Annotated in this window: 54 protein-coding genes, 1 tRNA gene and 1 pseudogene (2 of these 56 cut by a window edge); 30 read left to right on the top strand and 26 right to left on the bottom strand. The window is 57.8% G+C overall.

What is annotated here, in order from left to right:
• From purK to ppiB, 6 genes are all read right to left on the bottom strand, one after another.
• A protein-coding gene (purK, locus tag FFB58_RS09240) for a 5-(carboxyamino)imidazole ribonucleotide synthase (protein WP_039032587.1) crosses the window boundary here: on the bottom strand, positions 1–212 show its 5' portion. The gene continues 856 nt to the left of window position 1, outside the view; the window shows 212 of its 1,068 coding nt (coding positions 1–212); the start codon lies at positions 210–212; its stop codon lies beyond the left edge, outside the window.
• Positions 209–718: a 5-(carboxyamino)imidazole ribonucleotide mutase gene (gene purE, locus FFB58_RS09235; RefSeq protein WP_039032586.1), complete on the bottom strand. Its 510-nt coding sequence runs from the start codon at positions 716–718 to the stop codon at positions 209–211. The genes purK and purE overlap by 4 nt, the downstream gene beginning before the upstream one ends.
• Before the next feature lie 170 nt (positions 719–888).
• Complete coding sequence (locus tag FFB58_RS09230) at positions 889–1,077, bottom strand: hypothetical protein (RefSeq protein WP_039032585.1); 189 nt, start codon at positions 1,075–1,077, stop codon at positions 889–891.
• A gap of 70 nt (positions 1,078–1,147) precedes the next feature.
• On the bottom strand, positions 1,148–1,357 hold the full coding sequence (locus FFB58_RS09225) for a YdgH/BhsA/McbA-like domain containing protein (protein ID WP_039032584.1): 210 nt from the start codon (positions 1,355–1,357) through the stop codon (positions 1,148–1,150).
• A gap of 143 nt (positions 1,358–1,500) precedes the next feature.
• Positions 1,501–2,223 (bottom strand): UDP-2,3-diacylglucosamine diphosphatase, encoded by a 723-nt coding sequence (gene lpxH, locus FFB58_RS09220; protein WP_138369691.1) that lies wholly within the window; start codon positions 2,221–2,223, stop codon positions 1,501–1,503.
• A 3-nt stretch (positions 2,224–2,226) separates the two neighbouring features.
• Entirely contained in the window at positions 2,227–2,721 is a 495-nt protein-coding gene (ppiB, locus tag FFB58_RS09215) for a peptidylprolyl isomerase B (protein WP_039032582.1), read from the bottom strand.
• Positions 2,722–2,893: 172 nt separating this feature from the next.
• Between ppiB and cysS the strand changes: the two genes are divergently transcribed.
• Complete coding sequence (cysS, locus tag FFB58_RS09210; RefSeq protein WP_138369690.1) at positions 2,894–4,279, top strand: cysteine--tRNA ligase; 1,386 nt, start codon at positions 2,894–2,896, stop codon at positions 4,277–4,279.
• 87 nt (positions 4,280–4,366) lie between these two features.
• Here the strand turns inward: cysS and FFB58_RS09205 are convergent, their stop codons facing one another.
• The 5 genes from FFB58_RS09205 to folD all read right to left on the bottom strand — a co-directional run bounded on the left by FFB58_RS09205 (position 4,367) and on the right by folD (position 8,866).
• Positions 4,367–4,891 carry a metal-dependent hydrolase gene (locus tag FFB58_RS09205; protein WP_138369689.1) on the bottom strand — a complete coding sequence of 175 codons (525 nt, stop codon included), beginning with the start codon at positions 4,889–4,891 and terminating at the stop codon, positions 4,367–4,369.
• 72 nt (positions 4,892–4,963) lie between these two features.
• Complete coding sequence (gene malI / locus FFB58_RS09200; protein WP_039032579.1) at positions 4,964–5,980, bottom strand: Mal regulon transcriptional regulator MalI; 1,017 nt, start codon at positions 5,978–5,980, stop codon at positions 4,964–4,966.
• A 74-nt stretch (positions 5,981–6,054) separates the two neighbouring features.
• Positions 6,055–7,554 carry a PTS transporter subunit EIIC gene (locus FFB58_RS09195; protein ID WP_138369688.1) on the bottom strand — a complete coding sequence of 500 codons (1,500 nt, stop codon included), beginning with the start codon at positions 7,552–7,554 and terminating at the stop codon, positions 6,055–6,057.
• 231 nt (positions 7,555–7,785) lie between these two features.
• Positions 7,786–7,998: a ribosome-associated protein YbcJ gene (gene ybcJ, locus FFB58_RS09190; RefSeq protein ID WP_023334767.1), complete on the bottom strand. Its 213-nt coding sequence runs from the start codon at positions 7,996–7,998 to the stop codon at positions 7,786–7,788.
• Position 7,999: 1 nt separating this feature from the next.
• Positions 8,000–8,866, bottom strand: coding sequence for a bifunctional methylenetetrahydrofolate dehydrogenase/methenyltetrahydrofolate cyclohydrolase FolD (gene folD / locus FFB58_RS09185; protein ID WP_039032577.1), 867 nt, complete (start codon positions 8,864–8,866; stop codon positions 8,000–8,002).
• 223 nt (positions 8,867–9,089) lie between these two features.
• On the opposite strand from folD, the gene FFB58_RS09180 reads away from it, so the two are divergent.
• The 5 genes from FFB58_RS09180 (at position 9,090) to yahO (ending at position 12,319) form a co-directional block, all read left to right on the top strand.
• Positions 9,090–9,166 (top strand) — tRNA-Arg (locus FFB58_RS09180).
• A gap of 116 nt (positions 9,167–9,282) precedes the next feature.
• Positions 9,283–10,581 (top strand): Fic family protein, encoded by a 1,299-nt coding sequence (locus FFB58_RS09175; protein ID WP_138369687.1) that lies wholly within the window; start codon positions 9,283–9,285, stop codon positions 10,579–10,581.
• A 65-nt stretch (positions 10,582–10,646) separates the two neighbouring features.
• A complete protein-coding gene (yajD, locus tag FFB58_RS09170) occupies positions 10,647–10,994 on the top strand; it encodes an HNH nuclease YajD (protein WP_039032575.1) in 348 nt (115 codons plus the stop codon).
• Positions 10,995–11,032: 38 nt separating this feature from the next.
• Positions 11,033–11,878 carry a hypothetical protein gene (locus FFB58_RS09165; protein WP_138369686.1) on the top strand — a complete coding sequence of 282 codons (846 nt, stop codon included), beginning with the start codon at positions 11,033–11,035 and terminating at the stop codon, positions 11,876–11,878.
• Positions 11,879–12,043: 165 nt separating this feature from the next.
• On the top strand, positions 12,044–12,319 hold the full coding sequence (yahO, locus tag FFB58_RS09160) for a DUF1471 family periplasmic protein YahO (RefSeq protein WP_039032574.1): 276 nt from the start codon (positions 12,044–12,046) through the stop codon (positions 12,317–12,319).
• A 34-nt stretch (positions 12,320–12,353) separates the two neighbouring features.
• Here the strand turns inward: yahO and FFB58_RS09155 are convergent, their stop codons facing one another.
• The 3 genes from FFB58_RS09155 to FFB58_RS09145 form a co-directional block, all read right to left on the bottom strand.
• Positions 12,354–13,211 (bottom strand): EAL domain-containing protein, encoded by an 858-nt coding sequence (locus FFB58_RS09155; protein WP_138369685.1) that lies wholly within the window; start codon positions 13,209–13,211, stop codon positions 12,354–12,356.
• 75 nt (positions 13,212–13,286) lie between these two features.
• Positions 13,287–15,209 (bottom strand): methyl-accepting chemotaxis protein, encoded by a 1,923-nt coding sequence (locus FFB58_RS09150; protein WP_138369684.1) that lies wholly within the window; start codon positions 15,207–15,209, stop codon positions 13,287–13,289.
• Between the two features lie 150 nt (positions 15,210–15,359).
• Positions 15,360–15,800, bottom strand: a complete 441-nt coding sequence (locus FFB58_RS09145) for a helix-turn-helix domain-containing protein (protein ID WP_138369683.1) — start codon at positions 15,798–15,800, stop codon at positions 15,360–15,362.
• Between the two features lie 538 nt (positions 15,801–16,338).
• On the opposite strand from FFB58_RS09145, the gene FFB58_RS09140 reads away from it, so the two are divergent.
• The 10 genes from FFB58_RS09140 (at position 16,339) to FFB58_RS09095 (ending at position 29,538) form a co-directional block, all read left to right on the top strand.
• On the top strand, positions 16,339–17,148 hold the full coding sequence (locus tag FFB58_RS09140) for a winged helix-turn-helix domain-containing protein (RefSeq protein WP_138369682.1): 810 nt from the start codon (positions 16,339–16,341) through the stop codon (positions 17,146–17,148).
• Entirely contained in the window at positions 17,096–17,599 is a 504-nt protein-coding gene (locus FFB58_RS09135) for a hypothetical protein (protein WP_138369681.1), read from the top strand. Before FFB58_RS09140 ends, FFB58_RS09135 begins: the two co-directional genes overlap by 53 nt.
• 281 nt (positions 17,600–17,880) lie before the next feature.
• Positions 17,881–18,963 carry a YncE family protein gene (locus tag FFB58_RS09130; RefSeq protein WP_138369680.1) on the top strand — a complete coding sequence of 361 codons (1,083 nt, stop codon included), beginning with the start codon at positions 17,881–17,883 and terminating at the stop codon, positions 18,961–18,963.
• Between the two features lie 65 nt (positions 18,964–19,028).
• The gene (locus FFB58_RS09125) at positions 19,029–21,215 is read left to right on the top strand and encodes a TonB-dependent siderophore receptor (protein WP_138369679.1); all 2,187 of its coding nucleotides are present in this window, start codon (positions 19,029–19,031) and stop codon (positions 21,213–21,215) included.
• A 118-nt stretch (positions 21,216–21,333) separates the two neighbouring features.
• Complete coding sequence (locus FFB58_RS09120; RefSeq protein ID WP_138369678.1) at positions 21,334–23,295, top strand: PhoX family phosphatase; 1,962 nt, start codon at positions 21,334–21,336, stop codon at positions 23,293–23,295.
• Positions 23,296–23,398: 103 nt separating this feature from the next.
• Positions 23,399–24,787 carry a phenylalanine transporter gene (gene pheP / locus FFB58_RS09115; protein WP_138369677.1) on the top strand — a complete coding sequence of 463 codons (1,389 nt, stop codon included), beginning with the start codon at positions 23,399–23,401 and terminating at the stop codon, positions 24,785–24,787.
• A gap of 281 nt (positions 24,788–25,068) precedes the next feature.
• The gene (locus FFB58_RS09110; RefSeq protein ID WP_138369676.1) at positions 25,069–26,307 is read left to right on the top strand and encodes an MFS transporter; all 1,239 of its coding nucleotides are present in this window, start codon (positions 25,069–25,071) and stop codon (positions 26,305–26,307) included.
• A 14-nt stretch (positions 26,308–26,321) separates the two neighbouring features.
• Positions 26,322–27,347: a sugar phosphate isomerase/epimerase family protein gene (locus FFB58_RS09105; RefSeq protein WP_138369675.1), complete on the top strand. Its 1,026-nt coding sequence runs from the start codon at positions 26,322–26,324 to the stop codon at positions 27,345–27,347.
• Positions 27,340–28,482 (top strand): Gfo/Idh/MocA family oxidoreductase, encoded by a 1,143-nt coding sequence (locus FFB58_RS09100; protein WP_138369674.1) that lies wholly within the window; start codon positions 27,340–27,342, stop codon positions 28,480–28,482. Before FFB58_RS09105 ends, FFB58_RS09100 begins: the two co-directional genes overlap by 8 nt.
• A gap of 75 nt (positions 28,483–28,557) precedes the next feature.
• Positions 28,558–29,538: a LacI family DNA-binding transcriptional regulator gene (locus FFB58_RS09095; RefSeq protein WP_138369673.1), complete on the top strand. Its 981-nt coding sequence runs from the start codon at positions 28,558–28,560 to the stop codon at positions 29,536–29,538.
• On the opposite strand, the gene FFB58_RS09090 is transcribed toward FFB58_RS09095, so the two are convergent.
• Both FFB58_RS09090 and FFB58_RS09085 read right to left on the bottom strand, forming a co-directional pair.
• Complete coding sequence (locus FFB58_RS09090; protein ID WP_039031570.1) at positions 29,539–30,783, bottom strand: mechanosensitive ion channel family protein; 1,245 nt, start codon at positions 30,781–30,783, stop codon at positions 29,539–29,541.
• A 67-nt stretch (positions 30,784–30,850) separates the two neighbouring features.
• The gene (locus tag FFB58_RS09085) at positions 30,851–32,287 is read right to left on the bottom strand and encodes an MFS transporter (RefSeq protein WP_138369672.1); all 1,437 of its coding nucleotides are present in this window, start codon (positions 32,285–32,287) and stop codon (positions 30,851–30,853) included.
• A 107-nt stretch (positions 32,288–32,394) separates the two neighbouring features.
• Between FFB58_RS09085 and FFB58_RS09080 the strand changes: the two genes are divergently transcribed.
• Together FFB58_RS09080 and FFB58_RS09075 are read left to right on the top strand one after the other, a co-directional pair.
• A complete protein-coding gene (locus FFB58_RS09080; RefSeq protein WP_138369671.1) occupies positions 32,395–33,264 on the top strand; it encodes a helix-turn-helix transcriptional regulator in 870 nt (289 codons plus the stop codon).
• 139 nt (positions 33,265–33,403) lie between these two features.
• Positions 33,404–34,006: a hypothetical protein gene (locus FFB58_RS09075; RefSeq protein ID WP_039031573.1), complete on the top strand. Its 603-nt coding sequence runs from the start codon at positions 33,404–33,406 to the stop codon at positions 34,004–34,006.
• A 28-nt stretch (positions 34,007–34,034) separates the two neighbouring features.
• Here FFB58_RS09075 and nfsB read toward each other — a convergent pair whose 3' ends face one another.
• The 3 genes from nfsB to FFB58_RS09060 all read right to left on the bottom strand — a co-directional run bounded on the left by nfsB (position 34,035) and on the right by FFB58_RS09060 (position 35,716).
• Complete coding sequence (gene nfsB, locus FFB58_RS09070; RefSeq protein WP_039031574.1) at positions 34,035–34,688, bottom strand: oxygen-insensitive NAD(P)H nitroreductase; 654 nt, start codon at positions 34,686–34,688, stop codon at positions 34,035–34,037.
• Positions 34,689–34,764: 76 nt separating this feature from the next.
• Positions 34,765–35,136 carry an MmcQ/YjbR family DNA-binding protein gene (locus FFB58_RS09065; protein ID WP_138369670.1) on the bottom strand — a complete coding sequence of 124 codons (372 nt, stop codon included), beginning with the start codon at positions 35,134–35,136 and terminating at the stop codon, positions 34,765–34,767.
• Positions 35,126–35,716 (bottom strand): TetR/AcrR family transcriptional regulator, encoded by a 591-nt coding sequence (locus FFB58_RS09060; RefSeq protein ID WP_039031576.1) that lies wholly within the window; start codon positions 35,714–35,716, stop codon positions 35,126–35,128. The genes FFB58_RS09065 and FFB58_RS09060 overlap by 11 nt, the downstream gene beginning before the upstream one ends.
• A gap of 190 nt (positions 35,717–35,906) precedes the next feature.
• Between FFB58_RS09060 and FFB58_RS09055 the strand changes: the two genes are divergently transcribed.
• Complete coding sequence (locus FFB58_RS09055; RefSeq protein ID WP_138369669.1) at positions 35,907–37,010, top strand: MBL fold metallo-hydrolase; 1,104 nt, start codon at positions 35,907–35,909, stop codon at positions 37,008–37,010.
• 32 nt (positions 37,011–37,042) lie between these two features.
• A complete protein-coding gene (locus FFB58_RS09050) occupies positions 37,043–37,384 on the top strand; it encodes a RamA family antibiotic efflux transcriptional regulator (RefSeq protein WP_039031578.1) in 342 nt (113 codons plus the stop codon).
• Positions 37,385–37,699: 315 nt separating this feature from the next.
• On the opposite strand, the gene FFB58_RS09040 is transcribed toward FFB58_RS09050, so the two are convergent.
• Positions 37,700–39,844 (bottom strand): TonB-dependent siderophore receptor, encoded by a 2,145-nt coding sequence (locus FFB58_RS09040; protein ID WP_138369668.1) that lies wholly within the window; start codon positions 39,842–39,844, stop codon positions 37,700–37,702.
• A 122-nt stretch (positions 39,845–39,966) separates the two neighbouring features.
• Here FFB58_RS09040 and FFB58_RS09035 point away from each other — a divergent pair, with 122 nt between their 5' ends.
• On the top strand, positions 39,967–41,535 hold the full coding sequence (locus FFB58_RS09035; RefSeq protein WP_138369667.1) for an alpha/beta hydrolase-fold protein: 1,569 nt from the start codon (positions 39,967–39,969) through the stop codon (positions 41,533–41,535).
• Here the strand turns inward: FFB58_RS09035 and FFB58_RS09030 are convergent.
• Positions 41,521–41,769 (bottom strand): DUF1158 domain-containing protein, encoded by a 249-nt coding sequence (locus tag FFB58_RS09030; protein ID WP_039031581.1) that lies wholly within the window; start codon positions 41,767–41,769, stop codon positions 41,521–41,523. The two genes, FFB58_RS09035 and FFB58_RS09030, sit on opposite strands and share 15 nt — an antisense overlap.
• 482 nt (positions 41,770–42,251) lie before the next feature.
• On the opposite strand from FFB58_RS09030, the gene FFB58_RS09025 reads away from it, so the two are divergent.
• From FFB58_RS09025 to FFB58_RS09015, 3 genes are all read left to right on the top strand, one after another.
• Entirely contained in the window at positions 42,252–44,969 is a 2,718-nt protein-coding gene (locus tag FFB58_RS09025; protein ID WP_171029946.1) for a cation-transporting P-type ATPase, read from the top strand.
• A 126-nt stretch (positions 44,970–45,095) separates the two neighbouring features.
• On the top strand, positions 45,096–46,175 hold the full coding sequence (locus tag FFB58_RS09020; RefSeq protein ID WP_138369666.1) for an efflux RND transporter periplasmic adaptor subunit: 1,080 nt from the start codon (positions 45,096–45,098) through the stop codon (positions 46,173–46,175).
• A 9-nt stretch (positions 46,176–46,184) separates the two neighbouring features.
• Positions 46,185–49,319: an efflux RND transporter permease subunit gene (locus tag FFB58_RS09015; protein ID WP_138369665.1), complete on the top strand. Its 3,135-nt coding sequence runs from the start codon at positions 46,185–46,187 to the stop codon at positions 49,317–49,319.
• Here FFB58_RS09015 and FFB58_RS09010 read toward each other — a convergent pair.
• The 4 genes and pseudogenes from FFB58_RS09010 to FFB58_RS08995 form a co-directional block, all read right to left on the bottom strand.
• Positions 49,270–50,391, bottom strand: coding sequence for a YbdK family carboxylate-amine ligase (locus FFB58_RS09010; RefSeq protein WP_138369664.1), 1,122 nt, complete (start codon positions 50,389–50,391; stop codon positions 49,270–49,272). The genes FFB58_RS09015 and FFB58_RS09010 overlap by 50 nt on opposite strands.
• A 55-nt stretch (positions 50,392–50,446) precedes the next feature.
• Positions 50,447–50,866 (bottom strand): helix-turn-helix domain-containing protein, encoded by a 420-nt coding sequence (locus FFB58_RS09005; RefSeq protein ID WP_039031586.1) that lies wholly within the window; start codon positions 50,864–50,866, stop codon positions 50,447–50,449.
• A pseudogene (locus tag FFB58_RS23135) lies at positions 50,863–50,937 on the bottom strand (type II toxin-antitoxin system HigB family toxin); the annotation flags it as partial. The gene FFB58_RS09005 and the pseudogene FFB58_RS23135, both read right to left, overlap by 4 nt.
• A gap of 141 nt (positions 50,938–51,078) precedes the next feature.
• Positions 51,079–52,218 carry a DSD1 family PLP-dependent enzyme gene (locus FFB58_RS08995; protein WP_138369663.1) on the bottom strand — a complete coding sequence of 380 codons (1,140 nt, stop codon included), beginning with the start codon at positions 52,216–52,218 and terminating at the stop codon, positions 51,079–51,081.
• Positions 52,219–52,313: 95 nt separating this feature from the next.
• On the opposite strand from FFB58_RS08995, the gene FFB58_RS08990 reads away from it, so the two are divergent.
• From FFB58_RS08990 to FFB58_RS08965, 6 genes are all read left to right on the top strand, one after another.
• Positions 52,314–53,228, top strand: coding sequence for a LysR family transcriptional regulator (locus tag FFB58_RS08990; protein WP_138369662.1), 915 nt, complete (start codon positions 52,314–52,316; stop codon positions 53,226–53,228).
• Positions 53,229–53,271: 43 nt separating this feature from the next.
• The gene (locus FFB58_RS08985) at positions 53,272–53,517 is read left to right on the top strand and encodes a YmjA family protein (RefSeq protein WP_039031590.1); all 246 of its coding nucleotides are present in this window, start codon (positions 53,272–53,274) and stop codon (positions 53,515–53,517) included.
• Between the two features lie 95 nt (positions 53,518–53,612).
• Positions 53,613–54,101: a cold shock domain-containing protein gene (locus tag FFB58_RS08980; RefSeq protein ID WP_039031591.1), complete on the top strand. Its 489-nt coding sequence runs from the start codon at positions 53,613–53,615 to the stop codon at positions 54,099–54,101.
• Positions 54,102–54,303: 202 nt separating this feature from the next.
• The gene (locus FFB58_RS08975) at positions 54,304–55,017 is read left to right on the top strand and encodes a GNAT family protein (protein WP_138369661.1); all 714 of its coding nucleotides are present in this window, start codon (positions 54,304–54,306) and stop codon (positions 55,015–55,017) included.
• A 566-nt stretch (positions 55,018–55,583) separates the two neighbouring features.
• Complete coding sequence (locus tag FFB58_RS08970; RefSeq protein WP_138369660.1) at positions 55,584–55,793, top strand: hypothetical protein; 210 nt, start codon at positions 55,584–55,586, stop codon at positions 55,791–55,793.
• A 495-nt stretch (positions 55,794–56,288) separates the two neighbouring features.
• Complete coding sequence (locus FFB58_RS08965; RefSeq protein WP_039032710.1) at positions 56,289–56,441, top strand: Hok/Gef family protein; 153 nt, start codon at positions 56,289–56,291, stop codon at positions 56,439–56,441.
• 96 nt (positions 56,442–56,537) lie between these two features.
• On the opposite strand, the gene FFB58_RS08960 is transcribed toward FFB58_RS08965, so the two are convergent.
• A protein-coding gene (locus FFB58_RS08960) for an FGGY-family carbohydrate kinase (protein ID WP_138369659.1) crosses the window boundary here: on the bottom strand, positions 56,538–56,831 show its 3' end. The gene runs 1,206 nt beyond the window's last position; the window shows 294 of its 1,500 coding nt (coding positions 1,207–1,500); the start codon falls outside the window, past its right edge; the stop codon is at positions 56,538–56,540.

The raw sequence follows: 56,831 nt of genomic DNA, 5'->3' as shown, positions 1-56,831 counted from the left end.
CGGTTGACGAAGGCGTTATGACGCGCCAGCTCGCGGGTTAAGGCGGTTTCAGGCCAGCGCTCAATCTCTGCGGTGATGACGCTTTGCTGAAACGGCACGGCTTCAGGTTCATCGTCCAGCCCAACCGGCCAGACGGTGATCCCCAGCGGTTCACCGGCCTGACGCAGCATACGGCCTAACTGGCCGTTACCAAGGACGCAAACCTGCTTCATGCCGCACCTCGCGGGTCGGGATTGTCCAGCACTTCGTCGGTCTGGGCTTTACGCCAGTCCGCCAGGCGCTGATGGAGTGCTTTATCGTGGGTTGCGAGGATCTGTGCGGCCAGCAGGGCGGCGTTGGCAGCGCCCGCTTTACCGATGGCCAGCGTACCAACAGGAATGCCGCGCGGCATCTGCACGATGGAGTAGAGACTGTCGACGCCGCTCAGGGCTGCGCTCTGAACCGGGACGCCGAGCACCGGCACCAGGGTTTTGGCAGCAATCATGCCGGGCAGATGCGCGGCACCGCCGGCACCGGCAATAATCACCTGATAGCCGTTCTCTTCTGCGCCTTCGGCGAAGCTGAACAGTTTATCGGGGGTGCGGTGCGCGGAGACCACTTCAACGTGGTGAGGAACGTTCAGGATGTCAAAGATTTCGGCGGCGAACTGCATGGTAGCCCAGTCGCTTTTGGACCCCATTACGATGGCGACACGCGCCGGATTATTGCTGGAAGACATGCGTCTTAAAACTCCTGTGGTGCACAACTCTCGGCTTTTGAGGCCACAGAGAATAGCACGATCTACAGGCAAGGAAAACGGTTGCGCGGCTAAAACTTCCGCCAAAGTCTCTCGCTTTATGCGATAAAAAAACCGCCAAAAGGCGGTCTTTTTACAGTCTGCTTTACGGCTTACAGCAGATTGCCTGCGGTCAGGTTCTCTTTGTCGAAGGCATGGTTCACATCAATATGATTCTGATGCACCGCCGTGTCGATATTCGAACCCGCCTCCGGCGTGGAGAAGTGCTGTTCTGCAGCCATCGCGCCAGAGGACAGTGAAGCGGCCAGCAGCAGGGCGCTGACGATACTGATAGTTTTCATTCTCTTTTCCTTTTTCATCGTATTGTCGCTGTCGCTGGGCTCTTATCTGGCGGCACGGCAATCGGGCAAATTATTTAGTCAGTTCAGCGGTCATGTGCACGCGGTTGTCGAACTGGGCGCTGGTGATTTTGTAAGCAGCACCTTCTTTTGCGGCCTGAGCGGCAATTTTCGCTTCTGCACGGTCAAGGGTAGAGGCGGTAGCGCTCACGCTCTGGGCAAAAGAACCGAAAGAGATCAGAGACAGAGCGGCAACTGCAACGAAAGTTTTGATGGATTTCATGGTCGTGTTCCTTAAGCTGTTTTGTTTGGAATAGGGCGTTGTTGCCCTGATGTGAGTAATCATAGGCCGACCAGAGTGTGATTAAAATCAAAACAATTTGCTGAGATAGTCCAAAAAATTTGAATGATTTCTGGGCAGGGATTTCAGAACGGGAAGGCGATAAGCTCCACATCTTCAGGCGTGACTTTGACCATCGAGCCTTCGGTGTGCCAGGCCCCTAACACCACGCGCTTAGCGGGTTCACCGTTTACGGTCAGTCTATGGACGTCCGGGCGATGGGTATGGCCGTGGATCAGCCACTGCACATGGTGCTTTTCCATCACGCTGACCACCGCCTGCGGGTTCACGTCCATGATGGTCATTGATTTGCTGCTGTTAGCGGCTTTGCTGCCGGCACGCATTTTTGCGGCGATACGGCTGCGGATAAACAGCGGCAGGGCGAGAAACAGCGTCTGGATCCAGGGGGTGTGCACTTTGGCGCGAAATGCCAGATAGCCGGTATCGTCGGTACAGAGCGTGTCGCCATGCATGATCAGGACTTTACGGCCATACAGGTCGAGGACGGTCTCTTCCGCCAGCAGGGTCATGCCGCAATCACGGGCGAAGCGCTTGCCCAGCAGAAAGTCGCGGTTGCCGTGGATAAAGAAGCAGGGGACGCCGGAGTCGACCAGCGCTTTAAGCGCACTCGCTATGTCGCGGTGCAGCGGGTTCGGATCGTCATCGCCAATCCAGGCTTCAAACAGATCGCCCAGGATGTAAAGCGCGTCGGCGTGGCGGGCTTCACCCTGTAAAAAACGCAGAAAACCGGCGGTAATCGCCGGTTCTTCTGTTTGCAGATGCAGATCTGCAATAAAGAGTGTCGCCACGAATTATTCGCTGACGGTCACGCTTGTGATCACAACGTCTTCTTTTGGAACGTCCTGGTGCATGCCGCTGCGGCCGGTAGAAACGCCTTTGATCTTGTCAACTACGTCCATACCCTCAACCACTTCTGCAAACACACAGTAGCCCCAACCCTGCAGGCTTTCGCCGGAGAAGTTCAGGAAGTCATTGTCTGCTACGTTGATGAAGAACTGCGCGGTGGCAGAGTGTGGCGCCTGAGTACGGGCCATTGCCAGGGTACCGCGGGTGTTTTTCAGACCGTTGTTCGCTTCGTTTTTGATCGCCGCTTTGGTCTCTTTCTGGTTCATGCCAGGTTCAAAACCGCCGCCCTGGATCATAAAGCCGTTAATAACACGGTGGAAAATAGTGTTGTCGTAGAAACCTTCGCGGCAGTAGTCCAGGAAGTTTTTAACTGTTTCAGGCGCTTTGTCATCAAAGGTTTTGATTACGATATCGCCATGATTAGTGTGGAAAGTAACCATTTTTGCATCCTGTTCCGTTATAGTGGTGCTTCGACCCCGCCAGGGGCCACAATAAGCGCTTGTTATAGCATAACCGCAACGCGCGATCACCTTGCATTACTTGCTGCTTCCGGTTTGAATTACCATTAGAATATGCCGTTTTCACCCACACACGTCTCACATGGAATCTTCGATGTTAAAAATCTTCAACACACTGACGCGCCAAAAAGAGGAATTCAAACCTATTCATGCCGGGGAAGTCGGCATGTACGTGTGTGGTATTACCGTTTACGATCTCTGTCATATCGGCCATGGCCGTACCTTTGTCGCCTTCGACGTGGTTTCACGCTACCTGCGTTTCCTCGGGTACAACCTTAAGTATGTACGCAATATCACCGATATTGACGACAAAATTATTAAGCGCGCTAACGAAAACGGCGAAAATTTCGTCACCTTAGTCGATCGCATGATCGGTGAAATGCACAAGGATTTTGACGCGCTGAATATCCTGCGCCCAGACCTTGAGCCGCGCGCAACGCACCATATTCCGGAGATCATCGAGATCACCGAACAGCTGATTGCCAAAGGCCATGCCTACGTGGCGGACAACGGTGACGTGATGTTCGACGTGCCGACAGACCCGCACTACGGCCAGCTCTCCCGTCAGGATCTGGATCAGCTCCAGGCCGGGGCGCGCGTGGACGTGGTTGACGTGAAGCGCAACCCGATGGACTTCGTGCTGTGGAAGATGTCCAAAGAGGGCGAGCCAAGCTGGCCATCCCCGTGGGGCGCGGGCCGTCCAGGCTGGCACATTGAATGTTCGGCCATGAACTGCAAACAGCTGGGTAACCACTTCGATATTCACGGCGGCGGTTCTGACCTGATGTTCCCGCACCATGAAAACGAAATCGCCCAGTCCACCTGCGCGCATGACGGCGAATACGTGAACTACTGGATGCACTCCGGCATGGTGATGATTGACCGCGAGAAGATGTCTAAATCGCTGGGCAACTTCTTCACCGTGCGCGACGTGCTGAAGTATTACGATGCCGAAACCATCCGCTACTTCCTGATGTCCGGTCACTATCGCAGCCAGCTGAACTACAGCGAAGAGAACCTCAAGCAGGCGCGTTCTGCCCTGGAGCGTCTGTACACCGCGCTGCGCGGCACCGACACCTCCGTGCCGGCGGCCGGCGGCGAGGCGTTTGAAGCCCGCTTCATCGAGGCGATGAACGACGACTTCAACACCCCGGAAGCCTACTCTGCGCTGTTCGATATGGCCCGTGAAGTGAACCGCCTGAAAGGGGAAGATGCCCACGCCGCCAACGCGCTGGCTTCCCATATGCGTAAACTCTCCGGCGTGCTCGGCCTGCTGGAGCAGGAGCCAGAAGCGTTCCTGCAGAGCGGTGCGCAGTCGGATGACGGCGAAGTGGCGGAGATTGAAGCGTTAATCAAAGCGCGTCTGGAAGCGCGTCAGGCGAAAGATTGGGCCGCTGCCGATGCCGCGCGTAACCGTCTGACCGAGATGGGTATTATCCTGGAAGATGGCCCGCAGGGTACGACCTGGCGCCGTAAGTAAGTTTGTTACGCCCGGCGGCGCTTCGCTTGCCGGGCCTACAAGCCGGTTTTCTCCCTCTCCCTGTGGGAGAGGGCCGGGGTGAGGGCATCAGCGCGCACGCTTCCACCACAACATCCCCATCACAACCACCCCCGGCAGCCATACCCACAACAGTTCCGAGATAATCACCTGATGCCCGTACGGCGTGGTATAGCGTGAGAGCGCAAAGGGCGCGACCTTAATCACCTGCCACGGCGCGAAGAAGCGTTCATCCGACCACGGCCATAGCCAGCCGACCCCTTTACCGCCCGTCGTCACCGAGTCCAGCAGGCTGTGCGACAGCAGCGACAGGGTTAAAAACAGCCAGCAGCGCATCAGCCCCGCCCGGAACCATCGTCGCCCGGCCAACACGCAGAGTAACGGCACCACAAAGGCAAACAGCAGCGAGTGGGTAAACCCGCGATGACCAAAAATATTTCCGTAGGCGACGCCAAACTTAAATGACAGCACGTCGGCATCCGGCAGCATAGCGAGAACGATCCCGGCGAACAGTAGGCGAGGGGGAATAACCCGGGTGCCCAGCCCCAGACCTAAGCAGATCGGTACGGCGGCGTGAGTAATGATGGTTGGCATAGTGATTATCCATGGCAAATCATGGAAATATAGCAGAGCGCCGCTGAACTCAGGGCCGGGCGGAAATCTGAATTATGCCGATTCCCGCGCGACAAGCTGTCCGGAGAGGGTAATGCGCTGGGTTTGCAGCTCAGGCTCTTTCAGCTGGCGGATCATCAGCCCCGCCGCCTGACGCCCGGTCTCTTCGCTGGCGGAGGAGACATAGGTAAACGACGGAGAGGTGAGATTCACGTGCAGCATATCCTCAAACCCCACCAGCGCCACCTGCTGGGTAAGAAAGACATCTTTCCCCACGGTACGGCCAACGTGATGAATGCCGGAGATGGAGCCGATCATCGCATCCGGAGAGTGGCAGAGCAGGGCGGTGATGGTGTTGTTTTTCTCCAGCAGCTGACGGGTGGCGAAGCTCACCGCCTGGGTATCGTCGCTGCAGGCGGGGGCGGATTCGTCGCGGAACACCAGCCCGTTTTGCGTCATCGCGCTGCGAAAACCCAGCAGGCGCTGCTCGCGGATCAGATCGCCCTCCCTGCCGCCGATATAGGCGATATTGCGGTGGCCGCGCTCAATCAGATAGCGGGTAGCCAGATGCGCCGCCTGACGATTATCGCGCATCACCAGATTGCAGGTTTCGTTGAGCAGCGACTGCGACACCGCCACCAGCGGCAGCGGGCACTGGCGGATCAGCGCCGGCAGCGCGGCATGACGCGTATCGGAAGCCAGATAGATTACCCCGGCGACGCCCTGCTGTTTGAAAGAGAGCAGGCAGCGCTCGAGGTGCTCGCCGTCGTTCAGCGGCTGGCCGAGAAAGACCATATAACCCTGCTTTTCCAGCTCCTGGACGATGCTGGCCATCACTTTGATGGAAAAGCTGTCGCTGAAATCGCGCAGGATCAGGCCGATAAGATTGGAGGTGTTGGCGCGAAGATTGGCGGCGGCCACATTATGCACGTAGCCCAGGGCGGTGATGGCGGCGTGGACTTTTTCAATCGTCGCCTCTGAGATCTTTCCTTTCTGACGCAGAACCAGCGAGACGGTAGAAACAGATACCCCTGCCTCTCTGGCGACATCTATGATGCTGACCTTCTTCACATCTTCTCCCTGAAATGCCTGATAAGACAACGCCTCCCGTAAGAGTACAGGAGACGTGTCGGTCAGGCAGCTTATTATTTACCGATCATGGTCGACATCGTCTGGGCGATAAACTGCGCCCGGGCGCCAAAGATAACCTGAATACCGGAGTCGCCAACAAAGACCACGCCGCGCGCGCCGAGGCCGTTCAGACCGTCCTTATCCACCATGTCGCTCTTCGCCACTTCCAGACGCAGACGGGTGATGCAGGAGCCCACAGAGTCGATGTTCTGCGCCCCGCCCAGCAGGCCGATGATCTCCGTGGCGATTTCGGTGTCGGTTTTATCATCCGCGTTGGCCGTCACGTCGGTGCGGCCCGGCGTTTTCACGTCGAAACGACGGATCACGAAGCGGAAGGTGAAGTAGTAAATCAGCGCCATCGGAATACCGATGATAATGGCGTTCAGGAAGTTGGTCTGATAGCCGTTAAACGACGGCAGGATCCCGAACGACAGGTAGTCGATAAAGCCAGCGGAGAAGGATTTGGCGATGTGCGCATGCAGCAGGTACATGGTCATATACGCCAGGCCCGCCATAATGGCGTTAAAGACATACAGGATTGGCGCCACGAAGATAAAGGTGAACTCGACCGGCTCGGTGATCCCCGTCAGGAAGCAGGTCAGCGCCGCAGAGAAGAGGATACCGGCGGCAATCTTTTTGTTTTTGGTGTGCGCTTCGTGGTACATCGCCAGACAGGCCGCAGGCAGGGCAAACAGCATCAGCGGGAATTCGCCCTGCATGAACTTACCGGCGTTCTGATAGGTGTCGCTGCTGAAGGATTTCACCCCTTCTTCCAGCATCTTGAACCAGATGGTCTGGTCGCCGTGGATAACCTGGCCCGCCTGGGTAGTGTAATCCCCGAACGAGTACCAGAAGGAGGGGTACCAGATATGGTGCAGACCCAGCGGGATCAGCGCGCGTTCCACCAGACCGAAGATAAAGGTCGAGGCTGCCTGGTTATCGCCGTTCACAATCACCGACAGCGCGTCGATACCGGCCTGGATATGCTGCCAGACGTACGGCAGCAGCAGACCCATCACAAACGCCAGGAACGCCGTGGCAATGGCGACAAAACGCTTCCCGGAGAAGAAGCCGAGGAACTCCGGCAGCTGCATGGTGTGGAAGCGGTTATAACACCACGCGGCGAGGATCCCGCACAGCAGGCCGCCAAAGACGCCCATCTGCAGCGTCGGGATGCCCACCACCATGGCGTACTTACCGCCCTGAGAGGCCATCTCCGGCGTGATGCCGAGTACGGTGCCGATGGTGATGTTGGTGACGAACACCGCCACCGCCGCCGACAGCGCCGCGATACCGGATTCAGATGCTAGACCGACGGCCGAGCCGATGGCGAACAGCATCGGCAGGTTATCAAAAATAACGCCGCCCGCGTTCATCATTAGCGGCAGATGGAATTTATCGCCGAAAGCCAACAGCAGGCCTGCAGCGGGAAGCAGCGAGATCGGCAGCATTAACGCGCGACCAATCATCGACAGTTTTGACAACGATTTAACCAACCCTGACATCAGACCCATGCTGATTTCCCCCGAGTACGCTCTGTGAGCGCTATTATAGTGAGTAGAACGTTTTAGTAGAACGTTCTACTTATCGTGAGGAAAGCCTGAAATTCGCGCAACTTAATTTTCACATTTCAACAGATGAAATAATGATTATTTGAAGTTGATCGATAATTAACCGTGATGGGAATGGGGATTTTTTATCCCCTCTCCCTGTGGGAGAGGGTTAGGGTGAGGGCATCAGACAGCTCAGGCCGTTACGGTGACGCTCTGACCTTCAAAACTTACGGTCTGTCCGGCAACGATTTTGCAGCGCTTACGGGTTTCTACCACGCCATCAACCTTGACCAGACCGTCGGCAATAACGATCTTGGCCTGGGCGCCGCTTTCGCTCCAGCCTTCGAGCTTCAGCAGATCGCACAGCTCAACGTGCGGATGTTTACCTAATGAAAATGTCGCCATCTTACGCTTCCTCTACGTCGTGATACTCAACGCATGCCTGCAAAGTATTCTGAATCAGTGTTGCTACGGTCATCGGGCCTACGCCGCCCGGAACCGGAGTGATATAAGAGGCACGTGCGGCGGCATCTTCATACACCACGTCGCCGACCACTTTGCCGCTCTCGAGACGGTTAATCCCCACGTCCACGACAATTGCCCCTTCCTTAATCCACTCACCCGGAATAAAGCCCGGCTTACCGACCGCCACGATCAGCAGGTCGGCATTTTCGACGTGCTGGCGCAGATTCTTGGTAAAGCGGTGGGTAACGGTGGTGGTGCAGCCGGCGAGCAGCAGCTCCATGCTCATCGGGCGACCGACGATATTGGAGGCGCCAATGACCACGGCGTTCAGGCCGTAGGTGTCGATGTTATAACGCTCCAGCAGGGTGACGATGCCGCGCGGCGTACACGGACGCAGGCGAGGCGCACGCTGGCACAGGCGGCCCACGTTATACGGATGGAAACCGTCGACGTCTTTATCCGGCGCGATACGTTCCAGTACCTTCACGTTGTCGATGCCCGCAGGCAGCGGCAGCTGAACCAGAATGCCGTCGATCTCTTTGTCGGCGTTCAGGGTATCAATCAGCTCAAGCAGCTCTGCTTCTGAGGTGGTTTCCGGCAGATCGTAAGAGCGGGAGAGGAAGCCAACCTCTTCGCACGCTTTACGTTTGCTGCCGACATAAATTTGTGAAGCCGGGTTGCTGCCGACCAGCACAACGGCCAGCCCGGGAGCGCGTTTTCCAGCGGCCCGACGTGCTGCCACTTTTTCCGCAACCTCAGAGCGCACCTGCTGCGCAATCGTTTTACCGTCAATAATCTTTGCTGCCATCAGAGAGAAGATTCCGTCTGTAAGGAGTGAAAGGGGGGATGAGCATATTTTGTCAGAAGCGCGCGCTGCTGTCAGTCACACTTTGCGGATTTTCCTGTTAAGCGGTGCTGTTGCAGGGCATGGGTATGAACTACAAGAGGATTGTACTAAAATGCATTGACTCAACCTGAGTTGACCGTATAATTCCACGCGCTTCACCACTGCGAAGTTTCTTCTTCTCCGTGCGCCCTTAGCTCAGTTGGATAGAGCAACGGCCTTCTAAGCCGTAGGTCAAAGGTTCGAATCCTTTAGGGCGTGCCATTCAAGCACCGTTTTCTCCCCCAGACTTTTCACTTTTATTGATTCTGCGTCATGTGCTTTTTCACATCTCTGCGTTAAACTATCTCAAATATTGGATATTTTGAGATAGTTTAATCATGGCCATTAAACGTCCTCCCGGTCTGATACCTCTGGAATTTCTGACGGGAGCCGATATTGCTGCCCATCAGCAATATGCACGCACCACTGACGACAAAGGCCGGTATCTTCCCTTTGATGCATTCAGACACCGGGTATCCCAGCGCGAGAACGTGGCGCTTGCCTGGACCCTGACGCGTCGCGCCCGCGATGCCGCGCTGCAGCGAATCGATTACCGTAACCAGGCGGGTGATCAGGCCGGATTCGTGCTCACCTCCGCCCTCTTCGCCACCTGCGAAAGGGTAGATAAACAGGCCACCGGTCTGGCGCTGGATAGCCTGATAAACCGCCTGCGTGGCGCGGGAGCGGCGTTGATCCAGCTCCAGCTCGATGAACCGATCACCAGCTCGCAGCTGGAGGGGGCTAATACCACCACGCTGGTGGCCAGAAACATGCTGGGCTCCGGTCGTGCGCCGCGTACCGAAGGCGAGCATATGATCGTCGGTAATGCGCGGCTGATGGCAGCAATCCCTGAATGGTTGAATGAGCCCCTTACACCAGAGCTTATCCGCCGTATGCATGCGACAGGGATGGAGGGGATTAACGATGCGAAGTATCAGCCCGGCGAGTTCCGCACGACAAACGATGTTGTGATTGCCGATTACGACGGCAACGTGATCCATCAGCCGCCAACGGCAGACCAACTCCCGGCCCGCCTGCAGGGCATTTGTGACTGGGTGAACAGCAGCACGGACTATGTACACCCTCTGGTGAAAGCCTGCGTCCTGCATTTCATGATCGCCCACGAGCATCCTTTCCGGGACGGAAACGGGCGCACCAGCCGGGCGCTGTTTTACTGGTTTATGCTGAAATCGGGTTACGAGGCGTTTAAATACATCTCGGTAAGCAGCCTGCTGCATGCCGCCCCGGTGAAATATGCCCAGAGTTACCAGTACACGGAAACGGACGGCATGGATCTGACCTATTTTCTGGAGTACCAGACCGGCATCGTCCGCCGCGCGCTGGACCGGCTTCTGCAGCATGTTGATGGCCTGGTCACCCGGGCGGCAAACATTGAGCGGTTCCTGTTCGAATCGCGGGCCTTATCGCGCCTGACGTCCCGCCAGATCACGCTGCTGAATATCATGCTGGCAACATCGACAACGGCCTATACCGCCGCAGACGTCAGCGAGGCGCTGGGGATATCCGATAATACCGCTCGTAAAGATTTACGCGCCCTGGTGCGTGAAGGGCTGGCTGAGGAAACCGCGGCAAACGATCAGAAAACGGTTTACAAAATCGCGCGAAACCTCGTTTAACCTTCGGTTCCATTCTGCGATATAGTAGGGGCATTCTCGTCTCCTTCTGACAGGTAACACCGGCAATGGCTCTGATCCCAAAAAACTACGCGCGGCTGGAAAGCGGCTACCGTGAAAAAGCCCTTAAAATTTATCCATGGGTATGCGGACGCTGCTCGCGGGAGTTTGTTTACTCAAACCTGCGCGAGCTGACGGTTCACCATATCGATCATGACCATACCAACAACCCGGAAGATGGCAGTAACTGGGAGCTGTTGTGTCTGTTCTGTCACGATCACGAGCATTCGAAGTACACCGAGGCCGACATCTACGGGACAACCGTGGTGGCGGGTGAAGATGCGCAAAAAGATGTAGGTGAAGCCACCTATAACCCCTTTGCCGATCTGAAATCGATGTTGAATAAGAAGAAGTAAATCAAGCCGGGCTGAAAACGGGTAAGTATGTTGAGGGAATGATGTCCGGTATTGCGCATTACTATGTACAGCAGCAGAGCGTGAACACCCAGCAGGTGGCGACGCTATCGGCTCAGGTCTCATCTTCCGGGGCGTCCCAGACCAGCGTCCCGGCCTCCTTTCAGCAGATGTCCAGTGCGTCGCAACCGATCGTAACGCAGCCTGCGATCCCGACGCTGCATGCCGCCGATACCCGCCAGACAGCCGTTGCCGCCACGCCAGCCTCGTTTGGCCAGCTGGATCAGTACGCCCGCATCCAGGGCTGGAGCGAAAATCAACTCGCGCTGATGAACCACCTGTCGCAGTACAAAAAGGGTCGCTCTGGTCCGTCGTGGACGGCACCGGGCGGAAGCGTTCGCGGTATTCGCAATAACAATCCGGGTAATCTCGAAGCCAGCTGGGCATTCAGCTGGCAGGGTCAGAATGGCACCGACGGGCGCTTTGCCACCTTCGCCACGCCGGAGCACGGCATCCGCGCGCTGGGCGTTAACCTGCTCTCCTACCAGCGACGTGGCCTGGATACCATCAGTAAAATTATCTCGCGCTGGGCGCCCCCGCAGGATAACAACGATACCACCGCCTATATTCAGAATGTCAGCCAGGCCCTCGGCGTCTCGCCCACGACCCGCCTGGATGTGACCTCTCCGCCGGTCCTGCTCGCGCTAAGCAAGGCGATCATTCGTCAGGAAAATGGGAACGTGCCTTTTACGGATGAGGTCATCAACAGCGGTGTCTTCTCCGCGCTGGGGATGGCGGAGCTGTCCGGCGTTGAGCCTTCGGTGCTGAAAAGCGCGCCGGTTGAACAAGAACACGCCCCGTTTGTGCTGCAGGCCCGCCAAAATTAAACCGCCAGTTAACGCGGATTATCCGTATTTGTGAAGCAACACTCTGTTATAAAAGAAACTCCCCGGAAACGTGGCTTTTCCTGCGCTTGTTCACCATGCTGATTAAACCTCACGCTGTAGAGTGAGGCGATCGCTGCTCGTTTACTCATCACAAGGGATCAGGTTATGAAAAAGACGATTGCTGTTCTGCTGGGTACCGCCGTGTTGTTCACCTCCAGCGCTTTCGCTGCTGAATTGCTGACGCGGGAAGACTTTAAAAAAGTCGAAACGCAGTACACGAAAATTGGCACGGTTTCGACCTCTAACAAGGTGTCGGTTTCAGATGCCAAAAAGGAGTTGACGGAAAAAGCGGATAAAAAAGGTGCAGACGTACTGGTACTGACGTCGGGGCACACGGAAAACAAAATTCACGGCACCGCGGATATCTACAAGAAAAAATAATTCTGACGCCACCCCGTAGCGGGGTGGCGCATCGTTAGCTGGCGAGCGCCTGGCTCCGCGAGGTTATCTGATGGATCAGTTCGCTGGCCGGGAGCGGTTTACTGAAAAGGTACCCCTGTAAAAAATCGATCTGCTTGTGGCGCAAATAGTTGGCCTGGGCTTCGGTTTCCACCCCTTCGGCAATGATCTTCAGGTGCATATTCTTCGCCAGCGCAATCACGCTATCCACCAGCCGGGTATCCTCATTCACGCCAATCTGACTGACAAATAGCTTATCCAGCTTAATAAATTCCGGATTCAGGGCCGAAATATACGACAGGTTCGAATAGCCGGTGCCAAAGTCATCCAGCGCCACCGAGATATTGGCCCGGCGCAGCGCGGCAAACCAGTTGCTCAGCTGCGGGGTGAAATGCAGCGGATGCCTTTCGGTGATCTCCACCACCACATGACTCTGATTGGCATTGAATTTCACCAGCATGTCGCGGGTATCGCACTCAAAGCCGGGATCGAGACAGTTCTGTGCGCTGATGTTGATACAGATATAGGTGCCCACCGGGAAGCGGTGGATCTGATGCTGGAGATCGGCAACCACCTGCTGCATCAGCAGATGCGTCAGGGGCACGATCAGATGATGCTCTTCCGCCAGCGGAATAAACGCGTCGGGCGATATCGCGCCATAAAGCGGATGACGCCAGCGGGCCAGCACTTCTATCCCGGCTATCTGACCGGTGCTGGCATTCATAAAGGGCTGGTAAAAAGGGACAATCTGCCGTTGCGCGATGGCCGTGCGCAGCGCTTTGACTGACGCGCCCAACCGCCCTGAAAAATAGCGGGCCAGCCCGGCATTCAGGCCGCCCAGCAGAACGTTCAAATTTTTGGATACGTTTATCATGGTCAGTTTCATCGCGCTGGCGTCAGGCAGCGGTTCGGGCTGCTGCCTGACGCGGGGCTATATCGTTCGGCTGGATTAAAACTGCACCCAGTCGCCGGGAGATTGCGTGGCGGCTTTTTTGCCTGATACCGGTGTGACTGGCCGCGCGGCGACGGCCCGCGATGCGCTCGCGCCTGCCACCTTGAAAATCGACACCACTTTCTCAAGCTGTACCGCCTGATCCTCCAGAGAACTGGCGGCGGCCGAGGACTCTTCCACCAGCGCGGCGTTCTGCTGGGTGGTGGTATCCATCTCAGCCATGGCCTGGGCGATCTGCGAAATCCCGCGGCTCTGCTCGTCGGTTGCGGCGGCAATTTCGCTCATGATGTCGCGAACCTGCGCCACCGAATTCTCGATGCGGGACATCGCGTCTCCGGCTCCTTCAACCAGGTTATAGCCGGTGTCGACAAACTCCACCGATTCGCCGATCAGGTTTTCAATCTCCTTCGCCGACTGGGCGCTGCGCTGGGCCAGAGTGCGAACCTCGGCGGCCACCACCGCAAAACCTTTCCCCTGATCCCCGGCACGGGCGGCTTCCACCGCGGCATTCAGCGCCAGAATATTCGTCTGGAAAGCGATGCTGTTGATGACCGTGGTGATCTCTGAGATGCGGTGCGAGCTTTGACGCACGTTCTTCATAGTGTCGATCACCTTCTGCGCAATCTGGCTGCCTTCGGTGGCATTCACCGAGGCTTCCTGCGCCAGCGTCCGCGCGTGTTTGGCGTTCTCGGCGTTCAGCGCCACGGTGGAGGTCAGCTCTTCCATGCTGGCTGCGGTTTCCACCACGGCGGCAGACTGCTGCTCGGTGCGCGACGACAGATCCATATTGCCCGCGGCAATTTCAGACGCCGAGCGCGCCACGCTATCAACCCCATCCCGCACCTCATGAATGATGTTTTTCAGATTCTCATTCATGGTCGCTACGGCATTCATCAACATGCCCGGCTCGTCGCGGCGGGTACTGCTGATGGTCGCGGTGAGATCGCCTTTGGCAATCAGCTCCGCCACGCGCAGGGTTTCGATAAGCGGATGGGTAATTGAACGGGTGATACCCAGCGCCAGCAGGATGGAGAGCACGATGCCGATAGCAGCCACGATCGGCATCTGCATTTGCACGCTGCCGACGGTTTCATCCACTTTTCTCTGCTGGCTGTCGTATAAAGACTGAATGGCATTGGTCAGGTCGATCGCTTTGCCGGTTAACGCGGTGGACAGGTTGGATTGATTTGTCCAGATGGCGCGGTAATGTTCCAGCTCATCGGCAATGTTTTGCATGTTTTCCAGCGTTGCCTGGAGTAATGGCTTTTGGTCATCCGGCATGGACGAAATAAGCTTGCCAACATCGCTTTTACCTGACTCCAGACTGTTCTGTATCTGTTTCTCCAACTCTGGGGTCGGGTGCTGTTTGTACGCCGTTACCTGCGAGTCTATATCGCTCATGGCAAACGCCACCTGCGCCGTCAGCAACTCGATTTCAGGTGCCTGGGCGCCATCCCGGCTCAGGAGAGCAACGCGTTCGGCGTTGTCGTTGAGGACCTGAGAGGAGATCTTATGCTCGCTACTTTTCTTTTCAGACAAGGCTTTGGTAAAGGGAATCAGCGTCTCGATATAGCTGTTCACCGCTGCGGCGGTGTTATCCAGTGCCGCTTTGCCATCCGGCGTCCAGCTGAAGGTATTCAGCGTGGCGATCGTGTCCTGCATCCGGGCGGTGGCGGCATTGACCTGATCCAGGTACTTCTGATCCAGGGTGTACTGGAAATTGGTCCGGTTCAGACGTACTGCGGACAGGGCATTGAACAAGCTGGTGGCAACGCCATTTTTCGTGACTTTGTCCTGAATATTATTCAGCCCCAGCAGGCCGGATGCCAGGATAGCCAGCGTTAATATCAGCACTACCGAAAAGCCGAAAAACAGTTTTCGGCCGACTTTTAAATTTATAAAGCGATTAATTATGCTCATATGTTCTTCCACTCTCGGTGCATGCCGATAAAAAGTGTTTTATGTTATTTTGCTATCATGTATGGGAATTGAATTCCCTGGTGTTGGTAATCAAGATTAAAAAAAAAAAGCCCTTCGCATTATTGCTCAGGGCAAATGCCTGGGTTGACATCACTCACTCAGACTATCTGCTTTCTCCCCTTTTTTAACAGGCGGAGTAGGGAGTTCACTCATCCTGTAATATACCGGTATTACATCCTGGTAATTAATCATGTAGCCGCGTCCCTTCACGTTGCGGATAAAATCTGCGGGCAGCCCCAGCAGACGCAGTTTTTTATTCAGGTTGTTCAGTACCTGCCACAATCGCTGGGTGGAAGGACATAAATTATTCTCCTCCCAGATTTTATCGAACAGCTCTTCTTTGCTGATCGCGGTGCGGCGGCCATGCTCCAGCAGATAGAGAAAAAGCCTCAGCATGGTTTCATTAAAATAGATAGACGCAAACGCTATGCTTTTATCGGTCTGGCTGCCCGTAAGTCGATACAGCCTGCGATTAGAGATATCGAAATGAATCTCATCACCGATCATAAATCCGTAGAGTCGATAGCCCATTTATTACATACCTGGATAATTAAATAAAATACCTGGCCTGACCTGCACGTCAGACATTTATCCACACCATTAATGTGGTGGATTATATGGTTGCTATGAATGCTTTCCAATACACACCCCTGTGCGCTACAGGAAAGCGGTTGAGAAACCCTCTGATGTAGTGTTTTAGTTGCTGTAAAGCTGATTTAAGAAATTAAAATCTACCCTGAGCGATTATTTTCTTTGTTTATCCTGATTATGCGTGATGAAGCAATGCATCAAGATGAAATTGCGTATTTCAGCTTCACGCCAGCATTTCGCACTCATTGTGCGGGGCGCTGTCTTTACCGCTCTTCTGTGCCTTAAGAATGCAGCGAGCGAAGCAAAAAGAGGAGTGAAGTTAAATGATTTATACTGAATCAGAAGGGCGTTAACTGCGGTGCTGCCTCCCATTACGGGGGAACCTTTGACAACCAGGCTATTGATAAATAATCTAAAAAAATCTGAATCAGAAATTTTATGAATGCTATTTTACTTTTAAATTAGTCGTGGTTATTAAATGAATACCGTTTTTCTGATCAACGAAACTGTCCTCTTTGAGCCGGAAGCTCGCCGTATCTGTTCGCTCGCCGACTACCCGGCACGTGCGGTCATTCTGCATGGCCCGGTGAGTGAGTGCCTGCTCCAGCTCCTTGAACAAAATGAGCAGGTGCTGACGCAGCGCTATCTGTTTGCAGCCGTATGGGAAAAACAGGGTGCCGTTGTCACCACCAACGCCCTTTACCAGACCATCGCCTCCATCAGAAAAGCGCTGAAATCCGCCGGTCTGGAAGAAAACGTCATTATTACCATCCCAAAGTCCGGTTTTAAATCTGTAGCGCAGGTTCGCGTCGGCACGCTGGCGGATTTCGTTAAACGGGATAAAACTGTCCCGACACCTGTTTTGACCGACGTATCCTCCGAAAGTGAGATACCAGAAATTGTGCCGCCTGTGACGCAGCGCACACCCCGTATCTGGCGATCATCGATGCTTTACTGGCTCGTCGGGGCGATTTTTTTGCTCTCCTGCGCCGTGCTCTATCCTGAAATAAAACAGGCTGAACCGGTCTTTGTCGGGTATCACTCTATAGGTACGATTGACGGCTGTGAGGTCTATTCCTCATGGCGGGATACCGATAAAAGCCAGAGCATGTGGGCCTCGTTGTCAAAGCGATTTCCATTAAACTGTAAGAAAGGCAATGTGGCCTATATCACCCTCAATCATGCTCAGCTTGGAATATCGGTGATTATCTGCGATCGCGCGCCGGAAAAACGCGATGCGCGCTGCGAGTCTATTTTTTACAGGCAGCCCTATTATGATAATGAATAACAAAGCAATGCGCTGGAGCATTATTTTTCTGCTGGCCGTTTCCCCGCTGTTTGTTGCCGGGTATCTGCATTATCAGCGCAATAATTTTAGCTGTGAGACGCATGTGATTATTGTTGAACAGGGTGCGGTAATCGATACGGTAATGAACTTTTCGTTTAATAATGGGGTCGGGAGTTACGACGCATCAGGAGAGTATATCGAAGAGAATGCCCAGCCGGTGGCGATCAGTAATAAGGTAGGGTTCAGTTACTGGCGCGAAGGAGACGAAACGATCATGGTCTCTGAAGAAACCAACGTGCTGCCGAAGAAAAAATTAAATTACCTTTCTTATGTCCCGGATTTCTTTCAGCACCGGGAGCGGGGAATAAGACTGAATATCCTGCCTGCCAATGCGGACAGCTATTACTTTATCTACAGTAATTCCCCCGTCATATATTGCACCAAAGAATAACACCCCGCCATTAAGGGGGTAATTTCTCACCCTTTTTTTACTTTGTTGCCCCTATTTACACTTGATCACAGATAGATAATGCGTATAGTTCTCATTCTCTTTAGTGTTTGTGGGCGCGAATGGACTTTCCCGCAGCAACAGTGAATGCACTTTTCACACGGAACACTGAGCGTTACGGGAGACGCTGCACTGGCCTGACGGTCTGAATCCACAAACCTAATCGCAAAACATAAGCGACGCAGGCGTCCTCCTCACATTTTGCACGGTAAAGGATGTTCCTGATGACCAAAAAATTATCCGCTCTGGCGCTGCTCGTGGCCGTCTCACTCAGCGGCTGCGCTGCACAGCACACCGCGACAAGCGCACCCGCCGCTGACGCTCCGAAACCGGCCGCCCCTGCCCAGACCAACGTCGTAAAACGCGATCTGGCTGACGGCCTGTACGAAATGGTCCTGAGCCCGAAAGGGGACGCGCTGTACGTTGCCAGCTCGGAAGGCTTTAAGGATGTGCAGGGTGGGGTGGTGTATAAGCTCGATCCGGCGACCCTTAAAACCATTGGTCGCAGCCATACCGATCTGAAAAACTTCGCCCTCGCTATCTCTCCGGACGGTAAAACCGTTTATGCCACCAACTCGCTGGACGGCGGGATCAGCGCCATCAGCACCGAAGACGGCAAAATCAAAAAGCGCCTGTTGTTTACCGAGCGCAACAAAGAGGGCTACCCGTACGGCGCGCGTCAGGTTCTGCTGCATAACGACGTCCTGTACATCGGCGGCGTAGCCGATCCGGCGGTGATCTGGGTGGTGGATGCCAAAACCCTGACGCTGAAAAAAACCATCAAAAACGCGGGGCAGTGGGTCACCGGCCTGATGTGGTCTGAACAAACCCAGCGTATCTACGTTGCCAACGGCGGCGGTGAAATTCTGATTGTCAATCCACGCAGCAACCGCATCGAAAAACGCTGGAAGCCGCTCGGCGATAAACCGGCCCTGCTGCTGAACCTGGCGGAAGATCCGGCCACCGGCCGCCTGTTCGTCACCGACAACTCAAAAGCCAAAACCACGCTGGTGCTGGATATCCGCACCGGGGCGCTCGTTAAACAGCTCGATGTGGGCGATTCGCTGGCGGTGAAGTTCAACGCTAAGCGCAACGAGCTTTACATCACCCAGCGCGAAAGCGGCAAGCTGCTGAGCCTGGATGCCACGACCTATGCCGTGAAGCAGAGCTGGGATCTGCCGCCGAATCCGAACAGCCTGCTGCTGTCGGCGGATGGTCAGACGCTGTACGTCACCGTGAAACAGGCGTTCAACAAAGACCACTCTACCAACGGGCCGGACAGCGTTGTCCGTATCGCCCTGAAATAGACGTTTTTTATAACAATTAAGGCCCGGCAACGGGCCATTTTGCGCGCACTTTGAACGAGTTAATCATGAACAACACCGGAAAAATGAACAAAACGCTGCTGGCCCTCGCCATCGGCGCCATCGCCCATTCCGCCGTCGCGGCGGAGAGCAAAAAAGAAGAGACCATCGTGGTGCAGTCCGCTGCCAGTGACTTCAAACCCGGCGGCGACCAGCTGGTACCGGCCTTCCTGGACGGCCAGGTGGCAAACGGCGGACGCATGGGGATGCTCGGTCAGCAAAATGCGATGGACGTACCGTTTAATATCATCAGCTACACCTCGAAGCTGGTGGAAGATCAGCAGGCCCGCACCATTGCTGACGTGGTCGCTAACGATGCGGGCGTGCAGTCCGTGCAGGGCTACGGCAACAGCGCGGAGAGCTATCGCATTCGCGGCCTGAAGTTCGACGGGGACGACATGACCTTCGGCGGACTCTCCGGCGTGCTGCCGCGCCAGGTGGTGGACGCCCAGATGGTGGATCGCATTGAGATCTTCAAAGGCGCCAACTCCCTGATGAACGGCGCAGCCAGCTCCGGCGTGGGCGGGATGATCAACCTTGAGCCGAAACATGCGGGCGCTACGCCGCAGGCGAAAGTGGGCGTGGACTACACCTCCGATTCGCAGATTGGCACCACCCTGGATGCCGGTCGTCGCTTTGGCGATAACGACCAGTTTGGCGCCCGCGTCAACGTGGTTCACCGTGAAGGCGAGGCCCCGGTAGCCAACGATCGTCGCCGCACCACGCTGCTCTCCACCGGCCTGAACTATGCGGGCGATAAGTTCCGCAGCTCCGTGGACCTGGGTTATCAGATGAAAACCTTCCACGGCTCAGAAACCGGGGTCAACATCTCCGGCGTTGATTTCGTGCCCGAGCCGCCGAAAAACGATCGTAACTACTCGCAGAAATGGGCCTACAGCAACATCGAAAACGAATTCGGCATGTGGCGCAGCGAGTACGACATCACCGACAACTGGACGGCTTACACCGGTCTGGGTGCCCAGCACGCCCATGAAGAGGGGCTTTACAGCGGTGCGAAGCTGGTGGACAAGAGCGGCAAAGCCACCGCGTCGCGTCTCGATACCAACCGCATCAGCGACAGCGTGAGCGGCATGGCGGGCATCCGCGGTAACTTCGATACCGGTTTTGTGTCGCACAAGGTGAACGTCGGCTACTCGGCGATGAGCAAAAACGAGAAAATCGCCTGGAAGATGTCGGCCGCGAAGGATAACCCGGTCACCAACATCTATCACAATACCGGCGTGGACGCGCCGCCAAGCACTAACTTAAACGGCTCCGGCGGTAACTACAGCGATCCGCTGACCAGCGGCCGCACCCGCACTCAGGGCTGGCTGCTGAGCGACACCCTCGGGGTGCTGGATGACACCCTGCTGTTCACCGTTGGGGCCCGTCATCAGAAGGTGGTGATCCGCGGCTATAACAAAATCACCGGTCACGAAAACGAGGCGGACAGCTTCGACGGCAGCCGCTGGATGCCGACCTATGGCGTGGTCTACAAACCGTGGGAAACGGTGTCCCTGTACGCCAACCACACCGAGGCGCTGCAGCCGGGTAAAACCGCGCCAAACACCGCCACCAACTACGGCCAGAGCACCGGGATCGTCCACTCTAAGCAGAACGAAGTGGGCGTGAAGGCCGATTTCGGTCGCGTTGGCGGCTCGCTGGCGCTGTTTGAGATCAAAATGCCGTCCGCCATTCTCGACAGCCAGACCAAACACTACGGTCTGGATGCCGAGCAGCGTAACCGCGGCGTGGAGCTGAACGTCTTTGGCGAGCCGGTGCTGGGCCTGCGTCTGAACGCCAGCGCCACCTGGCTGCAGGCGGAGCTGACCAAAACCAACAACGGCGTTAACCAGGGCAATGACGCCATTGGCGTCCCGAGCTTCTACGGCGTGCTGGGGGCAGAGTATGACATCAAGCCTGTCGACGGCCTGACCGCCACAGCCCGCGTGAACCACTCCGGCTCGCAGTATGCGGATCTCGCCAACAGCAAGAAGCTGGACAGCTACACCACCCTGGATCTGGGCATGCGTTACCGCTTCGCGGTCAACAATGACCAGAACCAGATGACCGTTCGCGCCGGGATCGAAAACATCACCGACGAAAACTACTGGTCAAGCGTGGACGACGGCGGCACCTACCTGTTCCAGGGGGAGCCGCGCACCTTTAAGGTCTCTGTCGGCTACGAGTTCTGAGTTCGACCCTCGTTATCGGGGCAGGGATGCCCCCCTTCTGACTGTTATAAAAATGTAATCAATTGTACTTATAGTGTTCCCACTTTATCGTTTCTTAGCCTGAAGAAAGGAAGCCATTGTGGGTAAACCTCTTAAGTCCGTATTCAAAAAAGAACATCGCGACGATGTCAGCAATTCCAGCGCTAACCCGGTCTTTTCCAGCGTGCTCTCCCGCCGCCGTTTCCTGCAGATGGGCGCCATTGCCGGTGCCGCCGCCTCTTTCCCGTTCCTGCTTAAGTCTGAAAATGCCCTGGCCGCGATTTCAAAGCCTTCAGCCCTGAGCAAGGCGGTCGCGCTCGGCTTTACCAGCATTCCGGTGTCGACTGACGATACGGTCAGGGTGCCCGAGGGTTACGTCGCGCGTCCTTTCTACCGCTGGGGCGATGCCACCGGCATTAAGGGCGCAATGCCGGACTTCAAATTTGACGCCAGCAACACCACCGACGAACAGGCAGCGCAGGCGGGCATGCACCATGACGGCATGGCGTGGTTTAGCCTGCCGCAGGGGGAAGAGAACTCCGGCCACGGCCTGCTGGCGATGAACCATGAGTACATCGACAACGGCATGCTCTTTAGCGACGGCACCGCCAACTGGAGCCTGGATAAAGCGCGTAAAGGCCAGAACGCCATGGGCGTGTCGGTTATCGAGGTGAAAAAGAACGGCAGCGACTGGGAAGTGGTGCGTCCTTCCGGCTTTGCCCGCCGCATCACGGTCAACACACCGATGCAGCTCACCGGTCCGGCGCGTCAGCAGGACTTAATGAAAACCGCCGCCGATCCGCAGGGTGAGCGGGTGCTCGGCACCATGCAAAACTGCGCCAACGGCCACACGCCGTGGGGCACCTACCTGACCTGCGAAGAGAACTGGTCGGATATTTTCGTCAAGAAAGGCGAACGTAACGCGCTGGAGAAGCGCTATGGCATCAGCGACAGCGATGAGTCCTACCGCTGGAGCGAAGTGGACGACAGGTTCAGCGTCGATAAAACCCCTAACGAGCCGAACCGCTTTGGCTGGGTAGTGGAAATCGATCCCTACAACCCGGACTCCACGCCGCGCAAACACACCGCGCTGGGGCGCTTCAAGCATGAAGGCGCCGCCGTCACCCTGGCCGCCGACAAGCGCGTGGTCACCTACATGGGCGACGACCAGAAGTTTGAGTACATCTACAAATTTGTCTCCGACAACAAATACAATCCGGCCGATCGCGCCGCCAATATGCAGCTGCTGACCGCCGGCACGCTCTACGTCGCCCGATTCAACGACGACGGCTCCGGCGAGTGGCTGCCGCTGGTCTTCGGCCAGAACGGGCTGGACAAGAGCAAAGGCTTCGAAAGCCAGGGCGATCTGCTGATCAAAACCCGCCTGGCGGCCGATGCGGTGGGGGCCACCAAAATGGACAGGCCGGAGTGGATTGCGGTCGATCCGCACGCCAGCGGCAGCGTTTACTGCACCCTGACCAACAACAGCGATCGCGGCAAAGAGGGCAAAGCGCCGGTGGACGCGGCCAACCCGCGAGCCAGTAATGCCTTCGGCCACATCATGCACTGGCACGAAGAGGGCGAAGATCCGGCGGCGTTACGCTTCAAATGGGACATCCTGGTGCTGGCCGGGCGCACGGACACCGCGGATGAGAAGGCGAAGGGCAGCATGAAGGGGGCCGAATTTGGCAGCCCGGACGGCCTGTCGTTCGACCATCAGGGCGTGCTGTGGATCCAGACCGACGTCTCCTCCAGCACCATTAATAAGAAAGCCTATGAGGGAATGGGCAACAACCAGATGGTGGCGACCATTCCGGGCACCAACGAGTACCGCCGCTTCCTGACGGGCCCGCGCGGGTGCGAAATCACCGGCATCGCGTTCACGCCGGACAACCGCACGCTGTTTATCAACATTCAGCATCCGGGCGAGGGCGGGGACGACATTACCGACCCGGCAAACCCGCGCGCCGTCTCCAACTGGCCGGACAATAACCCGAACGGACGCCCCCGCGCCTCGACGGTGGTCATCACCAGAGCGGACGGCGGCATTATCGGGTCGTGATCCGCTCGCACCGGGCAGCAACCGCTGCCCGGCGTTTAACTTGCTCCCGTCTGTCTGAAGTGTTAAAAGGTGCCCCTTCCATAAAAAGAGACAGGGCCAGGCCGTGAGAAACGCCTCATCCGCTTCAGATAAAAGTGTTGCTGAAGTCGCGTCGGAACAGACACCGACGCTCCACCGTGGTTTACAGAACCGCCATATTCAACTTATCGCCCTCGGCGGCGCAATTGGTACCGGGCTGTTCCTCGGTATCGGGCCCGCCATTCAGATGGCCGGCCCCGCCGTGCTGCTGGGTTATGCCATTGCGGGCATCATCGCGTTTCTGATCATGCGCCAGCTCGGTGAAATGGTGGTTGAAGAGCCGGTGTCCGGCTCCTTCGCCCATTTCGCCTACAAATACTGGGGCCCGTTCGCCGGGTTCCTCTCCGGCTGGAACTACTGGGTGATGTTCGTGCTGGTGGGGATGGCGGAGCTGACCGCCGCAGGGATCTACATGCAGTACTGGCTGCCGGACGTACCGACCTGGGTCTGGGCGGCGGTGTTCTTCATCATCATCAACGCCGTTAACCTGGTGAACGTGCGCCTGTACGGTGAGACGGAGTTCTGGTTTGCCCTGATCAAGGTGCTGGCGATTATCGGCATGATCGGCTTTGGCCTGTGGATGCTCTTCACCGACCACGGCGGCGAGCGGGCGACCATCGACAACCTGTGGCAGCACGGCGGCTTCCTCGCTACCGGCTGGAAAGGGCTGGTGCTCTCCCTGGCGGTGATCATGTTCTCCTTCGGCGGGCTGGAGCTTATCGGTATTACCGCCGCCGAAGCCCGGGATCCGCATAAAAGCATCCCGAAAGCGGTCAACCAGGTGGTGTACCGTATTCTGCTGTTCTATATCGGTTCGCTGGTGGTTCTGCTGGCGCTCTATCCGTGGGTGGAAGTGAAATCTGACAGCAGTCCGTTTGTGATGATTTTCCACGATCTGAACAGCAACCTGGTGGCCTCTGCGCTGAACTTCGTCATTCTGGTGGCGTCGTTGTCGGTCTATAACAGCGGCGTCTACTCCAACAGCCGGATGCTGTTTGGCCTCTCCGTGCAGGGCAACGCACCGAAGTTTCTGACCCGCGTCAGCCGTCGCGGCGTGCCGGTGAACTCGCTCCTGCTCTCCGGGGGCATTACCTCGCTGGTGGTGCTGATCAACTACCTGCTGCCGCACGAAGCCTTTGGCCTGCTGATGGCGCTGGTGGTAGCAACGTTGCTGCTGAACTGGATCATGATCTGCCTGGCACACCTGCGTTTTCGCGCTGCGATGCGCCGCAAAGGGCGCGAGACGCAGTTCAAAGCGCTGCTCTATCCGGCGGGTAACTATCTCTGTATCGCCTTCCTCGCGATGATCCTGGTGCTGATGTGCACCATGGACGGCATGCGCACCTCGGCAATTCTGCTTCCGGTGTGGATAGTATTCCTGTTTGCGGCGTTTAAGCTGTCGCGTAAGAAGTAGTGTGGCTATTGCCCGGTGGCGCTGCGCTTACCGGGCCTACGGTTTGTGCGGTTTGATGCCCGGTGGCGCTCTAAATATTCGCACGGACGATCCCCTCGCCCCTTTGGGGAGAGGGTTAGGGTGAGGGGAAGCACCACCAGGCATCTCCCCGCACCCAGCTTCACCTTTATCGTGACCCCCCTCCCACTTCTTGATCGATCCCCAGGATCTTTATTTTGTAATCGATTACTTTTCATTTGATGCAGTTTGTAATCGATTACTTTTTAAGGGTGGGGCTGATCATGGTGTCAACAACTGAAAGTAGTGGAAAGGTGATAGGGCAGCACCGGATGCTGGTGCCGCGCCTGTCGCTGATGATGTTCCTGCAATTCTTTATCTGGGGGAGCTGGTCGGTCACCCTCGGTCTGGTGATGACCCAGCACAACATGTCATTGCTGATTGGCGATGCGTTCTCCGCCGGGCCAATCGCCTCTATTTTATCGCCATTTGTGCTCGGCATGCTGGTGGACCGCTTCTTCGCCTCGCAAAAGGTGATGGCGGTGATGCATCTGGCCGGGGCAGCGATCCTCTGGTTTGTGCCGGGTTCGCTGATTGCGGAAAACGGCGCGCTGCTGATCGGCCTGCTGTTTGGCTACACCCTCTGCTACATGCCGACCCTGGCGCTGACCAACAACATCGCCTTCCACAGCCTGGCGAATGTCGATAAAACCTTCCCGGTGGTTCGCGTGTTCGGCACCATCGGCTGGATTGTGGCGGGGATTTTTATCGGCGTGACCGGCGTCGCCGCAAGCGTCACCATCTTCCACGTCGCAGCGGCCAGCTCCGTCCTGCTGGCGCTCTATAGCCTGACGCTGCCGCACACGCCAGCGCCCGCCAAAGGCATGCCGGTGAAGATGCGCGATCTCTTCTGCGCCGACGCCTTCGCCCTGCTGAAAACCCGTCACTTCTTTATCTTCTGCCTGTGCGCGATGCTGATCTCCGTCCCGCTGGGCACTTACTACGCTTACACCGCGTCCTATCTGGCGGATGCCGGGATCGCGGATGTCAGTACCGCTATGTCCTTCGGCCAGATGTCCGAAATCTTCTTTATGCTGGTGATCCCGCTGCTGTTCCGCCGCCTGGGCGTGAAGTACATGCTGCTGATCGGCATGCTGGCGTGGTTTGTCCGTTACGCGATGTTTGCCCTCGGCGTGAGCGAAGAGGGACGCATTCTGCTCTATCTCGGCATCCTGCTGCACGGCGTGTGCTATGACTTCTTCTTTGTAGTGGGCTTTATCTACACCGACCGCGTCGCGGGCGAGAAGGTAAAAGGCCAGGCGCAGAGCATGATCGTGATGTTCACCTACGGCATCGGCATGCTGCTGGGCTCACAGATTTCTGGCGCGCTGTACAACCGCCTGGTGGCGGGGCAGACCGTACCTCAGGCCTGGGTCACCTTCTGGTGGATCCCGGCGGTGGCGGCTGCGTTCATCGCGCTCGTTTTCCTCGTCTCGTTCAAATATGACGACGACAAGGCGTAATTACTGGAGGTGGTATGAGGACGATTAAAGGTCCGGGCATTTTTCTGTCGCAGTTTATCGGCGGGCAACCGCCGTTCAACACCCTCGACGGGCTGGCAGGCTGGGCGGCGGAAAAGGGCTATAAAGCGCTGCAAATTCCCTGCAACCATAAAGCGATTTTTGACGTGGAGCAGGCGGCGGAAAGCCAGACCTACTGCGATGAGATAAGCGGCAGGCTGGCGGAGAAGGGGCTGGTCATCAGCGAGCTCTCCACCCATCTTGAAGGGCAACTGATCGCCGTCAATCCGGCCTACGACGACGCCTTTGATAACTTCGCCCCGCAGGCAGTGCGCGGCAACGCGGCCGCCCGCCAGGCATGGGCTACCGATATCGTGAAAAAGGCGGCGCTGGCCTCGGCCCGCCTCGGGCTCACCGCCCACGCAACCTTCTCCGGATCGCTGGCCTGGCCGTTTATGTATCCCTGGCCGCCGCATAACGAGGCGCGTTTCGAGGAGGCGTTCAGCGAACTGGCCCGCCGCTGGCGGCCGGTTCTGGATATCTTCGACGAGCAGGGGGTGAACGTCTGCTATGAGATCCACCCCGGGGAAGATCTGCACGACGGCGTCACCTTCGAACGTTTCCTGGCGCTGGTGGACAACCACCCGCGCTGCAACATCCTCTACGATCCGAGCCACCTGCTGCTGCAGCAGATCGATTATCTGAGCTATATCGATCACTACCACACTCGCATCAAGGCGTTTCACGTGAAGGATGCCGAGTACCGCCCCAACGGGCGCAGCGGAGTCTATGGCGGGTATCAGAGCTGGATCAACCGCGCCGGACGCTTCCGCTCGCCGGGCGACGGGCAGATCGACTTCAAGGGCATCTTCAGCAAGCTGACCCAGTACGACTACGACGGCTGGGCAGTGCTGGAGTGGGAGTGTTGCCTGAAGGATGGCGACACCGGGGCGCGGGAAGGGCGCGAGTTTATCTCCCGCCACATTATTCCGGTCTCCGATCGGGCGTTTGACGATTTCGCCGCAGGAGAACTTCATGATTAACGTCGGCATTATCGGCAGCGGCTTTATCGGCCCGGCGCACATCGAAGCCCTGCGCCGTCTGGGGTTTGTACAGGTCGTCGCCCTGTGCGACGGCTCGCTGGAACAGGCGCAAGAGAAGGCCCGGGCGCTCAATATTCCCCACGCTTACGGCAGCGTGGATGCACTGCTGGCCCACCCGGATCTTCACGTGGTGCATAACTGCACCCCGAACCATCTGCATGCGGCGATCAACTGCCAGATCCTGCGAGCCGGGAAGCATCTCTTCTCTGAAAAGCCGCTGTGCATGACCCCGGACGAGGCGCGGGAGCTGGTGGCGCTGGCGGAGCAGGCGGGCGTGATACACGGCGTAAGCTTTGTTTATCGCCAGTTTGCGATGGTTCGCCAGGCGGCGAGCATGGTAGCGGCGGGCAGCCTCGGACGGCTGTTTGCCGCCCACGGCAGCTATCTTCAGGACTGGATGCTGCTGGAAACCGACTACAACTGGCGGGTCGACGCCGCGCTCGGAGGGGCATCGCGGGCGGTGGCCGATATCGGCTCCCACTGGTGCGACACTATCCAGTTTATAACCGGGCGGCGCATCGTCGAGGTGATGGCCGATCTCTCGGTCGTCTGGCCGACCCGCAAGGCCAACGTGGCCGGGAATCAGACCTTCAGCCAGGCGGGCGAGGCGGTGTATGAGGACAAACCGGTCACCACCGAGGATTTCGGCTCGGTGCTGTTCCGCTTTGAGGATGGCAGCAAGGGCAGCTTTAACGTCTCGCAGGTAAGCGCCGGACGTAAAAACCGCCTCAGCCTTGAGGTGAACGGCAGCGACTGTTCCCTGGCCTGGGATCAGGAGGTGCCGCAGCAGCTGTGGGTGGGCCATCGGGCGCAGGCCAATCAGACGCTGACGGACGATCCGGGCCTAATGAACCAGGATGTGGCATACAGCGCCCACTTCCCCGGCGGACACATTGAAGGCTGGCCGGACGCCTTTAAAAACATGATGGCGCAGTTCTATCGCGCGGTGCAAGCGGGCAGGATGCCGGTTAAGCCGGTGTTTGCCACCTTCCATGACGGGGCGAATGTGATGTACATCATTGATGCCATTGTGAAAAGCCATCAGCAGCAGCGCTGGGTCGCCGTCGCGCAGTAACACCTTGCCCGGTGCGCCGGGCAAGGCATTTATGGTAGCCTGCTGCTAACGCAAACTGCAGGATCACTCGTCGCTATGTCAATTCAGAAAATCGCCCAACTGGCGGGCGTCTCGGTGGCGACGGTATCGCGCGTGCTGAATAACAGCGATACCGTCAAAGCCAAAAACCGCGATCGCGTCTTGCAGGCGATTAAAGAGGCTAACTATCAGCCCAATCTTCTGGCCCGTCAGCTGCGAACGTCGCGCAGCTACATGGTGCTGGTGATGGTCTCCAACATTGCCAACCCGTTCTGCGCCGAAGTGGTGAAGGGCATTGAGGAGCAGGCGGAGAAAAACGGCTACCGCATCCTGCTGTGTAATTCCGGCTCCGACATTGAACGCTCCCGCTCGGGACTCAGCCTGCTCACCGGCAAAATGGTCGACGGCATTATCACCATGGACGCCTTCTCCCGGCTCACCGAACTGGCGGCGCTGATTGGCGATGCCCCCTGGGTGCAGTGCGCCGAATATGCCGACGCGGGCGCGGTCTCCTGCGTCGGGATTAACGACGTCGATGCTTCCCAGCATGTGGTCAGCCACCTGGCGGACGGCGGGCGTCAGCGGATCGCGCTGATCAACCATGACCTGAGCTACAAATATGCCCGTCTGCGCGAGCGGGGGTATAAAAGCGTGCTGCACCTGCGCGACCTGTCATATCAGGCGGTGGAGTATGCCAGCGATCTCAGCGCCGCCGCAGGTAAAGCGGCGATGCGCAAACTGCTGGCCGCCGAACCGCGTCCGGATGCGGTCTTTGCCGTCTCCGATACCCTGGCCGCGGGCGCGCTGCGCGCGATTGAAGAGGCGGGGCTGCGCGTGCCGCAGGATATCGCCGTAGCCGGGTTCGACGGCACGGAGCTCTCCGGGATGGTTTCGCCGCCGCTCAGCACCATCGAGCAGCCGTCGCGGGATATCGGGCGCAAGGCGGTCGATCTGCTGCTGAATAAAATCGACAACCCCGACGCCCCTGCCGAGCGGGTAATGATGAACTGGCGCTTTATTTCCCGCGCCAGCACCTGATTATTTCGCCAGCGCGCCTGCCAGGGAGCGAATATCGTTCCCGGTTGGCGACTGGTGAATACGCAGGCCGAATTCATCGATCACCGCAAAAATATGATCGAAGATATCGGCCTGAATCTCCTCATATTCCGCCCAGATCACCGTGTTGGTAAAGGCATATATTTCTATCGGCAGACCGTTGGCGTCTGGCGCTAACTGGCGCACCATTAAGGTCATATCCTTGCGGATATTCGGATGGTTGCGCAGATATTCATTCAGGTAAGCGCGGAAGGTGCCAATATTGGTCATCTTACGCAGGTTCAGCACCGATTCCCCTTCACCATTTTGCTGATTCCACAGCGTAATTTCCTCATGGCGTGTGACCATATAAGGTTTAAGCAGCTTCGCCTGAATCAGCTGCCGCTGCTCTTGTTCGTCGAGAAAATGAACGCTGGTGGTGTCGATATTCAGGCTGCGCTTGATGCGCCGTCCGCCGGAGGCCGACATCCCGCTCCAGTTAATAAAGGCATCGGAGACCAGCGCCCAGGTGGGAATGGTGGTGATGGTATTATCAAAATTGCGCACCTTTACGGTGGTCAGGCCAATGTCAGTTACCGTGCCGTTAGCGCCGTATTTCGGCATCTCCAGCCAGTCGCCGAGCTTGAGCATATCGTTTGCCGACAGCTGGATACCGGCGACCAGCCCCAGAACCGGGTCTTTGAATACCAGCATTAACACCGCCGCCATCGCACCCAGGCCGCTAATCAGAATGGCAGGGGACTGACCAATCAGCAGGGAGATAATCAGGATGCCAACCAGAATGGCGCTCACCAGCTTAATGCCCTGGAAAATCCCTTTCAGCGGCAGCTGCGAGGCGGTGGCCATCTTTTGTGACAGATTGAAAACGACGTCCAGCAGCGAGAAAAAGGTGAGCAGGGCATACACCATCGTCCACAGTTTCGCGCAGGTGGTTAATAATTCCGCCGCGTCGCTGCCGCTTTGCAGCCACAGCTTCGCCTGGATGTTGACGATTATCCCCTGCAGCGTAAAGGCCAGACGGTAAAATAATTTATTCTGGGTAATGATCTGTAGCCATAAATGGCTGCTGGCGCGGGCGCGTTTTTCAAATGCCCGCAAAACAACTTTATGTAATATAAAATGAATAATGAGTGCAGTCAGAAAGATAAGTCCAAAAATAATCACCAGGCTGGTGGTGTGATTAATTTCAATACCTGACTCTTCGACCAGGGAAATAAACTCCTGCATAACGTCTCCTGTATTAAAGCAGCCGCCATAATGGCGACTGCGGAACCGTTTTGCAAATTCGCGAGGCTTATTTAGCGGCCTGACAGGCCTTCACCACCGGCAGGCTCAGGCGATGGCGCAGTCGCAGGGTGGCCAGCGCCAGCACGATCATCATCCCCGTTTCCACCCCCAGGAAGACGTTGATCGCCCGGGCGTAATCCCCGTGATGGCTGTGCAGGGCGTGGAGCAAAATCGCGCCAAATATTGCCGGACCAAGGCCGAGCGCCGCCTGCTGCAGGGTGCTGAGGATCGCGCTGGCGGCCCCGGCGTCGTCGGGCTGAATATCGCGCATGCCGATGCGGTAGAAGCTGTTCACAATCAACGCCTGGCCGTAGCCCACCAGCCCGGTGGCCGGGGCCAGGGTCAGGGCGCTGTTGTCCACTCCCCAGACGCGGAAGGTGGCGATCAGCGCCAGCAGGCCGGTTATCTGGATCGCCAGCCCGGACAGCAAAATCGTGCTGGTGCTGTAGCGGGCAATCAGACGCGGAGCGAACCATGCCGAGACGAAATAGGTCACGCCGAGGGCAATAAAACTGTTCCCGGACTGCCACGGGGCCATTCCCAGCCCGGTTTGCATGGTCAGCGCCATGCAGAACATAAACCCGGACCAGACGCTGAAAAAGAGCATCGCAATCAGCACCCCGAAACGGATGCTGCCGAGCTGCATTAAGCGCGGCGGGATCAGCGGGTGGGCACCCTCCCGCTCTTTTTTACGCGCGTTCAGCGCCATTAACCAGGCCAGCGGGATAATGGCGAGCAGCATTACCTGCAGCGGCCACGACCAGTGCCACTGCGGCCCCAGCGCCATCGGGAACAGCAGGCAGCAGAGGATCGCCGCCAGCAGCGCGGTGCCCTGCCAGTCAATGCGCGACGGGGTATCGCGACGGGTCTCCGGCACAAAGCGGCGGCTCAGGGCCAGCACCAGCAGACAGATCGGCACGTTGATAAAGAAGGCGTTGCGCCAGCCCAGCCCGGCGATATCCGCTGATACTAGCCAGCCGCCGCCCATCTGCCCGACGATAAAGGCAATCCCGCCGATACCGCCAAACAGGCTGATGGCTTTGGCATGGGCGGTGCCTTTCAGGGTGACGTGAAGGGTGGCAAGAATTTGCGGCACGATCAGCGCTGCCCCGGCCCCCTGCACGATGCGCGCGGCCAGCAGTTGCTCGATGTTGCCCGCCATTCCGCACAGCAGCGAGGCCAGACCAAAGCTCGCAACGCCCCACATAAACAGACGACGGCGACCGAGGTTATCCCCCAGCTTGCTGCCGAGCGCCAGGCAGACGGCGAAGGCCACGCCGTAAAGGGCCACAATCAGCTCCAGCTCGGTGGCGGTGGCATGCAGCGAATGGGTGATGGAATCCAGCGCCACGTTGGTGATTGAGGTATCAATCAGCGGCAGCATCTGGCCGGTTAACAGCAATATCAGGCCTGCACGGCCCGGTGAAACAACTGACGTATTCATGGTGACTCCATTGCGTCAAACAGCGGATGGCCGTAGCATCAACGATCTGATAAACGGGTACCAGTTCTTGCTTATACTGGTACTGGCACTACCATGCAGGGGGCAATATGGCGCTGATGTCTGAACCCGTCACCTCACTCCAGGATGACACCCGTAAACAGCTGGGCGCATTTTTACGCGCGCGGCGTGAAAGTCTCGATCCCCAGCGCCTCGGCCTGCCGCGCAGCGGCCGACGCCGCACCCCGGGCCTGCGCCGGGAAGAGGTGGCCCTGCTGGCGGATGTCGGCGTCACCTGGTACACCTGGCTGGAGCAGGGCAGGGACGTGAACCCGTCCAGCGCGGTGATGGCTGCGGTGGCGAAAGCGCTGCAGTGTACCCCAACCGAATCCCGCCACCTGTTCCTGCTGGCCGGATTGCCGCCGGGCGAAGCGCCGCAGGGGGCGGTCTGCTGCGAAGGCATCAGCGAAGGCACCCGCCGTCTGCTGGATACCCTGATGCCAAAACCTGCCAGCATCCAGAAGCCGAATTTCGATATCGTGGCGTGGAACGACAGCTTCTGCCATCTGATGGGCGTAGACTTTAACGACATCCCGCCGGAAGACCGCAACTGTATCTATCTCTATCTCACGCATCCGGCGTGGCGCGCCCGGCTTGGCAGACGTGACGACGTGCTGGCGATTTTTGTCTCCTATTTTCGCGCGGCGATGGCCGAGCACCGGGGCGATCCGCAGTGGGAGGCGAAACTGGCGCGCTTCTTTGCCGTCTCGGAAGAGTTCAAAACCCTGTGGCACCAGCGTTACGACGTGCGCGGCGTAGAAAATCAGCTGAAGCTGTTCACCCATCCTGAGCTCGGGGATTTTACTCTCCAGCAGATGTACTGGTACTCCGCCCCGCGCAACGGCTCGCGACTGCTGGTCTATCTGCCGGTGGATGAGGCAGGGGAAAGGGTAATGGCGTGGCTGGCTGCACAAAAATAATTTCTGCGAGGCGGTTTCAGGGAATGAGTTCCCGTTCTGTTTAGCTAACTCAACAGGCGTAAGCTAAAACAACTTGCTGAATTTTCATCATTTAGATGAGAAGCCAGGTGGACTATACTTACGCCATGAGAAACAATCCATGTCACCGCTGATGATTGATAATGCTGATTTCAGCCAGAAGTTAGGTCTTGTCTCCCGAAACGTAGAACATACCGAAGCCTTTCTTGCACGCGGTACGGCGGACTTTCATCTGCCGGGATTTGTCTTGCCTGTGGGTTATCGCCTCTTAAAATCCCTTTCAAGCGATGAATATCGCATCGTGACCACGGACGAAGGCAAGCCCTACACGGCCTATGCTGTTAAGCTGCAGTTTCATAAAGAGATTACTTTTCCTCACGGGGCGGCGACACAGGTCATGGTCTGGCGTACCCCGCGTACCGTACACCAGCGCGTCGTTAGCGGCTTTCCGCAACTCTTTTTCCAGTGGCTGTTAAGCGAGTACGACATTGTTGTTTCAGATAGCGAGCAAACCGGTGACGGCCAGCGGTTTTGGCTGCGGATGATCGACTGGGCGTTTACCATGAATTATCAGATCAGTGTGGCAGACGGAACGGTTGGGGAAGAGTGGGCCTTAACGCCAGTCAGCTCTTACGCTGAGCTGGAGGCTCGCTGGATAGCGTTCGCCTGGGGATACGATCGTGACGTGCATCCGCATCGCCGGTTAGTCATCACTAAAACGTAATGGGCCGCTGTGAGCGGCCCATTTGCTTTTAGCACTCAGTCACAACCGTGCTCAGCGGCAGACGTGATTTCGGCAGCGTGGCGTTGAAATCTTCCACGCTGTGATGCCCCACCGGCACCACCACCAGGCTGGTGAAGCCTTTCTCTTTCAGGCCGAACTCCTCGTCGAGGATCGCGGCATCGAAGCCTTCAATCGGCACCGCGTCCAGGCCCATCGCGCCAACGCCCAGCAGGAAGTTGCCGACGTTCAGGTAAACCTGTTTTGCCATCCACTGGTGGTCATCTTTCAGCTCGACACGGTGCAGATCGGCGAAGAAGGTGCGGCCCTTGTGGTTAGCGGCTTTCGCTTCCGGGGTGGCGAAGCGGCCATCGGCCTCTTCCTGATCCACCACGCGCGTCAGCCAGGCGTCGTCCATCGCGGTTTTGGCGCAGAACACCACCACGTGAGAAGCATCCAGCATTTTGCGCTCGTTGAACACAAAGCCACCGGCCGCGGATTTCGCCACGCGGGCTTTACCTTCCTCGGTGCTGGCGACGATAAAGTGCCACGGCTGCGAGTTGGTGCTGGACGGGCTGTACTGCAGCAGGGTTTTAATCTGTTCCGCCTGGTCGGCAGTCAGTTTTTTGCTCGGGTCAAAGGCCTTTGTTGAGTGACGCTTTAAGGCAACAGAGATGATATCCATTACGACTCCTGGGGTTCAGTTCAAAAGGGAAAAGGGTACAAGAGGAAAGGGGCAAAGATAAGGGCATTCCGGGCCTTTAAACGCCCGGACGCAGCCGTTTCTGATCTTTTTTCGGCAGCTTATCCACCACCAGATGCCATGAATCATTCACCAGATCGGTCACCAGTTCCGGGGTGATATCGTCCACCCCATACACCGAGATCCAGTGCTTTTTATTCAGGTGATATCCGGGCTCGATCCCCCGGTAGATCTGCTGGTTAAGCAGCGATTTTTGCGGATCGGACTTCAGGCTGACGTGCAGACGCCCGTGCGCCACGCCCATCAGCATAAAAATTTTCCCGCCCACTTTAAACACGTCGTACTCCGGGCCAAACGGCCAGCAGTGCTCGGTAAAGGGCAGATCCAGCGCCGCCTGCTTTGCGCAGGCCGCGAGCGTCTTACTGTCCATCTGAATCCTCTTCGGCCAGCGCGCGCCACATGGCTTCAAAACCCAGCGCCTTAAATTCGGCGGCGCGGGCCGGTTCGCGGGTGGCGAAGGCCATGGTGGTCTCCGCCAGGGATAAAAACAGGGCGTCGCCAAACAGACGGAACTCTTCCGACATAAACACCGTGCGAATCGAGCGGCGGCACAGCTCGTGCAGCTCCGGGAACATCTCGTGCACCGCCTGTTCGGTTTCGGCGTTGATCTTCTCGCTCACCCCAAGCTGGCGGATCGCGCCGTGGGCCACCGGGTTGCGAATACCCCAGTCAACGTAGCTGTTCCAGATATTGCGGGTATGCTCTTTCGGCTGGGTGAGGGCCCTGTCCATATTCGCCAGCATGGTCTGGCACAGATCCTGTTTCAGGTGCAGATAGAGGGCGTTAAGCAGATCGTCTTTGGTAGCGAAATAGCGAAACAGGGTGCCTTCAGCCACCCCCGCGCTGCGGGCGATTAACGCGGTAGAAGCCGCAATGCCCGACTGGGCAAAGGCGCTGGTTGCCGCGTCCAGCAACGCCAGTTTTTTATCTTCACTTTTCGGACGAGCCACTACATTTCCTCCAGGTAACGTGCAAAAACCCCGATTGAATCATGCCCTTTGTGGGGCTGCAACGCGGAATGTCAAAGATCTTAAAACGTCTTGACGACTTTCGCATCACTTCTATAATGAGTGCTTACTCACTCATAATCAAGTTTTGCCCGCGCAGGCCATCGGATGGGGCGCGAATTCGGGTCGGGATATGAAAAAGCGTTTTATTGTTAGCCTGGTGGTAGTGATGATTATTGCATCCGCGGCAACCTTGCCGTTCGTACTGAATGCCGGATTCGGCCAGCCGCCGCAGGGCGAGCAACTGAGTGAGTTTGCCGCCTCGCCGCAGTATCGCGACGGCCAGTTCCATAACACCCTGCCGACCCCCGGATTTACCGGCAACAAGAACATGCTGGCGGCGTGGTGGGATTTTCTGGTGACGAAGCGCGAGAACGCGCGCCCTGCAGCGCCGCTGCCGCTGGTGAAAACCGATCTGGCGCAGCTGCCGCTGGATCAGGAGACCCTGGTCTGGCTCGGCCACTCCTCGTGGTATCTGCAGCTGGCGGGTAAACGCATTCTGATCGACCCGGTATTCAGCAACTACGCCGCGCCGTTCTTCTTCCTTAACAAAGCCTTTGCCGGTGAGTACCCGTGGCGTGCTGAAGAGATGCCTGAGATCGATCTGCTGATCATTTCGCACGATCACTACGATCATCTTGACTACGCCACCATCAAAGCGTTGATACCGAAAGTGAAGCGGGTGGTCACGCCGCTGGGAGTGGGATCGCATCTGCGCTACTGGGGCATGGAGCCGTCGATCATTGAGGAGCGGGACTGGGATCAATCGGTGCGCATCAGCGATGACCTGACCGTTCACGTCCTGCCGGCGCGTCACTTCTCCGGGCGCGGGCTGAAGCGCAACCAGACCCTGTGGGGCAGCTTTATGTTCGTTACCCCGCAGAAAAAGGTGTTCTACAGCGGTGACTCCGGCTACGGCCCGCACTTTAGCGCCATCGGCGAGCAGTTCGGCAAAGTCGATCTGGCGATCATGGAGAACGGCCAGTACGACCAGGACTGGAAGTACATCCACATGCACCCTGCCGAAACGGCGCAGGCGGCTGCGGATCTGAATGCCAGCGCGGTGGTTCCGGGCCACTCCGGGCGCTTTGTGCTGGCAAAACATACCTGGAACGACCCGCTGATCCAGCTTACGCAGGCCAGCAAGGATAAAAACTATCGCCTGCTGACCCCGGAGCTCGGGGAGCCGGTGAGGGTGGATGATGCCTCGCAGCAATTTCGTGCGTGGTGGGAATAATGTTAAATCGAAGAGCAGAGGGGGAGAGCAGCATGACTATTTCCGCTCAGGTTATCGACACTATCGTCGACTGGATTGACGACAATCTTCATCAGCCGTTGCGCATTGAGGATATTGCCCGGCATGCGGGCTACTCCAAATGGCACCTGCAGCGGCTGTTTATGCAGTACAAAGGGGAAAGCCTGGGGCGTTATATTCGTGAACGCAAGCTGCGGCTGGCGGCGCGAGATCTGCGTGAATCGGATGAAAAGGTGTACGACATCTGCCTGCGCTACGGCTTTGACTCCCAGCAGACTTTTACCCGCGTCTTCACCCGCACCTTCAACCAGCCGCCCGGGGCGTATCGCAAGGATAATCACAGCCGGGCGCATTGAACGCATCGAACCCGGATTTAGTTTGCCCGGTGGCGCTACGCTTACCGGGCCTGGAAGTGGAAACGTAGGCCGGGTAAGGCGTAGCCGCCACCCGGCATTTTTGTTGGCACGGTGCCATATTTTTTGCCCGGTGGCGCTGCGCTTACCGGGCCTACAATTGGAAACGTAGGCCGGGTAAGGCGTAGCCGCCACCCGGCATTTTTGTTGGCACGGTGCCATATTTTTTGCCCGACGGCGCTACGCTTACCGGGCCTGGAAGTGGAAACGTAGGCCGGGTAAGGCGTAGCCGCCACCCGGCATTTTTTGCCAGGCACATTACCAGCGGTAATTCACCGTCGCCGTCACCGTGCGGCCAATGCCGTAAAAGCACGCCGTATCGCTTGCGCAGGAGGCAACGTACTTCGTATCCGCCAGGTTGTTGACGTTGAACTGCACGCTGGCCCCTTTCAGGCTGCTGTTCATCTCTCCCAGATCGTAGCTCAGCATGGCGTCATACAGATCCACCGACGGCACTTTGAAGGTATTCTTCGCATCGCCGTAGCTGGTACCGATATAGCGCATGCCCACGCCTGCGGTCAGGCTCTTCAGCGCGCCGCCGGGCAGGGTGTAGCTGGCGAACGCGGAGGCCATATGCGCCGGGATGCGCGCAGGCGTTTTGCCTTCCGTTCCCGCCACCGTTGTGCTCTCGGTTTTCGCATCCGTGTAAGTGTAAGAGCCAATCAGGTTGATGTTGTCCAGCAGCGTGGAGTGGATCTCCGCCTCAACGCCTTTCGAACGCACTTTGCCCGCGTTTTCGAACCAGCCTTCGGCGCTGTTGTAGGTCGCCACGTTATCCTGGGTTAAATCGTACAGCGCCAGGGTCATCAGGGTGGTACCGACCGGCTGATACTTCAGGCCGATTTCGGTCTGCTCGCCGGTGGTAGGTTTAAACGGCCCGACGCCCGGTGCCCGGTTGGTTTGCAGGTTCGGTTCAAACGAGGTGCTGTAGCTGATGTACGGCGACAGACCAACGTCGAAGGCGTACAGCAGGCCGGTACGCCAGGTAAATTTACTGTCGTTCTGCTGGGTGAAGCTGTTATCGGTGAAGTCGTTGGTGCGCACTTCGCTCCAGTCGTAACGCCCGGAGAGCAGCCACTCCCAGTTATGCCAGCTCATCTGATCCTGCAGATACAGCCCCATCTGATCGAGATTTTGCTGCTCGTCGCTGGCGGTCCGGAAGCTGCTTTCATCCACCTTCACGCCGTAAACCGGATTTTGCCAGTCGAGGTCGTACTGTGAACCGCTCCCACGTTCCAGCAGCTGTTTATCTTTGCTGGTTTTGTAGTCGAATCCGCCGAGCAGGGTGTGGCTGACGGCACCGGTGTTCGCCAGATACTCCAGCTGATTATCCAGGCCAAATTCATCCGTGGTACGTTCTTCATGCTGGGCGCGGCGGGTCAGTACCGAGCTGTTGGCGGCGCTGGTGGCGTAGACCAGATAACGATACTTCTGTTTGATGGTGGCGTAACGCGCGTTCTGGCGGAAGGTGAGGTTATCGGCGAACTGATGCTCCAGCTCGTAGCCGATCATCGTCTGCTCACGCCAGGATTGATCGTAATCCGGATCGCTGACGTTAAAGTCGCGCGGGATGTATTTGCCGTCGACGCTCTTTACCGTGCCGTACGCGGGCAGGAAGTTGCGGTATCCCGCATCGGGATCTTTCTGGTAGCTGGTCAACAGCGTAAAGCGGGTCTGATCGTTGGGATACCAGGTGATCGCCGGCGCAATCGCCATGCGCGTCTCTTTATAATCCTCCACCTGATTATGCTGGGTGCGGGCGATGCCGTTAACGCGATAGAGCACCCGGCCGTCATCGCTGAGCTTGCCGCCGAAATCAAACGCGCCTTCCGCGAGGTCGTTATTGCCGGTGCGGAACTGAACGTTGTGAATGGATTCAGAGGTCGGGCGCTTGCTGGTCATGCTGATCAACCCGCCCGGATTGACCTGGCCAAACAGGACCGAGGCCGGACCGCGCACCAGCTCCACACGCTCCAGCAACCAGGGGTCAACCGTTCCCGTCTGTGACGAGGCGGTGGCGCCGAAACTTAACCCGTCGAGGAATTTCGGCACATAGCTAAAGCCACGCACAAACACTTCATCGTTACGGTTTGACGATCCGCGGTATTCGGTAAACACCCCCGCCGAGTAGCGCAGCGCCTGGGATACGGAGGTCACATCCTGCATGTTCATCTGATCGCGAGTGATCACCGAGACCGACTGCGGCGTCCTCACGATCTCCGCGCTGGTCTTGGTGGCGGAAAGGGTTTTGGTGGCCACGATGCCCTTCACCGGGGCGGTAGGTTCTTCACTCGTTCCTTGCGTCACCGTAATGGTTTCTTCTCCGTTTTCTGCCTGAGCCGCCACGCTAACCGTGGCCAGACTCAGGAGCCATGCCTGCATTATCTTTTTATTTTTAAACATTTTTATTTAACATCCTTGGTTGCTATCGCCATATAAACACCGATCAATTCGCCCAAATGATATTGCAAACCATTACCATTTGCATTAGCGTTGTTAACAAATTTTGGGGGGGACACGCGGTAATGAAGAGGGCATGGAGTGGTTTGTTATTAGGGATCGGGGCGCTGCCCGCCGTGGCGGCGACGTGCGAACCCTCGTCCCTGCAAGGGGAGGTTCAGGGAAAGTTTGATGCCAGCGGCGAAGTCTGTTTTAGCCTGCCAGAGTTGGGTGAAAATTATGTTTCGGCCACGCTGAACGGCGTAACCGATGCCCGCCTGCTGGACGGCCAGAACCGCCGTATCCGCACCCTGGTTGAAAATGGCCCTGCCGACGGGGAACACACCCTGCTGTTTGCCCTGCCGGTGAAGCAGAACAGCTCTCTGATGCTGCATGGCGAAGCCGGCAAGCCCTGGCGTTTTCAGTGGCGGATGAAAGAGACCTCTGCCTTACCGCGCGTACAAATGCTGATGCCTGAAAGCCCGACGCTGCAGGCGCTGGCTAAAACGGTTGCTGCCGGGGGAAGTACCGATGCGTTCTGGCAGGCGCAAATTCGGCAGGGAACGCCGATGGTGGAGCCGGTTGACGCGCACCACAAGCGCGTCACCTTCCTGTGGCGCGGCGCGCGCGGCAACGTCTTTATTCTTGGTTCTCCGGCGGGCGATCACGATCCGCTGTTCCGCCTCGGTAACAGTGACGTCTGGTTCCGTAGCTACGTGGTGCCCGCCGACACGGTGATGCAGTACAAGCTCGCCCCGGACGTGCCGACAATTGACGGCTCTCCCCGCGAACAGCGACGGGCTATCCTCGTCAGCGCCCAGGCCGATCCGCTAAACCCGAACACCTTTGGTGAACAGAAAACCGATCGCTGGAACCGCTACTCCCTGCTCGATCTCAGCCCGGCGCGCTACTGCTCCGTTCAGGCCACGGCGAAGCCGCTGACGCAGGGCTCGCTGAGCCGCCAGACGCTGGCCAGCACTATTCTGGGTAATTCCCGGGAGGTAATGATCTACAAACCGCGTGGGCCGCAGCCTGCACGCTGGACGTTAATCCTCTTTGACGGCCAGATCTATCAGGACGAGTACCATTTCGCCAACGTGCTGGATGGCCTGATTGCCCGTCACCATCTCCCGCCGGTCAACGTGGTGTTTGTCGACAGTCTCGATCACGCCCGACGCAGTAAAGAGTTGCCGCCGAATGCGGATTTTGCCGACTTTATGGCGCACGAACTACTGCCGTGGTTGCGCGGGCAGGGGGTCGCCATGCAGCGGCAGAAAACCGTGCTGGCGGGGTCAAGCTATGGCGGGATCGCCTCTTCATGGGTGGCGCTGCGCTATCCGCGTCTGTTTGGCAATGTGCTGAGCCTGTCCGGCTCCTACTGGTGGGCCCCGAAAGGGGAAGCGCCAGGCTGGCTGACGCGTCAGTACCAGCAGTCACCGCAGTATCCGGTGCGCTTCTGGCTACAGGCCGGGAAGTTCGAAACCACCGGGCCGGGGGGAGGGATCTATCGCACGACCCAGGATTTTGAACAGGTTTTGCGGCAGAAAGGCTACCGCGTCAGCTTCCATCCGTGGTCCAGCGGCCACGACTACGCGGCCTGGTGTGAAGCCCTGATCCACGGCATGCGCGATTTAACCGGCTTACGCCGCCCGTGAAAACCAGCGGCGCCAGATGAAACGCAGAACAAAGAATTCGATGGCGCCGAGGACTAAAAACCACAGGCAGAAGAGGATGGTGTAAAGCTGGTTGAGATCCATCAGATGGAAGGTGCCCATCAGCTTTTGCGCCAGCACCAGCCCCAGGGAGGGTGCTGGCAGCAGCAGAACGGAGAGAAAGGCCATCAGTAAGATGCCGCCAGCCGTTAACAGCGATTCTAACGGGTGTTTCATAATAATGTTAATCGTCAGTTAAAAATAACATTGTCACGGATAGGGCTTCGTAAAGCAATATCAACCGTCAGAGAGGCAGATGATAAATAATCCTCCGCTAATCCGCTGAATTATCTCTGCCAGAAAAGAATTAATTCAATTAATCTCCGCTAATGTAAATTACTGTCACCCTCCGGCTAATAGTTTTACAAAGGTATAGGTGCTGTATCCAATTAACGTCGCAATAACAACTGCTGCGATTATATATAACGCCAGTCGACGCCCGCGATAAATTCCAAACATGCTGACCTCCGTTTAGTTTAGGTTTAGAAATAATTTGTAAAAATCGCTGTATTGAAATGAAACGTTATCTGTTTAATGCCGTCGATAGCAATAATAGTGCGTTAAATTAATTTCCGTGACAACCCATTATTGTCGACTGATTTATAAAAGCAGAAATGGAATTCAGGCTTTTGCTCACCGCAAACTGAAGGAGCTGATATATGACCAAAATGCACCACACCCAGACGCCGCCCACGCCAGGCACCACGCCGAACCTGGCGTACCAGCAGACCCATGACCAGACGCTTGCCGCGCAGCAGAGTACCGCCGCGGGTCTGAGCCGTGCTGAGGCGCAGGCGCGCCTGCAGCAGCATGGCCATAATGCCCTGCCGGAGAAAAAATCCCGACCGGCGTGGCTGCGTTTTCTGGCCCATTTTAATGACGTCTTAATTTATGTCCTGCTGGCCGCCGCGGCGTTAACCGCAATAATGGGCCACTGGGTCGATACCCTGGTTATTCTGGGTGTGGCGGTCATTAATGCGTTAATTGGTCATATTCAGGAAAGTAACGCCGAAAAATCCCTGAAGAGTATCCGTAATATGCTCGCCAGCGAGGCGCGGGTTATTCGTGACGGAAACCATGAAACAATACCCACAACTGAAATAGTCCCCGGGGATATTATTGTCCTGCGTGCCGGAGATCGTATTCCGGCGGATATGCGTTTAATTGAGGCGCATAATTTACGCGTTGAAGAAGCGATCCTGACGGGCGAATCGACGGTCGTGGATAAACACACCCAGCCGCTGAACGGCGAATTACCGCTCGGCGATCGCACCAATCTGGTGTTTTCCGGTACGACGGTGAGCGCAGGCGGCGGCGTCGGGGTGGTGATTGCCACCGGCCAGGAGACCGAACTGGGCCACATTAACCAGATGATGGCCGGGATCGAAAAACACCGCACGCCGCTGCTGGTGCAGATGGACAAACTCGGCAAGGCCATTTTCGGGCTGATCATGGCGATGATGGCCGCGCTGTTCGTCTTCAGCCTGTTGCTGCGCGACATGCCGCTCGGCGAGCTGCTGCTGTCGTTGATCAGCCTGGCGGTGGCGGCGGTGCCGGAAGGTCTGCCGGCCATTATCTCCATTATCCTGTCGCTGGGCGTGCAGGCAATGGCCCGCAAGCGCGCCATCATCCGTAAACTGCCCACCGTTGAAACCCTGGGGGCGATGACCGTGGTGTGCTCGGACAAAACCGGCACCCTGACCATGAACGAGATGACCGTTAAGGCGATCATCACCGCCGACAGCTGCTACCGCGTGGAGGGCGACAGCTACGCCCCGGAAGGCAATATCTGTCTGGAGGGCAGCGACGAGCCGGTGCAGATCCAGCCGGGTACCGTGCTGGAGCAGTACCTGCGCACCGTCGACCTCTGTAACGACAGTCAGATGATTCAGGACGAGCGCGGCCTGTGGGGCATTACCGGCGGGCCAACCGAAGGGGCGCTGAAGGTGCTGGCGGCCAAGGCTAAGCTCGCGCCGGTCATGACCACGCTCATCAACAAGATCCCGTTCGACTCCCAGTACAAGTACATGAGCACCCACTACCAGATTGGTAGCGAGGAGCAGATTTTGATTACCGGCGCGCCGGACGTGATTTTCGCCCTCTGCGCGCAGCAGCAGACCCGCAGCGGTGCTGAAGCCTTTAACCGCAGTTACTGGGAAGCCGAGATGGAGCGCTATGCCCGTCAGGGGCTGCGCATGGTGGCCGCGGCGTTCAAACCGGCAAACGGTGAGCAGACGTTAACCCACGACGACCTCAGCCACGGCCTGATCTTCCTCGGCATCGCCGGGATGATGGATCCGCCGCGTCCGGAGGCCATTGACGCCATTCACGCCTGCCAGCAGGCGGGGATCCGCGTGAAGATGATCACCGGGGATCACCCGCAGACGGCGATGAGCATTGGCCAGATGCTGGGGATCAGCAACAGCGCCCAGGCGGTGACCGGCTATCAGCTGGAGCACATGGACGATGCCGAGCTGGCAAAAGCGGCGGTGGAGTATGACATTTTCGCCCGCACCAGCCCCGAGCATAAGCTGCGTCTGGTGAAAGCCCTGCAGGAGAAAGGCGAGATCGTCGGCATGACCGGTGACGGTGTGAACGACGCGCCGGCGCTGCGCCAGGCGGACGTTGGGATCGCGATGGGCATCAAGGGCACCGAAGTGACCAAAGAGGCCGCCGACATGGTGCTGACGGACGACAACTTCGCCACCATCGCCAGCGCGGTGAAAGAGGGGCGTCGCGTCTACGACAACCTGAAGAAGACCATTCTGTTTATCATGCCGACCAACCTCGCGCAGGGTCTGCTGATTGTGATTGCCCTGCTGGCGGGGAACATTATTCCCCTGACGCCGGTGCTGATTCTGTGGATGAACATGGCGACCTCCGCCACGCTCTCCTTCGGTCTGGCTTTTGAAGCCGCCGAGCGCAACATCATGAAGCGCCCGCCGCGTCAGACCGGGCAGCACGTGATGGACGCTTATGCCGTCTGGCGCGTGGCCTTCGTCGGCACCCTGATCGCCGTCGCCGCCTTTGCGCTTGAGGCCTGGCTGGCTCCGCGCGGCCACAGCGCCGAGTTCATCCGCACCGTGCTGCTGCAGATGCTGGTCTGCGCCCAGTGGGTCTACATGATTAACTGCCGCAACACCGAAGGCTTCTCCCTGAACCGCGGCTTGCTGGCGAACAAAGGGATCTGGCTGGTGACGGGCGTGCTGCTTCTGCTGCAGCTGGCGATTATCTACCTGCCGTTTATGCAGATGCTGTTCGGCACTGAAGCCCTGCCGCTGCGCTACTGGGGTGTGACCCTGGGGATGGCGGGCGCGATGTTCTTCATCGTCGAAATTGAGAAGCGACTGACCCGCAGGTTCCGCAAGGCTGCATGACAAAACCTTAAAACCTTACCCCTCACCCTAACCCTCTCCCCACAGGGGAGAGGGAATAGTCGGTGTTCTCCCTCGCCCCTATGGGGAGAGGGCCGGGGTGAGGGGACAAACACCGAGGCATTCTCTATGAAACTGACTTTCCTGCGCGCCGCCCTGGCCAGCGCGCTCCTCGTCTGCACCCTTAATTCCGCCTTCGCCGCCGCCATTCCCGTGCGCGTCGCCACCGTGGAGCAAACCGCCCACGCCGCGGAGCGTCAAATCCCGGGCCGCATCGAAGCCATTCACACCGTTGAGCTGCGGGCCCGCACGGAAGGCGTCATCACCCGGACCCACTTTCGCGACGGGCAGTATGTGAAAAAAGGCGACGTGCTGTTTGAGCTGGACGATGCCGAGCCGCGTGCCGCCGTGCGCCTGGCCCAGGCCGAGGTGAAAAGCGCCGAAGCCACGCTGCGTCAGGCGCAGCAGCAGCTCTCCCGCTTCGAGAGCCTGGGCAACAACAACGCCATCAGCCGCCATGACGTGGACAACGCCCGCATGCAGCGCGACGTGGCCAGCGCCGCGCTGGAGCAGGCGCGAGCCCGGCTTGAGGCCCGCAACCTGACCCTGACCTACACCCGCATCATCTCTCCCATCGACGGCCGCGTGGGGCACAGCCCGTTCCACGTGGGCAGCCTGGTGAATCCTGCCAGCGGCGTGCTGGCGGACGTGGTGCAGCTCGACCCGATCCGCATCGCCTTCGCGCTGGAAGAGGGGGCGTTTGCCACCAAAGCCGGGCAGCATGCGGATATCCACGCCATGAAGCAGGCCTGGCAGGTGCTGATCGACAGCAACGGCCAGCGCGTAAGCGGGGAACTGACCTCGGTGGATAACCGTATCGACCCGCGCACCGCCAGCGTGATGCTGCGTGCCGAGTTCGCCAACCCGCGCCATCAGTTGCTGCCCGGCGGTAACGTGAATGTGTACCTGCGCCCGGCAAGCGTTCAGCCGGTGCTGACCCTGCCTGCTGCGGCGGTCCAGCAAAACGGCGAGGGGTTCTTCGCCTGGGTGGTTAACGCCGACGGCAAAGCCGAAAAACGCACGCTGAACATCGCCGGGCAGATCGGCCAGCAGTTCCAGATTGCATCCGGTGTTAAGCCCGGTGAGCGAGCTATCGCTGACGGCGCGCAGCGCGTGTCGTCGGGCGCTACCGTCCAGATACTGAATTAAGGAGCCATCATGCTGACGTTTTTCATCAAACGCCCGCGCTTCGCGATGGTCATTGCGCTGGTTATTGCCCTGCTGGGGGCTATCGCCCTGAAGATCATTCCCGTGGAGCAGTATCCGCAGATCACCCCCCCGGTGGTGAATGTGTCAGCCTCATGGCCCGGCGCCAGCTCGGCCGACGTGGCGGAGGCCATCGCCACGCCGCTGGAGACCCAGCTCAACGGCGTGGATCACATGCTGTACATGGAGTCCACCAGCTCTGACGAAGGCAGCTACAGCCTGAACATCACTTTTGCCGCGGGCACCGATCCGGATCTCGCCGCCATCGACGTGCAGAACCGTGTGGCTCAGGCCGTGGCGCAGCTGCCCACCGAAGCCCAGCAAAACGGCGTGCAGGTGCGCAAGCGCGCCACCAACCTGATGATGGGGGTAAGTCTCTACTCACCCAACAACAGCCACACGCCGCTGTTCGTCAGCAACTACGCCAGCACCCAGGTGCGCGAGGCGCTGGCCCGTTTACCGGGCGTCGGGCAGGTACAGATGTTCGGCGCGCGGGACTACAGCATGCGTATCTGGCTGCGACCGGACCGCATGAACGCCCTGAACGTCACCACCGACGACGTGGCCCAGGCCCTGCGCGAGCAGAACGTACAGGGGGCGGCGGGGCAGGTGGGGACGCCGCCGGTGTTTAACGGCCAGCAGCAGACCCTGACCATCAACGGGCTGGGGCGCTTAAATCAGGCCGACGACTTTGCCGGGATCGTCATTCGCGCGGGCAAGATGGGCCAGCTGGTGCGCCTGAAGGATGTCGCCACCATTGAACTCGGTTCGCGCAGCTACAGCTCCGGCGCTCAGCTTAACGGTCATGACTCGGCGTATCTGGGGATCTACCCGACGCCGTCCGCCAACGCCCTGCGGGTGGCCGACGCGGTTCGCGCCGAGCTGGAGCGGCTTTCGACGCGCTTCCCGGACGATCTGACGTATGAGGTGAAGTTTGACACCACCACCTTTGTTGCGGCGACCATCAAGGAGATTGGCGTCTCGCTGGCGCTGACCCTACTGGCGGTCGTGGTGGTGGTCTCCCTGTTCCTGCAGAGCTGGCGCGCCACGCTGATCGTCGCCCTCGCCATTCCGGTGTCGCTGGTGGGCACCTTTGCGGTGCTCTATACCCTGGGGTATTCCGCCAACACCCTGAGCCTGTTTGCCATCATTCTGGCCCTGACCATGGTGGTGGATGACGCCATCGTGGTGGTGGAGAGCGTCGAAACCCTGATGGCGGAGGGGCAGAGCCGCACGGCGGCCACCGCTCAGGCGCTGCGCCAGATTGCCGGACCGGTGATCGCCACCACCCTGGTGCTGCTGGCGGTGTTTGTGCCGGTGGCGCTGCTGCCGGGGATCGTGGGCGAGCTGTACCGCCAGTTCGCGGTGACGCTCTCGACGGCGGTTACCCTCTCAAGCCTGGTGGCGCTGACCCTGACGCCAGCCCTGTGCGCCATGCTGCTGCGCCCGCGTCCCGCGCGCCCGGCGGCAATTTATCGCGGCTTCAACCGCGGACTGGACGCCACCCGCAACGGTTACTCCCGCATCGTCAACCTGTTTAACCTGCGCCCGTGGCTGGCGCTGCTGGCCACCGCAGGGGCGGCCGCGGTGGTGGTGTTCAGCTTTATCTCCATGCCAAAAGGCTTCCTGCCCCAGGAGGATCAGGGCTACTTCTTTGCCAGCGTTCAGTTGCCGGAAGCGGCCTCGCTGGAGCGCACCGAAGCGGTGATGAAAACCGCCCGGGAGCTGATCGCTAAAAATCCGGCGGTGGAGGACGTGATTCAGGTCTCCGGATTCAACATTCTCAACGGCACCAGCGCCTCCAACGGCGGCTTTATCTCCGTGATGCTGAAAGACTGGAGCGAGCGCCCCGCGCTGGATGAGGTGATGGGTACGTTGCAGCGCCAGCTGCTGGCCCTGCCGGAAGCCACCATCATGACCTTCGCGCCGCCGACGCTGCCGGGGCTCGGCAACGCCTCCGGCTTCGACCTGCGCATTCAGGCCCAGGCGGGGCAAAGTCCGGCGGAGCTGGAGCGCGTGACGCGCGATGTGTTAATGAAAGCCAACCAGCATCCGCAGCTGAACCGGGTGTTCACCACCTGGAGCAGCAACGTGCCGCAGCTGACCCTCACCGTCGATCGCGAGCGGGCCGCGCGTCTCGACGTGCCGGTGTCGCGCATCTTCAGCAGCCTGCAGACCGCCTTTGGCGGCACCCGCGCCGGGGATTTCAGCGTCAACAACCGCGTCTACCACGTGGTGATGCAAAACGAGATGCAGTGGCGCGAGCGGGCGGAGCAGATCGGCGAGCTGTTCGTGCGCAGCAATAACGGCGAGCGGGTGCGCCTGAGCAACCTGGTCAGCATCACGCCGACCGTTGGCGCGCCGTTCCTGCAGCAGTACAACCAGTTCCCGTCCGTCTCCGTGAGCGGCTCGGCGGCAGCCGGGGACAGCAGCAGTACGGCGATGGCGGCGATGGGGCAGCTGCTGGCGGAGCACCTGCCCGCCGGGTATGACTACGCCTGGAGCGGGATGTCATATCAGGAGCAGCAGACCGGGAATCAGGCGATCTGGATTGTGCTGGCGGCGGTGGTGATGGCGTGGCTGTTCCTCGTCGCCCAGTATGAGAGCTGGACGCTCCCGGCCAGCGTCATGCTCTCGGTGCTGTTCGCCATCGGCGGGGCGCTGGTGTGGCTGTGGGTTGCCGGGTACGCCAACGACGTCTACGTGCAGATTGGCCTGGTGTTGCTGATCGCCCTCGCTGCCAAGAATGCGATCCTGATTGTCGAGTTTGCCCGCGCGCGGCGCAATGAGGGGATGGCGATTGTCGATGCCGCCCGGGAAGGGGCCTCGCGCCGTTTCCGGGCGGTGATGATGACCGCCGTGTCGTTCATTATCGGCGTACTACCGATGATGCTGGCGACCGGGGCGGGTGCCCAGAGCCGTCGCATCATCGGCACCACGGTGTTCAGCGGTATGCTGGTAGCTACCCTGGTGGGGATTGTCTTTATCCCGGCGCTGTTTGTGCTGTTCCAGCGCCTGCGCGAGTGGGGGCACCGCCTTACGGACTCGTCGCCCACAGATCGCAGTGCTTCTGCACCAGAGAAATAAGCGAGCCGCCGTCTGCGATAAAGACCCGCATCAGGTCAGCCTCGCTCTTGCCCTGCTTTAACCGCAGGGCAATTTCCTGGATCGCGCTGCTGGCGCCCACTTTTTCCGCCGACGGCGCGACGCGCTCCAGCAGCCAGGCGAGATCCTCCGCAATGGTTTTTTGCTCCCCGGTGTGGACGTCCGTCAGGATCCCCTCCAGCCCGTAGCGGCAGGCCTGAAAACGGTTAAAGCGATAGAGCAGAAAATCCCGCTCCTGATGCTTATAAGGCCGGGTGGTCAGCAGCCAGTGGGAGGTGGCCTGGATCAGCCCGGCGATATTAATGGCATGGGCGAGGGTGAGCGGGGTATCCATCACCCGCACTTCCACGGTGCCGAAATGGGGGCTCGGGCGAATGTCCCAGTGCAAGTCTTTAATGCTGTCAATCATGCTGGTGTGGCTCAGGCGACGGAACAGCCCTTCGAACTCCTGCCAGCTGTTGACCCACGGCATCAGGCCGTTATCCGGGAACCCGGAGAAGATGTTGAGCCTTGATGACGAGAACTTCGTGTCGGTGCCCTGCATATAGGGCGAGGTGGCCGCCAGGGCGATGAAGTGCGGCACAAAGCGCGACAGCCCGTGCAGCAGGTAGATGGCGTCATCCCCGGTGCGACAGCCGACGTGAACGTGCTGGCCAAACACCGTCGCCTGCAAAATCAGATAGCCGAAGCGCTCAAGCGTGGCGTTATAGCGCTCATCCTCGCACACCTCCTGACGCTGCCACTTCTGAAACGGATGCGTACCGCCGCCGCAAATCTGGATATGCTGCTCCGCCGCGGCCCGCAGAATGCTCTGCTGCATCGCGGAGAACTGCGCCGCCGCCTGGTCGATGTTCTGGCACACGCCGGTGGCGATTTCGAGCATGCTTTCGGTGATATCGTGCTTCACTTCCCCGCCTTTGATGTCGTCTTTGACGGCGGCAATAAGCGCGGAGGAGTCCTGACTCAGATCGTAGCCCGGCGGATTAACCACCTGCAGTTCCAGTTCGATGCCAAGGGTGAAGGGTTCAGAGGAATGAAAGTCGGGTAAAGGCATGGCGCACTCCGTTGTCTGTTATACGTTGAGTATAGACAACGGGTGAGGAACGCCTTCAGTCGCCGACAAACGCACTGACCGGCAAATCAAAACGCTTCGCCAGCGCCCGCATATGTTCCAGCGTTAATGTGCGTTGTCCGTTGAGGATCCGGCTGACCAGCGATTTCTTGCCAATCTCATTCTCCAGGTCGCTCTGCGTCAGATGATGCTGATCCATCAGCGTTCGTAGCAGAGCAACGCCGGAAGGCGTACTGGCAATACGGGCGTTAAACTCAGCAAACTCTGGCGATTCATTCTCGTATTTATCGATCTTAGCGGTCAGCATATCGATGAGCGGGCTGTCGGGCTGGTGCTCGATCAGGTACTCCATCAGCGACAGCGCATCCTCATAGTCTTTACGCGACGGACGTGCTCCCAGAAAAGGCAGGACGTTTGCCAGATCGTTGGCTGCTTTAATGGCCTGTGCATAATTCATTCTTTGGTTCTCCGGTAGAGGTCCGTCAGCTTGTCATACTCTGCATGCGTGCTGATATGTTTGATAAAAATTATATGCAGTTGAAAGTGAGTTGACAATATGGAAACCCAAAGGCCTTTAATTGAATGCTCCACAAAGTAAAAGTGTTCGTAGAAAGTGGTTATTTTTAGATTTACGTGACGCATTCCGGAAATCCCTCACTACACCGCCCTCTACCAGCCCGTGATCCTGTGCCACGTCCGTTGCTGGCCATCCCTCATCAGCACCTGATAAACGCTATGCATTGCCGCTGTTGCACAGGCGTGATTAGGCAGGATGCGCAGACGCGTGCCAACAGGGAAATCTTCCGTGGTCAGGGAGGCACCAGCAGGCAGGGCGATGATGCCGTGCTCCTGATTGGTGATGCTCAGACAAACGCCGTCATAAGGTTGCCCCGCCATATTGCAGACCAGCCCGTAGCCGTAGTCTGTCGCCTGTGAGGCCGTACCCCGGTCGCGGGACATCGCCATCCAGCCGGCATCAATAAACACCCAGTTTTTGTCCCGGTTGTGGCCTGTCACCGTGGTGACGACCGAAAGCGCAATGTCGTCAATTTCGCAGACTCCCACGTTTTTCATCACCAGATCAAAGGTGGTGAAGACCCCGGCTCTCACTTCCGTTATGCCTGCAAGCTCTGTCGAGAAATGCGCGGTCGGGGTGGCGCCGACGCTCAGCACGGGGCAGGGGATACCCAGCTCACGGACCCGACGCCCGGCGAGACGAATGGCATCACACTCGTTCTGCGCGGCCTGACGGATCGCCTCCTCGGTGCGACAGCTGTAGGACTCGCCCGCATGGGTCATTAGCCCGGTCAGCACCGCGCCGTTGCCATGAACGGCTCTCGCCAGGGCAACCAGTGCCTCGCTGTCCGGCGGCAATCCGCCCCGGTGCCCGTCACAGTCCACCTCAATAAATACCGAAAATACCACCTCATGCTGCCGGGCGTAGTCTGCCAGGGCAAGCGCCTGCTCCGGGGTGTCCAGCAGCAGATGCAGGTTCACGCCCCGCTTAATCAGTTTCGCCGCCCGCGCCAGCTTATGGGGCACAATCCCGACGGCATACAGGATGTTGGTGTAGCCGGCATCGGCAAACCCTTCCGCTTCGGCAAGCGTTGAAACCGTTGCCGGCGAGTCCGGATGTTTTAACAGATAGCGTGCGGCTTCGGGCGAGCGCAGGGTCTTCAGATGCGGCCGGACCTGGCTTCCCAGCCCCTCTACATGCGTATAGAGCCGGGTGATGTTGCGCACATATCGGCTCTCATCAATCAGAAGGTAAGGCGTTTCAGGGGCGTTCAGCCAGCGTGGGGTCGTCATGGTGGGGATCTCCTGGAAAATGTCTGGCCAGTTTTACATCTCATGATTTATGTTTAAATAAACAAAACCGTAATCCCTGATTAGGTCTGGACTTAATGATTAACAGCGACGATCTGCGTTTCTTCCATGCGATCGCAACCCATAAAACCCTTGCCGCCGCCGCGCGCGCCCTGAATATTTCCCCTTCTTCGGTGACCCAACGTTTGCAGGGCATTGAGTCGCGGCTGGGCGTCAAGCTGATCCAGCGTCCCTCGCGCGTGGTCAGCCTGACCGACGAGGGCTCCCTGGTGCTCGCCCGCGCCTGGCGGGTGATTGCCGAGCTCAGTGAGCTGCAGTCGATCATTGATAACCGCCTGCAGCAGGTGACGGGCAAACTGCGCGTGCTGGCGCCGCTCGGGTTTGGTAATGAGTATGTGGCGCCTGTTCTGGCGCAATACGCCTTACAGCATCCGGGGCTTGAGGTGGAGCTGACGCTGTCCGACGTGCCGGAGTGGTCGTCCATGCACCGGTGGGATGTCATTGTGTATATTGGCGAGCTGCGCGACTCTTCCCTTCGCTGCATCAAACTTGCCGCTAACCGGCGTCTGGTGTGCGCCTCGCCGGAATATCTGGCCAAACAGGGGGAACCGACTTCACCGGCGGCCTTAAAACAGCACAGCTGCATTGCCCTGCGGGAGAATGATGAGGACGTCACGCTCTGGCGTTTTAGCCGCGACGGGACGGAGATGCCGGTGCGGATCCATCCCCGGCTGGCCAGTAACCAGGGCAGCGTGGTTAAACAGTGGGCGATGGCGGGGTGCGGGATCATGGTGCGCTCGGAATGGGATATTGCCCCGCAGCTCAACGCGGGTACGCTGGTGAGAATTCTGGCGGATTACTCGCTGCCCGATGCCGATATCGTGGCGCTGAGCAGTGACGACACGGCGCATCGCTCCCCCCGGGCTGAAAACTTTATCAGATTGCTGCAAGCGTCCCTGGCCTCTCGCCCCTGGGAAGGCAAAACGCCGTGAGAATGCTATTATCAGGCAGCAACCGACACCCTGAGGAACAGATATGAGCAACGACGTACCGATTAAATATTATGACATCGTGGATGAGTACACGACGGAAGCGGCAACGCCGGTGAGCGAAGCAGAACGTGATTCTCTGGCGCTCTATTTCCAGCTGCTGATCACCCGTCTGATGAATAACGAAGAGATCAGCGAAGAAGCCCAGACCGAGATGGCGGTGGAAGCAGGCATCAGCACCCAGCGCATTGATGATATTGCCAATTTCCTCAACCAGTGGGGCAATGAGTAGTTCCTGCGTTAAAGACGTGGTTTGCGCAGGCGTTGTGCTTTACACTGCGCGCGGCAAAAATTGAGTGTGTAACGATTAATTAGGCGGTAACGGCGATGGCGATGAACGGAACAATCACAACCTGGTTTGCAGATAAGGGCTTTGGTTTTATCAAAGATGAAAACGGCGATAACCGCTATTTTCATGTGATTAAGGTCGCCAATCCCGATCTGATTAAGAAAGATGCCGCGGTGACGTTTGAACCCACCACCAACAACAAGGGTTTGTCGGCGTATGCGGTGAAGGTGATCCCGGAGAGCAAGTACATCTTCCTCGACGGCGAGCGCCATAAAATCACCTCCATCAAGACTTACCTGGTCTACAGCGAAGAAGAGCCCGCTGAAACCCGGATTGATAAAGAGAACGGCGTGCTGTCGGTGAAGAGCCTGATGGGCAATATCGCGCCGAAATCAACGGCAAAAGCAGGCGAGATGCGCACGGTGAGAAAACTGGCCATCACCACCTTCCAGGGCAAAACCTATATCTTCTCGGAAGATGAGATTGACCTGGACGCGACGGTGAAAATGCTTAAGAACCTGAAGTAATCTGTATTGCTCTGCCGGGTGGCGCTGGCGCTTACCCGGCCTACAAAACGTTTACCTTGTAGGTCCGTGACCTGCTCCCTCCGATTGTCCCCGGGACGCTCCTGGAATTAAATAGCGTTCTTTCCCCCGCCTGCATTACTGTTATCAACTCTATCCTGTATTGTGGTTTAACAAATTACTAACAAACAAAAGGGGTAATGGCGTGCCGGAAATCAATATCTGGGGGCAGACGGTAAACGATCCTGTTCCCGGCTGGCAGGGGGCCAGCATATTAGAGCGTGGGGTGCTGGAGGGGCGTTTTTGTCGCCTTGAGCCGCTGGATGCCCAAAAGCACGCGGTTGATCTGTTCGAGGCGTATGCCCTGGGCGACGACAGCGACTGGACCTGGCTTGCCAGCAATCAGCCTGCCAGCGTTGAGGAGACCGCTCTGTGGGTACAGGGCAAAGTGCAGGATATCGGGCTGGTGCCTTTTGCGGTGATCGACCGCCAGAGCGAGCGTGCTGTCGGGCTGGTCTGCTATATGGCCATTGAACAACAGCTGGGCTCGGTGGAGATAGGGCATGTCACCTGGTCGCGCAAGATGAAAAACAGCCCGCTCGGCACCGAGGCAGTCTGGCTGCTGCTGAAATATGGCTTTGAGCGGGGCTACCGTCGGCTGGAGTGGAAGTGCGACTCGATGAACATCGCCTCGCGCCGGGCCGCTGAGCGGCTGGGCTTTACCTGGGAAGGGCGGCTGCGCCAGAAGCTGGTGCGCAAAGGGCGTAACCGCGACAGCGATATGCTGTCCATTATCGACAGCGAGTGGCCGGAACGTGACGCGGCCCTGCGCGGCTGGCTGGCCTTAGAGAACTTTGATAGCGAAGGGCGGCAAATTAAGCGCCTTGAGGCATTTCGCGCCAGACCGGAAACGGCATGATAATGCGTGTACCGCAGGGGTGCCCCTGCGGTGTTAATTCATACTCGTACGACCTTGCTTTGCTGACTGCTTTCATTTGACTAATGTCAAACTTTTATTACTTATTTAATTGTCTTGAAGATGTTTCTCGATAGCTGTTTTTAAAAAATTGTTACAATCTGCATTAATCTTGCAATAGTCTGTTTTACATAAAATTGCGTGATGGCTCACAGAATATACAAGAGATTAGCGGTACCGGATGCTACCTTTCCTCATTCATCCAGACTTCGCCAGGGCATGTAATGCTCTGGTGTGGCTGAGAATTTCAGCAGGCGCTTAAATCATCCTCTTGTGTCTAACATTGAAGTCTTACTTATGAAGACTAATTGTAAACATGGTTTTTATGTTGATGCTATTTATCATCAGACATAATCATCACTTTCATCTGAAGAAAATCTGCCTGTGAAGTCTTCCTGATTTAACATTTATTCTACAAAATGCTCCCCTGATTCAGAATGTTGACATGTTTAAGCCAGACTTTCATATTTCATTGCGTGAAATAACTGCATGCTTAAGTGGGAGGACGTGTGGAAAAAATCAGAAGCTATCCATCGAAGCGCAGACAGCGGGGAGAAAGTAAAAATGCCCGCTTAACGATGCTGAGCGCCCGCATCGATGATGAACTTTGTGAGTACGTGCAGGCCACCGCTTACGAAACGCGAAAAAGCAAACAGGACATCATTGCTGAAGCCTTAATGCTTCACCGACAGCACCGTCAGGTTAACCCCGGAGGCTGAATACCGCTTCAGATAACAGAAGGGTTTGAGACAATGATGTTATTCCGCGCGTGGCGTTTGCTGGTCTGGATTACGATCGTCACATTGCTGTTAACGATAGTCGCCACCACAGGATCGATTTTGACGCTGGGACTGGTTCAGATCTTCTGCCCTGGTTCGCTGGCAACGTACATAAGATCGCTGATTCACGACTTACAGTTTGTACTGCTGGCGATGCTGCATTCGGCCCCCGTGAGGGTATCGGTTTAACGTGCAGCGACTCAGCATCTAAACGTTTTCTGAAAGAGTAATTAACCTGGCTAAATAACCAGTAAAAAGACGGTTTTTTCACCCTTGCGGGAGTAGTATTGCGGCGGGTGCCTGATGCTTTCTGAGCTCAGGCAGGTACGGAGATGCAGAAAGCAAAAGCCCCGGAGATGTTTCCATCAACCGGGGCTACCACTCCAAACCTGAACAATTTGGATGGTAGCCTCTTCTTAGCAAGGAGGCAATGACATGCTTAACAAGTACGCCTTTGCGGCGATCCTGGTACTGGGCTTAACTGTGCTGGGAGTCACATTTCTGGTTCATGAGCAGCTATGCGAACTGAGCTTTAAGGAAGGTGGCAGAGAACTGAAAGCTGTTCTCGCTTGCGAAGCGAAGAAGTAGCGGTATGCGGGGAGCATTCCCCGCCTATCCAGTTGTCGGTTTGGTACAGGCACCCGTTTATTTGCCCCGTCTGGTTTATTGCCAGGCGGGGCATTTTTACGCCCGTACTCGCTTAACCGTCTCCTGCCAGGCTTGCCAGCGGGTCTGCAATCGGACGTGGCGCGCCATGTCCGGCATAAACGTCACATGCTCCGGCAGATACTGGCGCAGCTGCGCGGTGGTCAGGTGAAACAGCGCTTTACGCGCCAGCAGTGCCGCGCCCATCGCCGAGAGTTCCGCCACGTCGCTGCGCATCACCGGGCAGCCGAGAAGGTCCGCCTGGTACTGCATCAGCCAGTCGTTTTTCGTCGGCCCGCCGTCGACCATCAGCGCGTTCAGGGTGAAGCCAGG

The organism is Enterobacter sp. MF024, assembly GCF_005843915.1.
GTDB classification, from domain to species: Bacteria; Pseudomonadota; Gammaproteobacteria; order Enterobacterales; family Enterobacteriaceae; genus Enterobacter; species Enterobacter barmai.
This window is presented reverse-complemented; position numbering and strand designations above follow the sequence as displayed.

Bases quoted from the DNA above. Each gene is read 5' to 3' on its own strand.
- FFB58_RS09140 (WP_138369682.1), top strand. From the start codon at position 16,339: ATGAATACCGTTTTTCTGATCAACGAAACTGTCCTCTTTGAGCCGGAA.
- FFB58_RS09205 (WP_138369689.1), bottom strand. From the start codon at position 4,891: ATGCCAACCATCATTACTCACGCCGCCGTACCGATCTGCTTAGGTCTG.
- FFB58_RS09030 (WP_039031581.1), bottom strand. From the start codon at position 41,769: ATGAAACACCCGTTAGAATCGCTGTTAACGGCTGGCGGCATCTTACTG.
- FFB58_RS09050 (WP_039031578.1), top strand. From the start codon at position 37,043: ATGACTATTTCCGCTCAGGTTATCGACACTATCGTCGACTGGATTGAC.
- FFB58_RS09135 (WP_138369681.1), top strand. From the start codon at position 17,096: ATGCGCGCTGCGAGTCTATTTTTTACAGGCAGCCCTATTATGATAATG.
- FFB58_RS09040 (WP_138369668.1), bottom strand. From the start codon at position 39,844: ATGTTTAAAAATAAAAAGATAATGCAGGCATGGCTCCTGAGTCTGGCC.
- yajD (WP_039032575.1), top strand. From the start codon at position 10,647: ATGGCTCTGATCCCAAAAAACTACGCGCGGCTGGAAAGCGGCTACCGT.
- FFB58_RS09105 (WP_138369675.1), top strand. From the start codon at position 26,322: ATGAGGACGATTAAAGGTCCGGGCATTTTTCTGTCGCAGTTTATCGGC.
- FFB58_RS09065 (WP_138369670.1), bottom strand. From the start codon at position 35,136: ATGGACAGTAAGACGCTCGCGGCCTGCGCAAAGCAGGCGGCGCTGGAT.
- FFB58_RS09145 (WP_138369683.1), bottom strand. From the start codon at position 15,800: ATGGGCTATCGACTCTACGGATTTATGATCGGTGATGAGATTCATTTC.
- yahO (WP_039032574.1), top strand. From the start codon at position 12,044: ATGAAAAAGACGATTGCTGTTCTGCTGGGTACCGCCGTGTTGTTCACC.
- folD (WP_039032577.1), bottom strand. From the start codon at position 8,866: ATGGCAGCAAAGATTATTGACGGTAAAACGATTGCGCAGCAGGTGCGC.
- FFB58_RS09165 (WP_138369686.1), top strand. From the start codon at position 11,033: ATGATGTCCGGTATTGCGCATTACTATGTACAGCAGCAGAGCGTGAAC.
- FFB58_RS09015 (WP_138369665.1), top strand. From the start codon at position 46,185: ATGCTGACGTTTTTCATCAAACGCCCGCGCTTCGCGATGGTCATTGCG.
- FFB58_RS08990 (WP_138369662.1), top strand. From the start codon at position 52,314: ATGATTAACAGCGACGATCTGCGTTTCTTCCATGCGATCGCAACCCAT.
- FFB58_RS09175 (WP_138369687.1), top strand. From the start codon at position 9,283: ATGGCCATTAAACGTCCTCCCGGTCTGATACCTCTGGAATTTCTGACG.
- FFB58_RS09125 (WP_138369679.1), top strand. From the start codon at position 19,029: ATGAACAACACCGGAAAAATGAACAAAACGCTGCTGGCCCTCGCCATC.
- FFB58_RS09150 (WP_138369684.1), bottom strand. From the start codon at position 15,209: ATGAGCATAATTAATCGCTTTATAAATTTAAAAGTCGGCCGAAAACTG.
- FFB58_RS09010 (WP_138369664.1), bottom strand. From the start codon at position 50,391: ATGCCTTTACCCGACTTTCATTCCTCTGAACCCTTCACCCTTGGCATC.
- FFB58_RS08980 (WP_039031591.1), top strand. From the start codon at position 53,613: ATGGCGATGAACGGAACAATCACAACCTGGTTTGCAGATAAGGGCTTT.
- ybcJ (WP_023334767.1), bottom strand. From the start codon at position 7,998: ATGGCGACATTTTCATTAGGTAAACATCCGCACGTTGAGCTGTGCGAT.
- FFB58_RS09020 (WP_138369666.1), top strand. From the start codon at position 45,096: ATGAAACTGACTTTCCTGCGCGCCGCCCTGGCCAGCGCGCTCCTCGTC.
- FFB58_RS08965 (WP_039032710.1), top strand. From the start codon at position 56,289: ATGCTTAACAAGTACGCCTTTGCGGCGATCCTGGTACTGGGCTTAACT.
- FFB58_RS09230 (WP_039032585.1), bottom strand. From the start codon at position 1,077: ATGAAAACTATCAGTATCGTCAGCGCCCTGCTGCTGGCCGCTTCACTG.
- FFB58_RS09035 (WP_138369667.1), top strand. From the start codon at position 39,967: ATGAAGAGGGCATGGAGTGGTTTGTTATTAGGGATCGGGGCGCTGCCC.
- FFB58_RS09005 (WP_039031586.1), bottom strand. From the start codon at position 50,866: ATGAATTATGCACAGGCCATTAAAGCAGCCAACGATCTGGCAAACGTC.
- FFB58_RS09075 (WP_039031573.1), top strand. From the start codon at position 33,404: ATGTCACCGCTGATGATTGATAATGCTGATTTCAGCCAGAAGTTAGGT.
- FFB58_RS09110 (WP_138369676.1), top strand. From the start codon at position 25,069: ATGGTGTCAACAACTGAAAGTAGTGGAAAGGTGATAGGGCAGCACCGG.
- FFB58_RS09080 (WP_138369671.1), top strand. From the start codon at position 32,395: ATGGCGCTGATGTCTGAACCCGTCACCTCACTCCAGGATGACACCCGT.
- FFB58_RS08995 (WP_138369663.1), bottom strand. From the start codon at position 52,218: ATGACGACCCCACGCTGGCTGAACGCCCCTGAAACGCCTTACCTTCTG.
- purE (WP_039032586.1), bottom strand. From the start codon at position 718: ATGTCTTCCAGCAATAATCCGGCGCGTGTCGCCATCGTAATGGGGTCC.
- FFB58_RS09155 (WP_138369685.1), bottom strand. From the start codon at position 13,211: ATGATAAACGTATCCAAAAATTTGAACGTTCTGCTGGGCGGCCTGAAT.
- FFB58_RS09025 (WP_171029946.1), top strand. From the start codon at position 42,252: ATGACCAAAATGCACCACACCCAGACGCCGCCCACGCCAGGCACCACG.
- FFB58_RS09055 (WP_138369669.1), top strand. From the start codon at position 35,907: ATGAAAAAGCGTTTTATTGTTAGCCTGGTGGTAGTGATGATTATTGCA.
- FFB58_RS09100 (WP_138369674.1), top strand. From the start codon at position 27,340: ATGATTAACGTCGGCATTATCGGCAGCGGCTTTATCGGCCCGGCGCAC.
- FFB58_RS09225 (WP_039032584.1), bottom strand. From the start codon at position 1,357: ATGAAATCCATCAAAACTTTCGTTGCAGTTGCCGCTCTGTCTCTGATC.
- FFB58_RS09085 (WP_138369672.1), bottom strand. From the start codon at position 32,287: ATGAATACGTCAGTTGTTTCACCGGGCCGTGCAGGCCTGATATTGCTG.
- cysS (WP_138369690.1), top strand. From the start codon at position 2,894: ATGTTAAAAATCTTCAACACACTGACGCGCCAAAAAGAGGAATTCAAA.
- nfsB (WP_039031574.1), bottom strand. From the start codon at position 34,688: ATGGATATCATCTCTGTTGCCTTAAAGCGTCACTCAACAAAGGCCTTT.
- FFB58_RS08985 (WP_039031590.1), top strand. From the start codon at position 53,272: ATGAGCAACGACGTACCGATTAAATATTATGACATCGTGGATGAGTAC.
- FFB58_RS09130 (WP_138369680.1), top strand. From the start codon at position 17,881: ATGACCAAAAAATTATCCGCTCTGGCGCTGCTCGTGGCCGTCTCACTC.
- FFB58_RS09095 (WP_138369673.1), top strand. From the start codon at position 28,558: ATGTCAATTCAGAAAATCGCCCAACTGGCGGGCGTCTCGGTGGCGACG.
- ppiB (WP_039032582.1), bottom strand. From the start codon at position 2,721: ATGGTTACTTTCCACACTAATCATGGCGATATCGTAATCAAAACCTTT.
- FFB58_RS09195 (WP_138369688.1), bottom strand. From the start codon at position 7,554: ATGGGTCTGATGTCAGGGTTGGTTAAATCGTTGTCAAAACTGTCGATG.
- FFB58_RS09090 (WP_039031570.1), bottom strand. From the start codon at position 30,783: ATGCAGGAGTTTATTTCCCTGGTCGAAGAGTCAGGTATTGAAATTAAT.